This is a genomic window from Rhodohalobacter sp. 8-1, assembly GCF_038150125.1.
Classification (GTDB): domain Bacteria; phylum Bacteroidota; class Rhodothermia; order Balneolales; family Balneolaceae; genus SW132.
The window spans coordinates 57,672-115,342 of the sequence record NZ_JBBVMF010000010.1; the positions used below are offsets into that span (position 1 = coordinate 57,672).

At 45.1% G+C, this 57,671-nt stretch carries 41 protein-coding genes and 1 tRNA gene (2 of these 42 cut by a window edge); 21 read left to right on the forward strand and 21 right to left on the reverse strand.

The features are described 5' to 3' along the window. Nucleotides 1-1,087, forward strand: partial view of a hypothetical protein gene (locus tag AABW11_RS11630; protein ID WP_340105270.1) — the 3' end only. 1,163 nt of this gene lie to the left of the window's left edge; the window shows 1,087 of its 2,250 coding nt (coding positions 1,164-2,250); the start codon falls outside the window, past its left edge; it ends in the stop codon at nucleotides 1,085-1,087. A gap of 49 nt (nucleotides 1,088-1,136) precedes the next feature. Beyond that, a complete protein-coding gene (locus AABW11_RS11635; protein ID WP_340105271.1) occupies nucleotides 1,137-3,353 on the forward strand; it encodes a WD40 repeat domain-containing protein in 2,217 nt (738 codons plus the stop codon). Nucleotides 3,354-3,363: 10 nt separating this feature from the next. Here AABW11_RS11635 and meaB read toward each other — a convergent pair whose 3' ends face one another. The 4 genes from meaB to AABW11_RS11650 all read right to left on the reverse strand — a co-directional run bounded on the left by meaB (nucleotide 3,364) and on the right by AABW11_RS11650 (nucleotide 9,753). Then, complete coding sequence (gene meaB / locus AABW11_RS11640) at nucleotides 3,364-4,434, reverse strand: methylmalonyl Co-A mutase-associated GTPase MeaB (protein ID WP_340105272.1); 1,071 nt, start codon at nucleotides 4,432-4,434, stop codon at nucleotides 3,364-3,366. Nucleotides 4,435-4,707: 273 nt separating this feature from the next. Further along, nucleotides 4,708-6,858 carry a methylmalonyl-CoA mutase gene (gene scpA / locus AABW11_RS11645; RefSeq protein ID WP_340105273.1) on the reverse strand — a complete coding sequence of 717 codons (2,151 nt, stop codon included), beginning with the start codon at nucleotides 6,856-6,858 and terminating at the stop codon, nucleotides 4,708-4,710. Nucleotides 6,859-7,110: 252 nt separating this feature from the next. Next, entirely contained in the window at nucleotides 7,111-7,380 is a 270-nt protein-coding gene (locus AABW11_RS20125; protein WP_445263768.1) for an endonuclease domain-containing protein, read from the reverse strand. 402 nt (nucleotides 7,381-7,782) lie between these two features. Beyond that, on the reverse strand, nucleotides 7,783-9,753 hold the full coding sequence (locus AABW11_RS11650; RefSeq protein ID WP_340105274.1) for a methylmalonyl-CoA mutase family protein: 1,971 nt from the start codon (nucleotides 9,751-9,753) through the stop codon (nucleotides 7,783-7,785). A gap of 1,393 nt (nucleotides 9,754-11,146) precedes the next feature. Between AABW11_RS11650 and recN the strand changes: the two genes are divergently transcribed. Next, complete coding sequence (gene recN / locus AABW11_RS11655; RefSeq protein ID WP_340105275.1) at nucleotides 11,147-12,853, forward strand: DNA repair protein RecN; 1,707 nt, start codon at nucleotides 11,147-11,149, stop codon at nucleotides 12,851-12,853. A gap of 71 nt (nucleotides 12,854-12,924) precedes the next feature. Beyond that, nucleotides 12,925-13,059 (forward strand): hypothetical protein, encoded by a 135-nt coding sequence (locus AABW11_RS11660; RefSeq protein WP_340105276.1) that lies wholly within the window; start codon nucleotides 12,925-12,927, stop codon nucleotides 13,057-13,059. Nucleotides 13,060-13,305: 246 nt separating this feature from the next. Here AABW11_RS11660 and AABW11_RS11665 read toward each other — a convergent pair whose 3' ends face one another. Both AABW11_RS11665 and AABW11_RS11670 read right to left on the reverse strand, forming a co-directional pair. Beyond that, nucleotides 13,306-14,091: an Fpg/Nei family DNA glycosylase gene (locus tag AABW11_RS11665; RefSeq protein WP_340105277.1), complete on the reverse strand. Its 786-nt coding sequence runs from the start codon at nucleotides 14,089-14,091 to the stop codon at nucleotides 13,306-13,308. A 48-nt stretch (nucleotides 14,092-14,139) separates the two neighbouring features. After that, nucleotides 14,140-14,562 (reverse strand): DUF2267 domain-containing protein, encoded by a 423-nt coding sequence (locus AABW11_RS11670; RefSeq protein WP_340105278.1) that lies wholly within the window; start codon nucleotides 14,560-14,562, stop codon nucleotides 14,140-14,142. Between the two features lie 179 nt (nucleotides 14,563-14,741). Between AABW11_RS11670 and polX the strand changes: the two genes are divergently transcribed. The 3 genes from polX to AABW11_RS11685 all read left to right on the forward strand — a co-directional run bounded on the left by polX (nucleotide 14,742) and on the right by AABW11_RS11685 (nucleotide 20,051). Continuing rightward, the gene (gene polX, locus AABW11_RS11675) at nucleotides 14,742-16,463 is read left to right on the forward strand and encodes a DNA polymerase/3'-5' exonuclease PolX (protein WP_340105280.1); all 1,722 of its coding nucleotides are present in this window, start codon (nucleotides 14,742-14,744) and stop codon (nucleotides 16,461-16,463) included. 28 nt (nucleotides 16,464-16,491) lie between these two features. Then, on the forward strand, nucleotides 16,492-18,576 hold the full coding sequence (gene ligA, locus AABW11_RS11680; protein ID WP_340105281.1) for an NAD-dependent DNA ligase LigA: 2,085 nt from the start codon (nucleotides 16,492-16,494) through the stop codon (nucleotides 18,574-18,576). A gap of 1,043 nt (nucleotides 18,577-19,619) precedes the next feature. Continuing rightward, nucleotides 19,620-20,051, forward strand: coding sequence for an NIPSNAP family protein (locus AABW11_RS11685; RefSeq protein ID WP_340105282.1), 432 nt, complete (start codon nucleotides 19,620-19,622; stop codon nucleotides 20,049-20,051). A gap of 58 nt (nucleotides 20,052-20,109) precedes the next feature. Here the strand turns inward: AABW11_RS11685 and AABW11_RS11690 are convergent, their stop codons facing one another. After that, a complete protein-coding gene (locus AABW11_RS11690; RefSeq protein ID WP_340105283.1) occupies nucleotides 20,110-20,979 on the reverse strand; it encodes a nucleotide excision repair endonuclease in 870 nt (289 codons plus the stop codon). Between the two features lie 429 nt (nucleotides 20,980-21,408). Between AABW11_RS11690 and AABW11_RS11695 the strand changes: the two genes are divergently transcribed. After that, nucleotides 21,409-22,596 (forward strand): serine hydrolase domain-containing protein, encoded by a 1,188-nt coding sequence (locus AABW11_RS11695; protein WP_340105284.1) that lies wholly within the window; start codon nucleotides 21,409-21,411, stop codon nucleotides 22,594-22,596. A 331-nt stretch (nucleotides 22,597-22,927) separates the two neighbouring features. Here AABW11_RS11695 and AABW11_RS11700 read toward each other — a convergent pair whose 3' ends face one another. After that, on the reverse strand, nucleotides 22,928-23,836 hold the full coding sequence (locus AABW11_RS11700; RefSeq protein WP_340105286.1) for a hypothetical protein: 909 nt from the start codon (nucleotides 23,834-23,836) through the stop codon (nucleotides 22,928-22,930). A 285-nt stretch (nucleotides 23,837-24,121) separates the two neighbouring features. Between AABW11_RS11700 and AABW11_RS11705 the strand changes: the two genes are divergently transcribed. The 6 genes from AABW11_RS11705 to AABW11_RS11730 all read left to right on the forward strand — a co-directional run bounded on the left by AABW11_RS11705 (nucleotide 24,122) and on the right by AABW11_RS11730 (nucleotide 28,018). After that, the gene (locus tag AABW11_RS11705; protein ID WP_340105287.1) at nucleotides 24,122-24,478 is read left to right on the forward strand and encodes a hypothetical protein; all 357 of its coding nucleotides are present in this window, start codon (nucleotides 24,122-24,124) and stop codon (nucleotides 24,476-24,478) included. Between the two features lie 342 nt (nucleotides 24,479-24,820). Further along, the gene (gene legP / locus AABW11_RS11710; protein ID WP_340105288.1) at nucleotides 24,821-25,855 is read left to right on the forward strand and encodes a Dot/Icm T4SS effector Zinc-dependent metalloprotease LegP; all 1,035 of its coding nucleotides are present in this window, start codon (nucleotides 24,821-24,823) and stop codon (nucleotides 25,853-25,855) included. 37 nt (nucleotides 25,856-25,892) lie between these two features. Then, nucleotides 25,893-26,114, forward strand: a complete 222-nt coding sequence (locus AABW11_RS11715) for a hypothetical protein (RefSeq protein ID WP_340105289.1) — start codon at nucleotides 25,893-25,895, stop codon at nucleotides 26,112-26,114. Between the two features lie 49 nt (nucleotides 26,115-26,163). Continuing rightward, nucleotides 26,164-26,634, forward strand: coding sequence for a hypothetical protein (locus AABW11_RS11720; RefSeq protein WP_340105290.1), 471 nt, complete (start codon nucleotides 26,164-26,166; stop codon nucleotides 26,632-26,634). A gap of 51 nt (nucleotides 26,635-26,685) precedes the next feature. Then, entirely contained in the window at nucleotides 26,686-27,033 is a 348-nt protein-coding gene (locus AABW11_RS11725) for a hypothetical protein (protein ID WP_340105291.1), read from the forward strand. Between the two features lie 91 nt (nucleotides 27,034-27,124). Further along, nucleotides 27,125-28,018, forward strand: a complete 894-nt coding sequence (locus AABW11_RS11730) for a DMT family transporter (protein WP_340105293.1) — start codon at nucleotides 27,125-27,127, stop codon at nucleotides 28,016-28,018. 251 nt (nucleotides 28,019-28,269) lie between these two features. Here AABW11_RS11730 and AABW11_RS11735 read toward each other — a convergent pair whose 3' ends face one another. After that, nucleotides 28,270-28,887 (reverse strand): hypothetical protein, encoded by a 618-nt coding sequence (locus AABW11_RS11735; protein ID WP_340105294.1) that lies wholly within the window; start codon nucleotides 28,885-28,887, stop codon nucleotides 28,270-28,272. Further along, nucleotides 28,871-30,154: an LVIVD repeat-containing protein gene (locus tag AABW11_RS11740; protein ID WP_340105296.1), complete on the reverse strand. Its 1,284-nt coding sequence runs from the start codon at nucleotides 30,152-30,154 to the stop codon at nucleotides 28,871-28,873. Before AABW11_RS11740 ends, AABW11_RS11735 begins: the two co-directional genes overlap by 17 nt. A gap of 420 nt (nucleotides 30,155-30,574) precedes the next feature. Here AABW11_RS11740 and AABW11_RS11745 point away from each other — a divergent pair, with 420 nt between their 5' ends. Then, entirely contained in the window at nucleotides 30,575-32,197 is a 1,623-nt protein-coding gene (locus AABW11_RS11745) for a glycoside hydrolase family 32 protein (RefSeq protein ID WP_340105298.1), read from the forward strand. Between the two features lie 318 nt (nucleotides 32,198-32,515). Continuing rightward, the gene (locus AABW11_RS11750; RefSeq protein WP_340105299.1) at nucleotides 32,516-33,889 is read left to right on the forward strand and encodes a sugar porter family MFS transporter; all 1,374 of its coding nucleotides are present in this window, start codon (nucleotides 32,516-32,518) and stop codon (nucleotides 33,887-33,889) included. Between the two features lie 371 nt (nucleotides 33,890-34,260). Here the strand turns inward: AABW11_RS11750 and AABW11_RS11755 are convergent, their stop codons facing one another. Next, complete coding sequence (locus AABW11_RS11755) at nucleotides 34,261-35,433, reverse strand: acyltransferase family protein (RefSeq protein ID WP_340105300.1); 1,173 nt, start codon at nucleotides 35,431-35,433, stop codon at nucleotides 34,261-34,263. Between the two features lie 774 nt (nucleotides 35,434-36,207). Here AABW11_RS11755 and AABW11_RS11760 point away from each other — a divergent pair. Further along, on the forward strand, nucleotides 36,208-37,500 hold the full coding sequence (locus AABW11_RS11760; protein WP_340105301.1) for a Gfo/Idh/MocA family protein: 1,293 nt from the start codon (nucleotides 36,208-36,210) through the stop codon (nucleotides 37,498-37,500). A gap of 269 nt (nucleotides 37,501-37,769) precedes the next feature. Here the strand turns inward: AABW11_RS11760 and AABW11_RS11765 are convergent, their stop codons facing one another. Together AABW11_RS11765 and AABW11_RS11770 are read right to left on the reverse strand one after the other, a co-directional pair. Beyond that, entirely contained in the window at nucleotides 37,770-38,258 is a 489-nt protein-coding gene (locus AABW11_RS11765) for a VOC family protein (protein ID WP_340105302.1), read from the reverse strand. 659 nt (nucleotides 38,259-38,917) lie between these two features. Continuing rightward, on the reverse strand, nucleotides 38,918-41,788 hold the full coding sequence (locus AABW11_RS11770) for an FAD-binding and (Fe-S)-binding domain-containing protein (RefSeq protein WP_340105303.1): 2,871 nt from the start codon (nucleotides 41,786-41,788) through the stop codon (nucleotides 38,918-38,920). A 199-nt stretch (nucleotides 41,789-41,987) separates the two neighbouring features. Here AABW11_RS11770 and AABW11_RS11775 point away from each other — a divergent pair, with 199 nt between their 5' ends. Further along, nucleotides 41,988-43,757 (forward strand): sensor histidine kinase, encoded by a 1,770-nt coding sequence (locus AABW11_RS11775; RefSeq protein ID WP_340105304.1) that lies wholly within the window; start codon nucleotides 41,988-41,990, stop codon nucleotides 43,755-43,757. Between the two features lie 192 nt (nucleotides 43,758-43,949). On the opposite strand, the gene sucC is transcribed toward AABW11_RS11775, so the two are convergent. Beyond that, nucleotides 43,950-45,158 carry an ADP-forming succinate--CoA ligase subunit beta gene (gene sucC / locus AABW11_RS11780; RefSeq protein ID WP_340105305.1) on the reverse strand — a complete coding sequence of 403 codons (1,209 nt, stop codon included), beginning with the start codon at nucleotides 45,156-45,158 and terminating at the stop codon, nucleotides 43,950-43,952. A gap of 203 nt (nucleotides 45,159-45,361) precedes the next feature. On the opposite strand from sucC, the gene AABW11_RS11785 reads away from it, so the two are divergent. Beyond that, entirely contained in the window at nucleotides 45,362-45,907 is a 546-nt protein-coding gene (locus AABW11_RS11785) for a hypothetical protein (RefSeq protein WP_340105306.1), read from the forward strand. An 18-nt stretch (nucleotides 45,908-45,925) separates the two neighbouring features. Here AABW11_RS11785 and AABW11_RS11790 read toward each other — a convergent pair whose 3' ends face one another. The 7 genes from AABW11_RS11790 to AABW11_RS11820 form a co-directional block, all read right to left on the reverse strand. Next, the gene (locus AABW11_RS11790) at nucleotides 45,926-46,699 is read right to left on the reverse strand and encodes an outer membrane lipoprotein-sorting protein (protein ID WP_340105307.1); all 774 of its coding nucleotides are present in this window, start codon (nucleotides 46,697-46,699) and stop codon (nucleotides 45,926-45,928) included. Nucleotides 46,700-47,554: 855 nt separating this feature from the next. Then, nucleotides 47,555-48,412, reverse strand: coding sequence for a glycoside hydrolase family 16 protein (locus tag AABW11_RS11795; protein WP_340105309.1), 858 nt, complete (start codon nucleotides 48,410-48,412; stop codon nucleotides 47,555-47,557). A gap of 334 nt (nucleotides 48,413-48,746) precedes the next feature. Next, complete coding sequence (locus AABW11_RS11800; protein ID WP_340105310.1) at nucleotides 48,747-50,192, reverse strand: PKD domain-containing protein; 1,446 nt, start codon at nucleotides 50,190-50,192, stop codon at nucleotides 48,747-48,749. A gap of 50 nt (nucleotides 50,193-50,242) precedes the next feature. After that, the gene (locus AABW11_RS11805) at nucleotides 50,243-51,814 is read right to left on the reverse strand and encodes a RagB/SusD family nutrient uptake outer membrane protein (RefSeq protein WP_340105311.1); all 1,572 of its coding nucleotides are present in this window, start codon (nucleotides 51,812-51,814) and stop codon (nucleotides 50,243-50,245) included. A 31-nt stretch (nucleotides 51,815-51,845) separates the two neighbouring features. Then, nucleotides 51,846-55,226: a SusC/RagA family TonB-linked outer membrane protein gene (locus AABW11_RS11810; protein WP_340105312.1), complete on the reverse strand. Its 3,381-nt coding sequence runs from the start codon at nucleotides 55,224-55,226 to the stop codon at nucleotides 51,846-51,848. Between the two features lie 46 nt (nucleotides 55,227-55,272). Beyond that, nucleotides 55,273-56,328: a FecR family protein gene (locus AABW11_RS11815; protein ID WP_340105313.1), complete on the reverse strand. Its 1,056-nt coding sequence runs from the start codon at nucleotides 56,326-56,328 to the stop codon at nucleotides 55,273-55,275. Between the two features lie 156 nt (nucleotides 56,329-56,484). Next, entirely contained in the window at nucleotides 56,485-57,099 is a 615-nt protein-coding gene (locus AABW11_RS11820; RefSeq protein WP_340105314.1) for an RNA polymerase sigma factor, read from the reverse strand. A gap of 336 nt (nucleotides 57,100-57,435) precedes the next feature. Here AABW11_RS11820 and AABW11_RS11825 point away from each other — a divergent pair. Both AABW11_RS11825 and AABW11_RS20130 read left to right on the forward strand, forming a co-directional pair. Further along, nucleotides 57,436-57,509: transfer RNA gene (locus AABW11_RS11825), tRNA-Ile, on the forward strand. Between the two features lie 157 nt (nucleotides 57,510-57,666). Next, nucleotides 57,667-57,671, forward strand: partial view of a GIY-YIG nuclease family protein gene (locus AABW11_RS20130; RefSeq protein WP_445263767.1) — the 5' end (the start) only. Its footprint extends 133 nt past the window's final position; 5 of the gene's 138 nt are visible here — the first part of the coding sequence; the start codon lies at nucleotides 57,667-57,669; the stop codon falls past the right edge of the window.

Below are 57,671 nucleotides of genomic sequence, written 5' to 3' on the forward strand. Positions count from 1 at the left end.
TGATAAGAGACAGTTCACATATAGTGATCTGGATATAACAAAAAAATCTATTTTCAGAGTTAGTTCACTTACAAGCAACTATACGCTCCCAAAGACATACAAGTATTTAAATGATTACACCCGTGTTCAAACATTTGATACCAATATTACCGAGTTCTCAGCGACTCAAACGACTTCTGATAATCAATATTTCATAGGTCTATCAGCAGATGGAGATTTACTAGAGATTTGGGACCTGACTACTGGTGAGAAAGTGCATGATTTTCAGCCTGAAACGGGACTTATTGGCGATTTTAAAATCAGTCATGATAATCAGTATATCTACTATGTAATTCCCTATAAGAGATCCGTGTTCAGGGCAGACTTTCCGACTTTGATTAATCCTACAGAAGTGATTGATAATGCTGTGTACCCAGATGATGATAATAAAATGGATGGTTATCCTATACAAAAAATTGCTTTGAGCAAAGATGGAGAGTTCTTGCTAGGTGTAGGTGCTGACTATGTTAAGTACTGGTCATTGGATAACTATAAGAAAGGTTATACTGTTCGATATGTATCATCAGCGTATAACAACGGGTTTTATGTTGATATTTCAAATGACAGCAAAACATTTGTAACATCCGGGAGTGGATATTTTCGGCTCATGAACACAAGTGACGGAAGCATTATAAGTACGTACGAATCAGACTTTTATATAACTGATCTCAGGTTTAGTCCACTTAATAATTTTATATCTGTAAAAACAGGCAACGATACTTTTCTATACAGACCAGAATCAAAAAGTATGTATAAACAACTGACTGGTCCAAAATTCGTAAAATTCGATCCTAAAAACGATAATATACTACTCATAGGGGAGTTAGTTGATAATTACCGGGAGAGCTATTTCGATATCTATTTCTATGATTTAGCGACGGATGAGCGGATCGGCGTTTTGAATGACAAAGATCTGGAACGCCCCGGTTTTTATGCGAGATACATGAGCTACATAGATTCAGACCGTATAATTATTGGATTTTCAGAAGATAATACTCTCGAAATATGGGAAAAAGCTGATAGTAAACAGTGGAAAATGATTAGATGAGCCAGCCTGATTTGATTTAAAATTCAAGAAGTATAATGCATTCATTAGTATGAGACTGACGCTGCAATTTTTTGTGATATTAGTAGTCACATGGTTAACAGCCTGTGAAACCCCGTCCGATAGTTTTGAGCGGGTCAATACAAATGATCCCGCTTCTCCAAATTTTGCAGGTGGAACGGTCACCGGACTTAGTTCAGTAGCAGATAGCAGTGGCTTAATTACGCTTAAATGGCCATCGGCAGATAATTCTGTTGATAAACACATTATAGAAAAATCGCTGGGTGATTCGCTGAGCTTTTCGCCCATTGGTGAACTGGAACCGACCGAAACTGCATTTGTTGATGATTCACGTGACGTAAGACAAGATACTTATTATAAGCTCTCATCATACATGGAAGTGGATGGCATTGGTGATGTACTGTATGGCACAACAGACACTAAACTTGAATTTGGGTCGATATCGAACGAAGAGTACGAGTTTCAGGAAGACTCCAATCAGCTGAAACTGACGTGGAGCACAGATGTCCCGTTCTTTACGCATTTCATTATTTCATCAGAGAATGTGATTTCTGAGCAGCTTGAGAATACAGTAAAGATCTCCGCCAATGGTAACAGGCACACATTTCAGGATCCGCTTCCCGACATTGATTTTGAAAACAGGACATATACCATAACCGGGATCATAGAAAAAGATGGAATTGCTGAAGCAGTTGCAGAAAAAGAAATTACATTTGATGCGGTGTCATTTTTCAGGCCGCAAAATTTTCAAATCAATATTCTGAATGAGCAGGACTGGGAAATTTCATGGGAGAGCAATGCTTTTTTCGCATCGGAAGTTGTATTAGAACGACTCAACTTTTTTGGGGGTGTGGTTGTGAAATTGCCATCAGAAACCCGCAGTTATACAGATTCGAGACTTTTAGATGATTCCAGTGATACAGGCGTCAATAGAATGCGCCGGTACAGGTTAACGTTCTTAACTGACAATGGGAAAAGTGAATCTGTTGAAGTTAATGATGATATTCTCATTGACCAGCCTGTCATAGCAATATCCAATATCCCTCAGCATGATCCTAATTCTCTGATTGTTTATGGGGCTGGGTTTGGCGATGATAAACATCTGATCAAAGAATACATCATTGAAAAACCACATCCAATAAAACCCGACAAATTTATAGAAGTTGGAAGGGCTGACGGAGTAAGAAACTTTCAGTTTTTAGATACAAATGTAACCGGTTCTGAAAGTCCGGTTTACAGAGTTAGAACCCTTACATCGATACCAAGCAGGCCGGCAACATTTACGTATTCTTATGATTACAATCTGGATTATGAGTTCGATACGGATATGTATTATGTGACGTCTGTGGAAGTTAGTTCCGATAAGAAATATCTGGCAGCATCCTCTTTTCGTTCTGGTAATGGGAATTCAATAGTGATAAATGATATTGACGCCCGGACGACAATAAGTGACATTAATATTCCAGGACAACAGATTTCAGATATGAAAATCGCTCCTAATGATGAGACGATCTATTTTGCCGTGCCATCAGACAGGGCAATTTATAGCGCTGATTTTCCAAGCGGAGAAAATGTTGAGAAAGTTATTGATGATGCTGTAGTAGATAATTCGGGCATTTTCAATATTGACGTGAGTGCTGATAATTTATTCATTGTTGGTACCGGCGGGCAGGGTTTCGTCAAAAAATGGAGTTTAAATACGTTTGAACCGGAATTTATTTTTTCGGAATACAGCACACCTACATTTTATCTATATAAGAATATTGCGATTTCACCGGACGGGAATCAAATTCTTGCCAACAACGGACGACCAATTATTTTGGACGCAAATGACGGATCTTTGATCGAGACGTTGCCATGGGTGGATCAAAATGTGACAGATCATCAGTTTAGTAGTGATGGTAATTATCTGTCCTTTGTGTCTGGTTTTAGTTCACCCCACATTTTTTCTACAGAAAATATGGAGAGAATTGATTTATTTAGCAGAGGCCGGAGAGTCGACTTCCATCCTGAAAAAAATATGTTGGTAATTTCTGCCAGGCATTCAGTTTATACATTTGATATCGGGACTTCATCAATAATTGATGTAATATCCGGAGATAATGGAAGTTGGCCTTATCACCGCATAGAAAATAAAATCACCTATCTTGATGATGACAGAGTAGTAACTATTTCAGGGACAGGCAGTTTTCAGATCTGGAAAAAAAGTAGTTCTCAAAGGCGGTGGAAGAATGTAATATTTAATTGAGGTATACTTTTTAAAGCTCTTTGTATAACTCAATCAACTCCTCCGCTGCCGCAAACGAACTGATCTCCCCGGAATTTACTCTCTCCTCAATATCTGAAAGTCTTTCCTTAATAGATGGATCATTATAAAACTGATCTGTCAGTTTATCCCTGATGGTTTCATGCATCCACCAGGCAGATTGTTCTCTCCGGCGTTTCGTGAAATAGCTGTTCTCTTTGATGTGATTTATGTACCCGGTAATCTGTTCCTGCACGTCGCTAATACCATGTTCCTTTAGCGCGGAACAGGTAACCACCGGCGTTTTCCACTTCGACGGAGCCGGAGGGTACAGCGACAGAGCATTCTCGTACTCTCGTTTCGCTCGTTTTGCGGCAGCCAAATTATCTTTTTCCGCTTTGTTGATGGCAATCAGATCGGCCATCTCCATAATGCCGCGTTTGATGCCCTGCAGCTCATCACCGGCGCCTGCAAGCATCAGCAGCAGGAACATATCCACCATATTGTGAACAGTGGTTTCGGATTGTCCCACACCTACCGTTTCGATGAAAATAGTGGTAAATCCTGCTGCTTCACATAAAAGCATCGTCTCACGTGAAGTGCGTGCTACTCCCCCCAGGGTGCCTGATGTAGGAGACGGCCTGATGTAAGCGTTATCGTTTGTAGATAAAGTAGACATGCGGGTTTTGTCGCCCAGAATGCTCCCTTTTGTCCGTGTGCTTGTAGGGTCGATCGCCAGAACCGCCAGCTTTTCGCCATCGTCCAGGAGCCGGTTTCCAAGTGCCTCAATAAACGTACTTTTTCCCACACCCGGCACGCCTGTGATGCCAATTCTAAGGGAGTTGCCGGTCAGCGGCATCAGCTCTTCCAGTATCTCTTGTCCCAATGTTTGGTTTGATGGTTTCGAGCTCTCAATAAGCGTAATCGCTTTGGATAGGATTGTACGATTTCCGGCCTTGATTCCTTCGACATAATCTTTTCGCGTCAATTGGCCAGATTTCCTGATCTGAAAATTTGGGTTCACCGATTCCGCCTGGTCAGATCCTTTGTTAATTGAAAGTGATTTGTCGTTGGGTTTTGTCATGGTAAAACTACAAAGGTATCAATTGTTAAAAAAATTGCGAGGGGTTTTGTTTGAACGGTGCTGTAGTTGTGATTGAGAATTTTAAAAATCCCTGGGCCTGTCAAACACACCCCTGACTGATCTCTAAATGAGATCAGTCTGTCCCCTCTCGAGAGGGGATTCTATCGCTGGTATCAGAAAAATACATGTTAAAATCATAAGTAGTATTCCCCTCTTGAGAGGGGAAAGGTGATGCTGAGTGCGCGAAGCGCGTCGAAGCAATCGAGGGGTGTGTTACCCTTCGCGGTTCCCCTCCATCAAGATCCCAAGAATCTTCTGTGCCGCATCGGAGATTACCGTTCCCGGCCCAAAGACCGCCGCTACCCCTTTATCATAAAGAAACTGGTAATCCTGGTTGGGGATCACTCCGCCGACGATGACCATGATATCTTCACGGCCCAGTTTTTCGAGCTCATCGAGAACCTGTGGAACCAGTGATTTGTGCCCTGCGGCAAGGCTGGAGACGCCCAGGATATGAACATCGTTTTCTACTGCCTGTTTGGCCGCTTCTTCCGGCGTCTGAAACAGCGGGCCGATATCTACATCAAAACCGAGATCGGCAAAGCTGGTTGAGATTACCTTGGCGCCGCGGTCGTGGCCGTCCTGCCCCATTTTGGCCACCATAATTCGCGGCCGGCGTCCTTCCTGCTCGGCAAATTCATCCGCCATTTCCTGTGCCTTTTTGAAAGAGTCGTCATTGTCGATTTCTGATGAATACACGCCGGATATTGATTTTATAGTTGCCTGGTATCGTCCAAAGACCTCTTCCATCGCATCGGAAATTTCCCCCAGCGTGGCACGCTTTCGGGCGGCATCTACAGCTAATTCAAGCAGGTTACCTTCGCCGGATTCAGCTGCTTCAGTAATTGCCTTAAGGGACTTTTTAACTTCAGCATCGTCCCGTTCGGACTTAAGTTTTTCAAGCCGTTCGAGCTGAGACTGGCGGACTTTTTCGTTGTCAACTTCAAGTATATCGATGGGTGCTTCTTTGTCAAGCCGGTATTTGTTCACGCCAACGATCACTTCTTTCTTATTGTCGATGCGGGCCTGTTTTCTTGCTGCTGCTTCTTCTATCCGCATCTTGGGTACGCCGCTTTCTATTGCTTTTGCCATTCCGCCAAGCTCCTCAACCTCTTCAATCCGCTCCCACGCTTTTCTGGCAATCTGGTCAGTAAGATATTCCACATAATATGAACCGGCCCAGGGATCGACCGCTTTCGTGATGCCCGTTTCTTCCTGCAGGTAAATTTGAGTATTTCGGGCGATACGGGCAGAAAAGTCCGTCGGCAGGGCGATGGCTTCATCAAGCGCGTTCGTGTGTAACGACTGCGTGTGCCCGAGCGTGGCTGCAAGCGCCTCGATCGTGGTCCGCGCTACATTGTTAAAGGGATCCTGCTCGGTAAGGCTGTAGCCGGATGTCTGGCTGTGGGTTCTGAGTGATAATGATTTCGGATTCTTCGGGTTGAACTGTTTCATCAGCTTGGCCCAGAGCATTCGCCCGGCACGCATCTTGGCAATTTCCATGAAATGGTTCATCCCGATACCCCAGAAGAAAGAAATTCGCGGGGCAAAAGCATCCACATCCAGCCCTTTTTTGATGCCGGTTCGCACGTATTCTACGGCATCGGCCAGGGTGTAGGCCAATTCGATATCGGCCGTTGCGCCCGCTTCATGCATGTGGTAACCGCTCACGCTGATGGAGTTGAATTTCGGCATCTTTTCAGATGTGTATTCAAAAATATCTCCGATAATCCGCATCGAAGGCTTCGGTGGATAGATGTACGTATTTCGCACCATGAACTCTTTAAGGATATCATTTTGAATGGTGCCGGTCAGCTTCTCCGGCGGAACACCCTGCTCCTCGGCTGCAACGATGTAGAATGCCATCACCGGAATGACTGCCCCGTTCATGGTCATGGAGACGGACATTTCCTCGAGCGGGATCTGGTCGAACAGCACCTTCATATCAAGAATGGAATCGATCGCCACACCGGCTTTTCCCACCTCCCCGGTCACGCGCGGGTGATCGGAATCATACCCACGATGGGTGGCGAGATCGAATGCAACGGAAAGTCCTTTTTGCCCGGCCGCCAGGTTCCGCCGGTAAAACGCGTTTGACTCTTCCGCTGTTGAAAATCCGGCATACTGACGAATGGTCCACGGCCGCACCGCATACATCGATGCATATGGCCCGCGGAGATAGGGCGGGATGCCGGCAGCAAAATCGAGGTGGTGCAGGTCTTCAACATCTTCTTTATTAAAATGCGGTTTTACCGGAATCTTTTCCGGTGTTTGCCAATTTTGATCACCATTAGAATGCGAGGGTTGCTCCACTGGTGACATTTTTGATGCATAATCTATTTTCGAGAAATCGGGTCGATTCATGGTGCAGTATGTTTGATCAGTAATCATAAGAAGCGCTACTAAGTTTAAAATTAACGAAAAAATGCCTCATCTATGAGCGTAAATAATTCATCTCCCCTGGAGGGGAGTGCCGTCGCCAGACGGGAGGGGTGTTCGGTAGCCTTGCGATGATAATGAATTGCGTAAACGGTACGGGGCGTTGCTTTTGGGCACCCCTCAGATGTTTCACTGCGCTTCGCTTCGTGTGGAAAAGATGAGCGCTGGCCGCTCACATCATCGATTTAAGTCGATCCAGTTTTCTATGGCCTCAACCACTCCATCAAGACTTTTCCTGACTTCTTTTTCTTCAAATCGCAGAAATCGTATACCAAGAGCTTCTAATTCATTTTGACGTTTCAGGTCACTGACAGCGATCTCAGGATGATCGTGAGACCCTCCGTCAATTTTTATAGCCAGAAATAATTCATGGCAGTAGAAGTCAACGATATATTCATTGATGGGAATCTGTCGGTGAGGCTGATACCCCAGCTGGCGACCTCTTATTTTTTACCACAAGAGCACTTCTCCAAACGTCATATTTTTGCGAAGCTCTCTTGCCAACTTCTTAAGTCTCGGATTATAAGGATAGAATGTATTCATTGTTCTCTCTGAATGGTGACTTTACAGAATAATCGTAAACGAAGATTTCATTGTCAACCAATGAGAGACAGGCGAAAGCATTGGAAATTGGATAGGGCAGTGGAGAAATTCATTTATTGAGACTAGACTATCAGACACCCCTCACGTGTGTCGCTTGATGCTGTTCGTACAGAACAGGATGCAAGGGGTGTTGGGGAGCTATGCTTTGGTCAGGGAGTGTGTTACAGAACAGTAGGCGTTGTTCGGACACCCCTCAGAGTAAGTCGCGACCGAGCGGCTCTTACTCATCTACCCTCAATGGGAGACTTACACCACCTTCTCCTGAATCTCTCCCAAGGTATCGAGCATATTACTTCCCGAATAGATAAAGAAATCAATACCGGCCTTTTTAAACTCATCGATGTTGTCCTTCGGATATCCGGCAAGGACGAGAATTGAATCATCCCCAAATTCAGAGCAGAATTCAGGTATCAGATCGGGATATTCATCATCGGAACCGCACAGCACATAGATGTCTGCGTTGTCAAATCCTGTTTCATTGACGGCGTCTTTTATGGAATCAAACCCGGGATGAGAGTCCACGTAGAATCCGGCACATTCGAGGTAGTTTTGTGAAAAGGTGGCGCGGGCTTTTCGCATTTTTTTGTTGCCGACAGGAATAAGCTGAGCTTTAATTTTTTGCCCTCTCGATTCTGCAATCTGCTGAGTACGGAGGCGCATTTCTTCAAACGGCTTGGCGGCGCGATAGGTTTTCAGGGCAGGATAGAGCTGCTTCTGAGGTGTCAGGAATGAATTTACAACATCACCAATGGTTGCCTGTTCTGAAAATGCGTTGCTCAGCGACTCAATTATTTGATCTGAATCAATTTCCGGCTCTGCATCTGACTGATGAAGGGAGTCAACCGGCGTGCTTTGATAGAGATCAAGCGGAAGGTCCTGCCCGGCATCGGGATAATGATTAACGCCGGTCATCACAAGCTCGCGGGTAGCCAGTGCCTGTTCTTTCATTTTTCTTGACCGGCCAACCTCGCCCTGGATAATTTTTCCTTCCAGCGCTTTTTGGAACCCGCCCTGCTTTTCAATAAGCTTGAAAACCTCCCACGCTTTTTTTGCAATCTCATCAGTTAGCACTTCAACATAGTACGAACCGTCGCCCGGATTTTCTACCGCCGATACATGTGCTTCTTCATTCAGAATATGGCTGACATTACGGGCTATCCGGCGTGAAAATTCATCGGTTTCTTCAAAGTGAACATTATATGGATGAACCGTGATCCGATTTGCTCCGCCAACAGCCGCCGATGTTGCTTCTGTTGTTGCCCGCAGCATATTATTGTGCGGATCTGCAATCGCTTTATTCCATGTTGATGTAGATGCATGAATGGTTAGCGGAATATTGGAATCGATATCGTAAGCATCGAGAACACGCATCCACAGCAGACGAGCCGCACGGAATTTTGCGATTTCAGGAAAATAAAGTGATCCTGCCGAGAGGTGCATCCAAAACTGTTTTGCAGCCTGCTCTCTTTTATTGTCAGGAACTCTTGCAAGAAATTCGCTGCCAATGGAAAGTGCAATGCCCAGCTCCTGGATAATTGTAGCCCCGCAATTGTGATAAAACGCACCATCAGCTGCAAGAGTCCGAAACCCTGATTCATCGACCATCTGACCGATAATTGAATTCATCTTATCTTCAGGAAGCGGAAGCCGCCCATGTCCTGCCATATAAGTAAACGGATCAAAGAGGAAGGATGGGGGTATCGCATCTGAGTCCTGCAAAAAAGCCTTTAATAATCCAATCAATCCAACCGATCCTGCGCCGGAATTAAAAACGACGCCTGTTTTTTCAAGGTCTATTCCGTCTAAAAGTGTCTTCAGATCATCCAGGTTCTGAACGTGTGTACCGGAGATATCACCTCCAAGTATGCCTTCATCCGGATCAATTTGAATGGTGAGCCAGAGTGAATCTGCCCCGCTTTCGACCGCTCGTTTTGCCTCTTTATTGGCCTCTGAAGGAGCAGCACGGTCAATGACCTCACAAAACTCCCACTCGGCCGGCGTCTCAATTTCTACACCGTCAGCGAGGTGCGGCAGATTTTCAAGATCTTCCTTGCGATAAAAAGGCAGAACCTCGATGCCTTCAATTGAATCCCATTTTAATTTTTTCTTGTAATCAGCCCCCTTCAAATCACGGGTAAGGACGTTTTCCCAATCTTCAGTTGAGGTAGGTTCAAATTCGCTAAAAAGGTCGGACGTGCTTGTTTCGGGATCTGACATCGATATTCGGCATTTTGTTATGAGCTCCAATGAGATAAACGGACACAGAATAATTGTATCTACCTGATAAAATACAAATAATCGGTTCAGAGTTCGCTTTGAGATTTATCAGAATCGCTATTTGCATCTATAGCGGTATGGGTCAGTATTTTTGAGAAAGACTAACGATAACTTCCGCAACTGTATATTGTCTCAGTAAATGAAAAATATCGGAATCAGAATTTTTTTGAAGTTTTCTCAGCTGGCTTGAAAACCCGGCAATAGTTATACCGGTCTTATGTCTGCATTCATTGTTGATCTATAGAAAAAGCCTCAGTAGCTCATTTCCGAAACCAAATAGGTGACTTCTATCCATTAAAATATTTTGAGGTAACGATTTTAAACCGGAAGAGCCGGATAAAGTCAAAAAATTAGAATCCGGATATTAAATGTAACAGGCGGCGGGAAAATATCTCTTGTAAGTAAGAAACAGCAGGTGTTCCATAAACTCAAGGCAGAAAAAGGGTAAGACAAGTTTCGTGCTATGTTCAAGGACTGATTCAGTCACTGAGACATATCGCGAATTTCAAGGATTATTCCCAAATACAGCACCAACGATTCACTCTATTTCAACAGCTATGCGTAGTGATATCCAGGAACAAATTTTGTACTTCAGACACCTGTTCGAGCTCATAACGATGAGCCGTGAATGGGATGATCCATATCGGATCCCGATCACATTATTTATAACGGGTAAAACATCAAAAGTACGTGTGAGGGATCGTTTGTTTCGGTTTTGATCATGTGACAGGGTTCAGGGTTCAAGGCGCATGGTAGAGAAGGCAGGGAAGTGAACAAGACCTGCCAGAGCGCGAACGCAGAGAGCTCCTGGCAGAGTCTTGTGTTGATTTGTGAGATTGGAGTGACGGGGAGAGGGAGAGATCGAGTGAAAGAGTGATGGAGAGAAGGGGAGAGATTTTCTTTTGATTGTCGGGAGTTTTGGTGAGGTGTTGTTCAGGATGGATCTAAGTACGAGGAGATGTTTCGACTACGGTTTGAAAACCACAAACCTTCGCTACCAGTGACAGATTTTAAAACCTCGACTAACTCACTGGACACCCCTCCCTCCGCCAGCTGGCGGACTGCTCCCCTCTTGGGAGAATTAATCCTGTCACTTTTCAAATGGTGTTGCCCGTCTTTTGGGCAAGATTAGTTGCTCAACATGACAGGGTGTTTTTGATTGGGGAGGGCGGCGTTTCAGTATCCTAAATGTGACTACTACAGTCTCACGCCGCTGTAAGATTAAGTTGCATGCAGAGCGATAAATCCCAGTCAATTTTATTTTCTTTTCTGATGTGATCGCGAGAACCGTTATTTTTGGGTGATTTGCTTTTTGAACAAAATCGTAGCCACCATGATTAAATCTCTCTATATCAAAGATTTTGCGCTCATTGATGAACTTGACGTTCAGTTCGAAGACGGCCTGAATATTCTGACAGGTCAGACCGGCGCGGGTAAATCGATTATTATTGGTGCACTAAATATGATCCTGGGTGAACGCGCCGATACGGATGTGATCCGGCAGGGTGCGGACAAAGCCATTTCCGAGGCGACGATAGAGATCGGACAGGATTCTTTCCTGGCTGACCTGCTCGAAGAGAACGCCGTGGAGTACAGCGAGGAGCTGATTTTACGCCGCGAAATCCGTCAAAAAGGAAGCAGGGCATTTATCAACGATACACCGGTGAATATTGCGGTTTTGAAGAAAGTGGGCGATCAGCTTGTTGACCTTCACGGACAGCACGATCACCAGATGTTGCTGAAAGATGAACATCATATGGATGTGATCGATCGGTTCGAGTCGGTTCAGCCTGCCTTGAAAGCATATCGAAGTGAGTACGGCAAAATGAAGACACTTCAAAAAGAACTGCGTGATCTGAAGCGCCGTGAACGGGAGCTTAAAGAGAAAACGGAGCTTTACCAGTTCCAGGTTCAGGAGCTGGAATCTGCGGAGCTTGATGCTTATGAAGAGGAGGAGCTGGAATCGGAAATGAACCTGCTGGATAACGCAGAAGATCTCGATCAAAAAGCAGCAGCCATTTCAGAGATTGGCAACGGTGATGACGTGAGTCTGATGGAGATGCTGAATACCATCAAACTGCACCTGGAGGATATGGCCCGTATCGAGCCTGAGTTCGAAACGTACCTGCAGGAGGTAAATACAGCCCGCATCAGTATACAGGAAGCAATAAACTTTGCAGAAAGATATCGCAACGGAATTGAATTCAATCCAAAGCGGCTGGAAACGCTCCGCCAGCGGCAGTCGGAACTGAACCGGCTTCAAAAGAAATACATGCGATCGATTCCGGAGCTGATTAGCTATTACAACGAGATTAAACGTGAGCTGAACGTTGCAGAAAATTTTGATCTGGAAATTGAAAAAATAGAGAAACGGATACGTGAACAGGCCAGCAATCTGAAAGAGAAAGCGGTAGCACTTCATAAAAAGCGAGTTAAAACGGGAGAGAATCTCTCGTCTGATATAGTAAATGCACTGAAAAATCTGGGTATTGAAAACGGGCAGTTTAAAGTAGATGTTCAGTGGCTGGATTCCGAAAATGGCTGGATAGAAGTAGACGGCCGGTTAGTAGAATGCACGGAGCAGGGCTGTGACGATGTGAAATTTTATATCTCAACGAACAAAGGTGAGGAACCCAAACCACTGGCTAAGATTGCATCCGGTGGTGAAATTAGCCGGGTGATGCTCTCGCTGAAATCGATCCTGGCAAAAGAGCATCATCTGCCGGTGATGATATTTGATGAAATTGATACCGGAATCAGCGGCAATATTTCTGAAAAAGTTGGCCGCGAAATGCGAAAGCTGTCAGAGCACTGCCAGATTGTGGCGATTACCCATCAGCCTCAAATTGCCAGTCAGGCGCACAAGCACTACCGTGTACAGAAAATAGAGGAAGGCGAGCGGACGATCACGAAAATAATCCCGCTGTCTGATGAGGAGCATATCCATGAAGTGGCCAGCCTGATGAGCGGCGAGGAAATCACCGACTCAGCCCTGACCAGCGCCAAAGAGCTGATTGAACGCGGCGGGATGAGGAATTGAATTCAACCTGACAGCACCTACCGGATCTGTCAGCGTTGAACGATGAACCGCAAAAGAAAAGAAGCGAAGCCTTGCCCGGACGCTTACAGAACACGCAAAAAGCGCGTGATGCTGTCAGGTCTGAATCAGCGTTGAACGATGAACCACAAAAAGAAAAGAAGCGAAGCCTTGCCCCGACGCTTACAGAACACGCAAAAAGCGCGTGATGCTGTCAGGTCTGAATCATCAACCTGAGCACCTACCGGGTCTGTCAGTGTTGAGAAGGTAGCCTTGCATGAATTCGATTATCGAAAACAAGCAACGTTTACCTACTTTCGGGAATTTTTCTTGCAGCAGCATAGGTATAGATTTGGGTTTTTTAAAATTTCAAGCCTTCATGGGGCGGCGGTGACCACGAGCTAAGTTGCGACGCTGACAGAAGTCCGCAAAAGCGCGGAAATGCTGTCAGGTCTTCACTGTGACTGATGCTGCGGACAGTAATAACACGTGCGGCTATTGATTTTCATCGTATCGATAGTACCCCCGCAGATCGGACAATTGGCACCTTTTTCACGATGGCGGACGAGGTAGCTATCCGGAAATTTGTCCCACTCAATTCGATTCTCAATTGCGGTAGTGCATACATCGTGCGTCTGATCAAATAAATCATCAAGCTGATCACTATTCAGATCAGTGGCCTGTTTTCGGGGATGAATGCCCGCCTGGAATAAGATTTCATCAGAATATTCATTGCCTATTCCAGCCAGTTTGCTTTGGTCCATAAACGTAGGTTTAATCATTGCACGGCTAGTGCCGAGAATATTCCTGAACTCATCTCTGTTTAAACGCAGTGCATCTGGTCCGATATCGTGATCACTTAAAAATTGCTTAATATCCTCAACCAGCTGTACTTGTCCAAGCATTCGCTTGCAGACATATGCTAAATGGTATCCATTATCAAAATCAAAGCGGACTTGCGTGTATTCCGGCTCATCACTGTCTTCTTTGTAATACTTTAGGCTGCCGGTCATGCCGAAATGCATCATTAGCAATTGTTTGGAGCCTGTATGAATAAACAGGTATTTGCCATGTCGGTGAGTCTCATCCAACGGCTGACCGGAGAGCGTTTGTATAAGTTGGTCCTTCGACACATTTCTCAAGATCCGAGCATCCATAACATCAATGCTTTCGATTGATTGATGTAAACTTGTTGCATCGATATACTCTTTATAAACCTGTACATCCGGTAGTTCGGGCATGATTTACAATTTAAGGTGATGGTTCTGCTGAGACTTAGAGACTATGTTTCAAGGCCAAAGCTCCAGTAGATCATCCGGCATATTAGATTTAATCTTATTCATTTGGCCGTCGGAAATTCGTTTACTCAGAACGCTTAACACGGCGGGAACACATTCATTGGCATCCAGTGAATGGGAAAGATTTTGGATATTCAGTTGAACGGCGTCCAGAAAATCTTTTTTGTTTCGGTGAGCCACCGGCACTTCAGCTGGGTTCCATCCCTCGTAGTAATAACCAGCAAGCAACACCGGGAGTTGGGAACCCAAGTTGGTTGCGTCATTTACTTTTACGCGATCCCGAAGTACATGTATTGTTGCTCGAAATCCCTGGAGTGCTTTTGAATAGTCGTCCGTTCCCAACTCCTCTGAAACTTCTATTATCCATTTTTCTGACGTGTTGACTGTTCGGTCAAATTCTTTTAGTGCTCCCATATTAATTCTCCTCGCTTAATTTTCTATTCCAGGTTCGAAACTTATCTCTTGATTTACAAAACAGCCTGAAAATACGAATCATTCAAAATCATCATGTCGCGGTTCAGGCCACCCAAATCAAACGATATAGCACCTTACTTTTGTTACTTATATATAATATAAATCAAGCCAGAGATAATATGCCAATTCATAATAGCGATGTGTCTGAAATACTCAGGGAGGTTGCGGATCTGCTTGAAATAGAAGGTCGCAATGAATTCCGGGTAAGAGCCTACCGTAATGCTGCACAAAGTGTTGAGAATCTGTCCAAAGATATCACCGAGCTTGTCAATGAAGGTGAAGACCTGACGGAAATGTCGGATATTGGTGAAAGTATTGCTGAGAAAATAGAAGAAATCGTCAAAACTGGCTCTCTTGAGCAGTTACAGGAAATAAGAGACAGAACCCCTGAAGATCTGGCTGAATTGCTGAATATCGAAGGGTTAGGCCCTGAAAAAGTAAGTGATCTTCATGAAGAGCTGGGAATCGACTCTACAGAAGATCTAAAAGAAGCACTTGATAATGATGAGGTCAGGGAACTTGAAGGCTTTGGTAAGAAAACTGAAGAAAAGATTGAGAAGAATATAGAACACGAATTGAATGAAGCACGTACCAGGCTTGACAGGGCGGAAGAGTATGCCGAACCATTAGTAGAATATTTAGGAGAGCTGGATGCCATCGACGATATAACAGTTGCAGGAAGCTATAGAAGGAAAAAAGAGACGGTGGGCGATCTTGATATCTTGGTAACCTGCTCCGACTCCGAGGCCGTTATGGATCATTTCACAAAATTTGAAGACGTTGCTGATGTAATCGCAAAAGGAGATACTAAGTCGTCTGTTCGCCTGAAAAATGATCTTCAGGTTGACCTGAGGGTACTGGAAAAAGAAAGTTATGGATCTGCGCTCGTTTACTTTACAGGGTCTAAATCTCACAATATCGAATTGCGTGAACGCGCTTTGGATTATGACCTGAAAATTAATGAGTACGGTGTGTTTCCCGAAGGTGAAGATGAGTCCGTTGCAGGAGCTGCCGAAGAAGAAGTGTATAAAGCTGTAGACCTCCCATTTATTCCGCCTGAAATTCGTGAAAATCGGGGAGAAATTGATGCGGCCCGAAATGATGAACTCCCAAACCTTATTGAGATCGAAGATATTCGCGGCGATATTCATACACATACTAATGCCACTGACGGAAGCAACAGTATTGAAGAGATGGCCCGGTCTGCTGTAAAACTTGGCTACGAATACATCGCCATTACAGATCACTCCCAAAGAGTTACTGTTGCTAACGGGCTAAATGAAGATGAGCTTCGGGAGCATATGGAGGAGATTGAAGCCGTCAATGACAAGTTCGACAATATTGAGATACTCAAAGGCATAGAGGTTGATATTTTAGAAGACGGAACGTTGGATCTGTCAGATGATGTGCTGTCAGAACTCGACATCGTCATCGGATCTGTGCATTATAAGTTTGATCTGTCGCGCGATAAACAAACGGACCGGTATTTAAAAGCACTTGACAACCCAAACATTCATATCGTGGGGCACCCGACCGTTCGGGAGATAAACAGCCGGGATCCGATGGATGTGGATCTGGATGCTGTTTTTAGCAAAGCCCTGGAAAACGGGGTACACATGGAATTAAATGCATCTCCGCGGCGGCTAGACCTGAATGACAAACATTGCAAAACAGCCAAAGAGATGGGTTTAAAAATCGTCATCAACACAGATGCGCATAGTACGGGGGAGCTGCACAAAATAAAATACGGGATTTACCAAGCCCGCCGTGCCTGGCTGGAAAAAGATGATGTGATAAACACGCGATCACTGGACGAATTGAGAGAAATTTTAAAGCGATAAATGAATCTAACCTTAAACCCGAAGAATCATGCCGGACAAAGATGAAAAAGAGTTTCAGCCTGAGGTCAACCCGAACGAAATAGAGAGTAAGTCAGACGCCCGGGATGCAGCCGAAAAACTTCGCGATGCCATTCGGTATCATAACTACCGGTATTATGTTGAAGACGATCCGGTCATTTCTGATGCCGAGTATGATGATCTATTTGATAATCTAAAAAAACTCGAAGAAGAGTATCCGGACATTGTTACGGAAGATTCGCCCACCCAAAAAGTAGGCGGAGAGCCGAAGGATGAGCTCGGCCTCGTGGATCACCCCACCCCCATGTTAAGCCTTAAATCTGTTCGTGAAGATGACGAGGTGGCCAATTTTGTGGATAACTGCAAAGAGGAAGTTTCAGGCGATATAACTTTTGTCTGCGAACCAAAATATGACGGATTGGCTGTAGAGCTTATTTATGAAGAGGGTACATTCGTACAGGGAATGACGCGCGGTGACGGTCGCACCGGTGAAAACATTACGTCAAACCTTAAAACATTAGGTGAAGTGCCACTGAAACTGGTGTCATCCGATTCGACCGATATACCTGAAAGACTAGTGGTTCGCGGTGAGGTATTTATGCTAAAAGAAGAGTTTGAAGAGCTGAATAACCGCCGCGAAAAAGAGGGCGAGAAAACGTTTGCTAATCCCCGGAATGCTGCGGCGGGCTCATTGCGCCAGCTTGATCCAAATATAACAGCCGAACGGCCTCTTCATATTTTTTTCTATCAAATCGCCGAAGCAGACGGTCTTGAATTCGATACCCATTTAGAAGCCCTGAAAATGTTACCTAAACTGGGACTGCGAGCCAATTTAGACTACGAGTTTGAGTGCAGCACAGCTGAAGAGATTCTTGATCGGTTTGAAGAGTTCGAAGAACAACGCGAAGAGATGCCGTATGAATTTGATGGAATGGTGGTAAAGGTGAACCGGATTGATCAGCAGGACGATCTTGGAACCCGGACCCGTAATCCCCGCTGGGCGATAGCTTGTAAATTTCCGCCGCGACGGTCAACTACAGAGATCAAAGAGATTACTGTTCAGGTGGGCCGGACAGGAAAATTAACGCCTATCGCAATTCTGGAGCCGGTTCATATCGGCGGGGTTGAAATCCGCCGGGCATCGCTTCACAATCAAAGCGAAATAGAACAGAAGGATATCAGAAGTGGTGATACAGTTCTGGTTGAACGTGCAGGCGATGTCATTCCGTACGTTGTAAAACCGATAACAGACAAGCGCGACGGTTCCGAAAAGAAGCATCACATGCCGGAGCAATGCCCGGTCTGCGGGGCAGATGTAGTTCTAAGTGAGGATAAAAAACAGGCTCACTGTCCCAATCCTCAATGCGAGGCCCAAGCCAAAGAACGGCTGCAATATTTTGTAGGAACCGATGCCATGGATGTTGAAGGGCTGGGAGAACGCCGTATTGAACAGCTCTATAATAAAGGCCTGATTGAAAAGCTGAGCGACATTTTTAATCTCACTGAAGAAGATCTCAGGCAGCTGGATGATGTTGCCGAGAAAGCAGCTCAAAACATTTTATCAGAAATAGATGAAAGTAAAAAAGCCGACCTCCATCAGTTTCTTTATGCACTGGGCATTCCGCATATTGGCCAGCATATGGCAAGGGTGTTGGCTAAAAAATTTAAGTCTGTTGATGACCTGAGAGAAATTTCTGCGGAGGATCTTCGTGAGATTGAAGAGATAGGGCCCGAGGTGGCGCAAGCGGTCGAATCTTTTTTCTCTAATGAGGATGCATTCAAGGATATTGACCTAATGTTTGATGCGGGGCTTACACTCGATAATCCACTGTTTCAGCAAAAAGAACAGCCGTTGGATGGCCTTACGTTTGTATTCACGGGTAACCTGGATAGCTGGCCCCGGGATGAGGTTAAGGAACTTGTCGAGCGCTATGGTGCCCGTGCAGCGTCCAGTGTCAGCGGCAATACCGATTATGTGGTTGCGGGTCCCGGCGCAGGATCTAAACTGGATGATGCACGTGACGAAGGGGTGGATATTTTAGACGAAGAGGAATTTAAGGAGCTTCTTGAAGAGAAAGTTGGCAGCCTGAAGTAGGATCATCAACCTGACCACGTTGATGGTCGAGGGTAATTGTCGTGCAGGGAGAGACATTGCATGTCTGTTCTACTCCAATCAGGGTTCTGAGTCGGAACCTGCAAAAAATTAGTTCTGTGTGCTGAGGTTGAAGAGACATGCCATGTCTTTTGTTAAGCCATCCGAGACTCTGGCAGGAACCTCCTTGCCAGTCGGCACTCTGCCAGGTCTGGATTACTCAACCTGACCACGTTGATGGTCCAGGGTAATTGTCGTGCAGGGAGAGACATTGCATGTCTCATGTACTCCAATTAGGGTTCTGAGTCGGAACATGCAAAAAAGGTTCTACCGGAAAGTTTGCAGGTATATAAAAATATCCGATGTACGGCTTCTCATACAGTCTCCTCAAGTCAGTTGGATCAATAAGTACGCAACACCAATCATTTGTGTTATTCTATAGGGCAACATGTATTGCTTTTACAGATTCTTTATAAACCGGAAAATCACCGGTTTATTCAGAATGACCATAATTCGGCAAGGACGGAGGGCGGCGTGAGAAAATATCGAGTTAAAAGCTACGACTGAACCCACGCCGCCCGCTTTTTATACCATGAACGTGTCATCCTGAGCAGGCCATTGTAGTTGATGGCGCAGAGAAGGATCTGCAAAAGCAATGGCTTACTATTTGAATTATTATTTAATCATGTACAGAGCGCATGTTCACAAATTTTGCTTTCAAACCACAAACTTTCCAGTAGAACATGCAAAAAATTAGTACTGTGTGACGAAGTTGAAGAGACATGCTATGTCTTTTGGAAATGTTGTAGTTCCAGTTCCACCTCGACGCTGACAGAAGTCCGCAAAAGGCGCGGAAATGCTGTCAGGTCTAAATTCCTCAACCTGTCAGCATCTAATAGATCTGACAGCGTTGGGAAGGTAGCCTTGCATAAATTTGACTTTCGAAAAAAGAAAATCCTATTAAAATCATTGAAAATAGTAGGTGATTCTGTAAATAGATCTTCTATTTTAAGTGGTAATGTCAATCACCAACAAAAGGTAATTCAATGAAAATTAAGCTTACCCTATTTCTTTTTGCAATCACACTCTCATGTCTGTTAACAGGATGCTCCGGTGCTGACGGGGCAGAGTCCCAGGCTTCCGAAACTGAAACCGTTATTTACGAGTTGCGCACATATACAACCCACGAGGGTAAACTCAGTGATCTCCATAACCGCTTTGAAAAACACACGATGGATCTATTTGAAAAGCACGGTATGACTAATGTCATGTATTGGTCACCTGAAACACCGGATTTAAAGGATAACACCCTTATTTATCTTTTGTCTCACGAAAGCCGTGAAGCCGCGGAGCAAAGCTGGGAGGGTTTTTTGTCCGATCCGGAGTGGCAGAACGTGTATGAAACATCACGTGAAGACGGGCCGATTGTGCAACGTGTGGAATCTATTTTCATGAATAAAACGCCTTATTCACCCTGATGTAGCTGATCAGAAATTTCAAAAATGAGTTCATTGATAAATATTATCAATTGAACTATTATTTAAAGCCAGCTTTTACCACCAGGTCGTCAAGTTCATCCTGCGCGATAATCCGGCGGTCTCCCCGAAGATGACGGTATCGCTGAAGCGTTCTGTCGTAAAATGACTTCAGGTGATGGAGCCGGTCTTCAAGAAAGCGGGTTTGGAACGGCGTGAGCTTGTTCCGGCCGTTTTCTATCCGGACGGATACATAGTCAAGGATGTCACATGAGTCGCCAAGAAACCACTTACAAACAGCGTCATCAATATTGTATTTAAGTGCTGCTGAGTTGGGTTTTAACAATAGTTGGTATCGCATTGGCGTAAGACGACGCGTAAGCTGAACGGGCAAGTGATGAGGCGACTGGATACCGTACTCTGCCATCCACATGAGCTGAAGCAAGCAGCCCAGCGATCGGCGAACAGGAGCATGCCCTTTAAATGATCCATACCAGTCATTAGCATCTGTCTCATCGTGTATCCGCATTGACAGCCGAAACTCCAAAAATTCTTTCCCCGGCTTAAAATAGATAAAATAGTAGGCTTCGGTTTGTTTGTTGGCGTGATTGAATGGTGGGCGTTCTTTGCGTATCCATCGGTTTTCGAGCAGCAGGGCGTTTTGTTCAGAGTCAGTTTCCTCGATTTCAAGTCGCGCAATACGGCCAATGAGGCGTGACACTTTCCGTGATACCTGTCCCGGTTTGGCGCGTTTGTAGCTGAACAGGCGGGTTCTCAAATTCTTTGCTTTGCCTACGTAAAGCAAGTTATCACTGTCATCGTAAAACCTGTAGATGCCTGGCCTTGTCGTAAGTGTTGAAAATTGATCAGTGCCGAGACGCTCTTCAAGCAGTGGTTTGGCTGTGATGAGAGTAAGTGTTTCGTTTCGCATAACTATCTTTTTTGAGGGGAAGATTAACCAACAGGTGCGACAACATTATGTCATGCAAAGAACTGAGAGTTATTGATAGGAATGAGCTGATTGGGGGGCTTTGGGATCGGTGAGATATACTGCTTTTACTTAATGTCATTCGTAACATACGGAGATTGACCTATTCAGAACAAATCAAAATTATGATGTATAAGTAATGATAGTCTTTATGCATGATTTGCTATTCTTATAGATTTCCAAAATATATTAATGTATAAATGATTGAGGAGCGAAATCACATCATTTTCAAGTCGGATAATGAACATGAAGGTTTTGATGAGATTCTTATATTAATGGGAGTCACGTATCATATACATTTTTCCTCTCTGATATATGTTAATCTATTATTCAAACGATTGTAGGAGATTTTTAACCTAATTACAGAAACAGATGAGACAACTTCTTAGATACCCCATCCGAACTGCGATTTTTCTGCTGGTATTCATTTTTATAGGAACAGGCGGTTTTGCCCCCGCTAAAGCCAAGCAGATATATTATCCGCCACAGGGAGAAGCGTGGGAGGAGCGTTCCGCTGAAGAGCTCGGTTTAAATTCCGAAGCGATGAATGAGGCCGTTCAGTTTGCGCTGAATAACGAAAACAGCGTGGAACGTGATCTGCGAATTGCGATCCTGAAAGCATTCAGCCGCGAGCCGTATCACGAGATTAGCGGCCCTGTAAAAGAGCGGGGCGGACCGGCTGGAGTCATACTGAAAGATGGATATATCGCTGCAAGCTGGGGTGATCTCGAGCGTGTGGACATGACGTTCAGCGTTACGAAAAGTTACCTTTCAACCGTGGCGGGGCTGGCATTTGATCGTAACCTAATCCGGTATGTAACCGACAGGGTAAATCAGTATGTCTGGGATCGTACATTCGACGGTGAACATAATTCAAAGATTACATGGGAGCATCTTCTAAATCAGACATCCGACTGGTACGGCACACTTTTTGGAATTGAGGACTGGGGCGATCGTCCCCCGCTCGGGCTTGATATTGATGACATGCGCGGCCGGGAGCTTCATGAGCCGGGCACCCACTTTAAGTATAACGATGTAAGAGTAAATGTGCTGGCTTACTCACTGCTGCATGTGTGGCGTGAACCGCTGCCGGTCGTACTTCGAAATGAGATTATGGATCCAATTGGTGCTTCGAGAACATGGCGATGGTACGGGTATGATCAATCCTGGACGGAAATCGATGGCATGAAAGTTCAGAGCGTGAGTGGCGGAGGGCATAACGGGGGCGGTATGTTTATCAACACGCTCGATCAGGCACGGTTTGGGCTTTTGTTTGCACGAAACGGGGCGTGGAATGGTGATCAAATCATATCAGAGGAATGGATCGGAATGGCGCGGGCGCCGTCTGAGCCCAATCCTGATTATGGATATATGTGGTGGACGCTGCAAGGTGACACCGACTGGGGCGATGTTCCCGTGCATTTGTACTATGCCGCGGGATTTGGCGGCAATTATATTGTGGTTGACGATGAAAATGATCTGGTTATTGTCACCCGCTGGCTCGACAGTTCGAAACTTGGGAATTTTGTGGAAATGGTTTACGATGCGATGGAGGAGTGAGATTGGCTCAACGTAGAGCGGGTCGCCGACCCGCTTCCTTTGAATTCTGAAAGAACTATGATTTTTAGAATTGGCCTGATATGAGTTTTTTCTTTGGGCTTCGAAATCCATATTCGGACTCACCCCTTGTTACCATCTCTACGAAAGCAGAGTGGAAAGACTCGTTGATGAGGCTCATAGATCAGTAAGACAGTCGCAGTTCTTTGAAATCAGCAGCGATTTTATGTTGGTTATGTGAAGGGCGTAATAGTCTTTAGTGGTTTGCGGACATTTGGAGGCTTTATATCTTACGTATCTGCTGACGCTCTTCTTCTGAATCATACAAAAATCTTTATTCCGACTGCTCCTCAATCTCTTTGAACTCTTCTTCAAGCCTTATAAAGTAGACGTAAATTAGCTGTGATAGAATTCCTGTTACGGCAGCTATGGCCGCAATCCAGCCGCTGAGTTCGGATTCTACCGAAAGAGAAATCCTGAGGATAACGGTTGAGCAAACAAATCCTGCATTTCGGAGCAGCCGTGAATACGTTTGGCTGAACATAAACGATGCAATGAAAATGAATACATCAGAGAAAATCATGATGGTATAAAACTCCACAAAAAAGATGACGCCGAGATCGATACTAAATGTCTCTTCAAAAGCGATCAGCCTGTATGTTTCGTTTATAAAGTCGTATATCGAAAAGAGGGTTAGTCCGAAAAAGATAAAGAGAAGCAGTAAAGCCACGCGCTCTTTCAGGTATACGAACCGGCGAATTTGCTCATCAGTCAAGAATGAAAATTTCTTTCGTTTCAGGCTAACCTGATGGAAAACTCCAACCAAAAAGAAAAGTAAAAGCCCGCTGCCAAGATCCGATGCGAGCCTGATAATGACCTCCTGCTGCTCTGCGAGCTGGGCAAAATCGTCAAACATAGAGATGTCTTTGAATACGTTTCGGATGATGATCAAAGAAATGATTTCATATTGCTTTCGAACTGAGTTGGTAAATGAAAGCGGAAGGGCAAGAATCAGGAGATAAACCTCATATACCAGAATAATACTAAATGGAGTGTATAACGCCGACAGGTAATTTGCGCTGAGCGGCTGGAGGTAGGTGAGTTCCGGGAATACATTTCTAAGCGCGATCAGAGCAAGATGGGTGAGAAAGAAAACGAAGGAAAGGTAGACGGTCCAGATTTCTACCTGTTCTTTGACCGCCTCGCGACTCAGATATTGATATAGTTTTGTGTGATTTGCCACGTTCTAAAAACTCACGACGGGCTGTATTCATTCCACTGACGTAATCCTATAGGTAGTGGTTGATTAAAAAATAGAAAAAGATTATAACATAAATGTGATTAAAAATATCATGGTGTGTGGTTTGGATATACGTGAATTCCCCGGAGCAAAGCAATCTATATGTAGAATCAGATTGCCTTAGTTTCTCTGGATATGTTACACTTTGGTTACAGAATATGTGAATGCTCAGTAAGATATGGCCGTTTTTAAAGTGAAATAAACAATAAAATAAAATAGAATCGGATTATGAATAAAGTAGCCATAGTTGTTTTTGCTGAAAAAGGATCACATGAAGGGCTTGGAAGAGTAGTTAATGCTATGGAGTTTGCAAAAGAACTTCACGAAGAAAATGACGAAGTGAAACTTATCTTTGATGGTGCTGGTGTAACTTTCATACCGGAGCTTGAGAAAGACGATCACGATGCACATCCACTGTATGAAGCCGTTAAGCCGGTCATTGAAGGAGCCTGTAAGTTCTGCTCAAAAGCATTTGGCGTGATCAATGAGGTGCAAAAGACGGATGTGAAACTCCTCGCAGACTATGATGACCATCCCAGTTTGCGGACATATGTAGCAGATGGTTACCAGGTTGTGACGTTTTAAACAGCTAAATGACAAAAAAGTAAGTTTTTGATTCAGGCGCCCCGGTTTTGCTGGTGGCACCTGGTCAGGCTTACACATTCTGATTCAGCAGTTTTCTCCCCTGACATTAATATTAAATTTCTGCCCGGCATCTCCAGCGCAAGGCAAAAGTAGGTACTATTTTTCGGTAGTAAAGTTGGTGAGTGCATCATTAATAGTGATTCCTTATTTATATCTCAAGAGATAACATCTCCACTTGAACTCCGGATGCAGAAGGATTCAGTAGTTAAAATAAATTATCCGGTAAGATCTGAGAGTTCGGATATGAGTACACATCAATATTAATACAGGGAGGTAGATGAGATGGCCGGTGAAATACAGAACAAGGATGATTATTTATTTGGTATGTTAGATAGTGATGATGTTCGAACAGGCCTTATTACAGGCAATACGTTTAGAAATAAACCAGTTCAGTATGCAGTAGTTGATGGGCTGGCCGTGTTTGAAGGGTGTATTGTTTTAGGTGAAGCAGAAAATATCGAAAAGCATACCGAAGAGGCGCAACAAGTAAGTGTTGAAGATGCAGGTGGTGTGATAGCTCACGGTGTAGGAATCACAGGCGATCAATATCGCTGGCCCAATGGGCTTGTTCCGTACATGATCGATTCAGGTCTTCCAAATAAAAGTAGGGTAACAAACGCAATTGCACATTGGGAACAGCATACGAATATCCGTTTTGTTGAGCGAACCTCTTCAAATCAATCGCAATATAACGACTACGTCTATTTTAAGCCGGCATCAGGTTGCTGGTCATACGTAGGGCGGCAGGGTGGCAGACAGGATGTAGGACTAGCATCGGGGTGCAGTACCGGCAACACTATTCATGAAATTGGCCACGCTATAGGGCTTTGGCACGAACAAAGCAGGGAGGATCGGGATCTGCATATCAAAGTGCATTGGAATAATATCCAAACCGGAAAAGAGCATAATTTCGACCAGCATATAACCGATGGCGATGACTATGGCCCGTATGATTACAACTCGATTATGCACTATCACGCGACAGCATTTTCAAAAAATGGTCAGCCTACTATAACGACAATTCCTGCAGGTAAATCGATTGGTCAGCGCAGCAATTTAAGCAATGGCGACATCTCCGCTGTACACGCCATGTATATAACCTGGCACAGAAACATGACTGTTGCTTTAACCTATGCAAGTTACCATTCCCGGAATGCCTGGGTTTACATCAGCTCGATGGGGTGGAGAAAAATAGAGGGCGGGTCCGAGAACGGAACCACCAATATGTTCGCCGCCTTTTGCGAAGCTAAGGCAAACAGCAGAAAGGTAAACGTGTACGCAGATGGAAACACCGTTTACCGAATGGAACTCCTATAAACAGATACATTCAACAAAATAATTAGAGGTGAAAATTATGTGGCACAATAACTTATCAGTAGCGCGTGTGTATACATCGCATCATTCCCAAAATTGCTATGCCATCGTTAGCGGAGTCAGCGGATGGAAAAAAGTTAAAACAGGAGCAGCAGACGGCGTTACAAACGTGCATATTGCATTATCTGCGGCTCAGGCAAACGGACGGAAAGTGGACGTATATATCGTATCTAACCAAATAGAACGCGTTACGCTCCGGTAAAAATAAAACATCAGGATCTAACAGGAATTCTGTAACTAAGGTGACAAACATGAGCTCAAAGATTGTAATAAATATAATAACGAATACCGATGATGACGCCGTTGTGAGTGAACAACTTGGAGTAGCTGATTCTGTTCCCGCTCCACCTCTCTCCGATGATTTTAGCATATCGGGTAAATCGGGGGCGGGCAAACATGCAGTAATGCAGGCAGATGCCCCCGTCCCACCGGCGGATACTGGCCAAGCCGGTGAAATGTCAGCAGGTGAACCTGCAGCCGGCCCGCCGGAATTTGCAGATGAAATGACAAAATCATCTGCAGCATTTGCAGACAGGGTATCGGGCGGGGAACCGGCTCCTCCGAGCGACCATCCCGATGTTGCCGGTGATGTAACAGGTTTTGGGGCAATGGGTAGTTCGGGGACACCAGGGCCTCCTGAAGCTGAACCTGAGGATGAAGAGGGAGAAGAATCGGGAGAAAGCAAAGGAAAAAAAGGATCTGGCGGAAAGAAAAAGAAGTAATATCTTTCTGATTACAACTACTTTCAACCTGCCATAAAAACGGATCAACTAATGACAATTCATGGGGTATTGGTGATCGATAAGAGCATCCCGACATTTTCTGATACCACGGCAACTATTACGCTTGAAGATGTTGGACGCATTGATGCAGGCGCTGATGTTATACATAGAGAAATATTGCATAATATATCTCATACTGATGGTGAAAAGACCGAGGTTGAATTTAAATTTGATTGCAAGGCGTCAGACGATTCACATCCAAAGTATAATCTGAGAGCCCATGTTGATGTGACCGGCAGCGGTGATGTGGAGGTGGGGGACCTCGTTACTCAGCAAAGCTACCCTGTGCACCCGGAGGCCTCCCGAAAGCATGAGCTAAGAGTTAAGAACGTTTCATGAAATGTGCATGACAGCAATCCATGCAACCCATTAGTTTCTCTTCCATTCTGCAGGTGAACTGCATATATTTGCGGCTCATCAAAACATCTGCATGAAATCTACGCTAAAAGCGCGACTCCCTTTTACTGATGTTACACTGTTTACAGTTGCGATCATCTGGGCATTGAATTTTTCTGTTGTAAAAGCAAGCCTTTCCGAAGTTGATATCTACAGCTTCAATTCGGTTCGGTTCATTCTGGCAGCCGGGTTGATATGGTCCATCATCTTATGGAAAGACAAAAAGGTTTACATTCCACGCTCCGACTGGCTGCCATTGTTAGGAGTAGGCCTGATTGGAAATGTGCTTTATCAGTGGCTTTTCATAGTGGGGATTGATCTCACCCTATCTGCAAACGCGGCCGTGATGCTGGGCACAATCCCGATTTGGATCGCCATTTTTTCTCACCTGTTTACCGATGAAAAAATGACCAGCCTCAAGGCGATCGGTGTTGTTCTGGCTTTTGCCGGTGTTGCTTTTATTGTGAGCGGAGGTGCAAATCCTTTGAGCCTGGCGTCAGCCACATTTAGGGGCGACCTTATCATCGTTTGTGCGGCCATAACATGGGCAGTATTTACTATTCTGTCCAAAGGGTTTTTGAGACGCTATAGCGCCCTGCACTTTTCAGGAATAATGACGTCGATCGGAGCGGTGTTACTAACAGGAATGTCATTCCTTTCTGCCGAAACCACTCAATGGGAGCTTGTTTCAGCGGGGGCATGGGGCGGGATGATCTATAGCGGTGCGCTTTCCATCGGCCTGGCCTATCTCATCTGGAACAATGGAATCGTAAGCGTGGGCCCCGTAAAAACATCCGTATATCAAAATCTTGTTCCGGTACTCGGCCTGCTGTTTGGAATTGTTCTTCTGAATGAATCACTAAGCACTCTGCAGTATATCGGCGCGGCAATTGTTGTTACAGGTATTGTAATGACGCGGCGCGGGTGATTGGTTATTTGTTAATTTATGGATGGGTTTATTGGGAAATAGGAATTATACCTCCCCTAAAAGAGGGGACAGACAACAAAGCGTTCAGCGGCGTTGTCAGGGGTGGGTCGGGTTATTTGCTCGCGATATCTTTGATGCCTTAAATTTGGAACACCCACCGTCTTACTCCGCTTGCGCTGCGCAATCCACCTTCCTCAAAGAAGGAATGTAAAGACTCCACAAGTCAGCTTTTGCCACCTATGATCTAATATTCACGGCGTAATTTTAAAACCGGCGCCAATTGACAATCGCCTGAAGGACAGGTCGTTTGTTACAATCCGGTTTCCCCAACTCTCAAATTCGTAGGATGAATTGTCTATGCTGTAGCCGGCATTCAGATAAAGGTCAAACTGACCGGAGAGCGGAAATTCAAGTCCTATTCCCGGATGAAGCAACAACCCGCCCTTGTGATCGTCCAACAGGAATGACTCATCGTTTTTAACACTGAAATTATATCCGGCGCGGACAAACAAAAACGGAGAAATTCCGTCTTCTTTGAACCGATAGTTGAAATCAAAGAAAAACGGAATCAGAGACAGCGGATCATCATAGGGGGTGAACCCGAGTCCAACTCCTACCGAAGTATTCGGGGTGAACCGGTAGCCGTTCACAAAGAAGATGCGTGCCGTAGTAACAGAACCCGACCCGGTCGAGGTCAGTATATCCGTACCGGATTGTAAAAAATATCCGGTTTTGCCCTGTGCCGGCTGCGCAGCCGATGCCTGGCCAAATATTTGTACGGCGTTGCTCAATGGCAGCATCAGAAAGAAAGCGACTGCAACGACACCGGACAGGTTCAAATTTATCTTAGAATCAGAGTAACTCATCATCGTCGCCAAAAACAGGAATGGTACTTAGCTTCTTCAGATCGTTGATATCGCTGTAGTCGTATTGGATAATTCCTTCATCGCCGGTCACCATCAGTACATCGTTGAACGGGATAACATCGTAACTTTTGATATCCTCAATATGCCGCAGCAATTTGATATCAAGCGGGTTGGATGCGTCCATGATTTTTAGCCCAAACTCACCTTCACTCACAAACAGGTTGCCGCCGTCGATGCCGAGGCCGTGTGGATTCTTCATCTCGTATGAATTCACCATATAGGGGTTTGTAAGTTCGGATACATTCACAACTTCGAGTCGGTTCACAGCTTGCGGACATTGTTCACTTTGGCGCAGGGTCACGAATGCATAATCCCCTTCCACCACGACAGGATCGCAGGCTGTAGCATGCCAATATGTGGACAACTGCTGTGGATTTGCAGGATTTTCGAGATGGTAAATATACATCGCACGTTCCGAGCCAATAAACAGGTTGTCGTTGTAAGGGAAAATCGTTTCAATAGCCCATCCCACACTCGACTGGCTCACCTGGTCTGTATTGTTCGTTTCGATGGTAAACGTGATCAAATCGGTATGATCAACAGCGTAGAGATAATTGCCGTTGATGGCAAACCGGGCAAGTGAGCCGCCAACGCCTCCGCCACCGGATTCAGATGAGGCACCACCTGAAAAGGAATCAAACGTTGTGCCTATCGATCTGCCCCACTGGGGATGAGACTCACAGTTCCCTTCACAAATTTCTTCACGTTTAACCTCTTTCCAGTCCACCACAAGTCCCTGAGACGGATCTACCTGCTGCGAAGTAAATCCAGGGGCAATATTTGCTGCCGTATTGAACACATCTTCAATTCGTTCAATAAGTTCGGGATTCTGCAGATCGCTGATATCAAAAACCAGCAGGTCTTTATGAGAATCGGCATAGAGCAGATCCTCTTTAACGGCGAGATCTTTGCTGGCAGGAATCGTGATGAATCCAATATTAACGGGGTTTGAGGGATCACGATTATCAATAATGTGAATGCCCTCGTTACGCTCGTTTACATACAGGAATCCTTCGTAAAAATAGATCTTTCCGGGCACCTCAAGATCTTTGGGCGGTACCACGGATACGGAATTCATAAAATCAGCTTCACTCATATAGACCGGTTCATATTCGGTCCAGGTGACTGTCTGCACCCGCTGATCGTTACAGGATGTTAGAAACAGAGGGACTAAAAGAAGCATCATCATGCCAAAAAAAAGGGAAGGCATTGTGATCATGCTTTTTCGGAAAATCGGGTTGGATAACATATCTGGGAAGTTCGTTGATGGTAAAGGTTACGTGTTGAAGAATGCGTTCTGTTTGATATACACATGCTTTTAGCTGAGTACCTATAGAAAATCAGGATGAGTTTAAATATTGCTATGATGACTTGTTCTGAAGCTATTCGTTGCTGAACATCGCTCTCAAAGTTATGATTTGATGCCGGCTGAAAATAGGAGCTGGCTAGTCAATCAAACCACCAACATCAAAAAAATGATAAAACAGACGTTTGGAGACATATTAACTTATAGCGCATAATTATTTACTTTTTTGCGACTGATGATCTACATTCATGGAAGCGTTTTTAAATTAATTTTTAAGTTTGACGCTGCAGGAAATGTTGAATCAAAATTGAGAAAAATTATCCTATGAACAGATCGGTCATCCCATATCAAAAACACGCGGCTGTTTTACTATTCTGCCTGTCACTAATTATGGCATGCGGTCCCTCGGATATGGAGGAGGAAGAAGCGTTTGATGCATCACGTATCAATCAACACATGGATGAAGAAGTGTCGTTTGACGAGAGATATCGTCCTCAGTTTCACTACACGCCAAAAATCAACTGGATGAACGATCCGAATGGCCTTGTGTATCATGACGGCACATTTCATCTGTTTCATCAGTATAATCCATTTGGCAAACAGTGGGGGTATATGAGCTGGAACCATGCTACGAGCCCTGATTTGGTACACTGGCAGCATCAGCCTGTTGCTATCCCATATGGAGAAGAAGAGGAAGAGGCTATTTATTCGGGCAGTGCGGTGGTCGATCATAACAATACATCAGGATTTGGCGATTGGACCACAGCGCCAATCGTGGCAATCTATTCAAGTGCATATGGCGGAGAAAGACCACATCAGTCGCAATCGCTGGCGTACAGCACTGATGGCGGCGAGACGTTTCAGAAATATGAGGGGAACCCGGTCCTGGAGTTTGAGGATCCGGATTTTCGCGATCCCAATGTGAAGTGGCACGACGATATTCAGAAATGGATTATGGTTGTGGCTCTTCCGCTTCAATATAAAGTGCAGTTTTATTCGTCAGACAATCTGATTGACTGGGAGTACCTGAGTGATTTCGGTCCGGCCGGGGCCGTGAGCGGAATCTGGGAATGCCCCGACCTGTTTCCACTGGCCGTTAACGGGGATCCGGATAACATGAAGTGGGTGCTGCACGTGGATATGAATCCCGGCGCGATTGCCGGCGGATCGGGCTCACAATTTTTTGTGGGCGATTGGGATGGCCAAACGTTTACAGCTGATGACTCCATTTCTGAAGGTGAGATTTTGTGGGCTGATTACGGCACGGACTTTTATGCGGCCATCTCCTGGAATAACGTACCTGAAGAAGATGGCCGTCGTTTGTGGCTCGGGTGGATGAATAATTGGGAATATGCGAACGAGATTCCCACAGATCCCTGGAGAAGCGCCATGTCGATTCCACGGTCGGTGCAGCTTGAAACGATTGAAGATAATATTGCAGTAATCCAGCGGCCCGTTGAGGAGCTTCAGCAGCTGAGGGGTGAGGCCGTTCAGCTTAATGGCCGGAATCTAACAGAAGGAAATCATCTTCTTACTGATGATGGGATTTCCGGAAAAGCCTATGAGGTGATTGTGGAGTTGGAGCCCGTTGTTTCTGAATCGGTGGGACTGAATGTTCGTGAATCGGAAAACCAGGAAACGGTGATCGGCTATGATGCCGTGACAGGAACCGTGTTCGTAGACCGGACGCAATCGGGCGAAGATAGTTTTGGCGAAGATTTTGCGCGACGAATGGATGCCCCGGCAAGGCTAATCGATGGTAAAATTAAGCTTCACATATTCGTAGACTGGTCGTCTGTTGAGGTGTTTATCAATGGCGGAGAGCAGGTCATTACCAGCCGGATTTTTCCCGACCCCGGAAGTACAGGTGTCTCCCTTTTTGCTGATGGAGGAGATGCCTCACTTGCGGGTCTGACCTTTTGGCCGCTAGAGTCTATTTGGGATTAATTCGGAGTCGTTATTCTCCCCTAATCCCAAAGGGATCCCGATGGGGTAAGGGGAGACACAGAGGGGTGTGAACCGCGAGTCATCGGATAAGTCATTCATGAATAATATATTGACCCCAGTCGATCCGATTTTCCGCAAAACTCATCCGATGACTGTTGACAAGGATTTCTTGCTGATGTATTTGATCATCAGTTTTCTCTCATTCTTTAATAGTGAGAGATACATACATACATTAATTTTTTTAGAAATCTAACTCCGATCCTTAAACACAGCTATCTAACCGAACTCACATAAATCTTCACGAGTAACCCATTTTAAATGTTTAAAACCAAGTCGATTTTACTTTCAAGTATCGTTGCTGCCGTAGCCGGTTTTCTCTTCGGCTTTGATACCATCGTTATCTCCGGGGCTGATCAACCGATCCAGAAGCTCTGGCAGATGTCGGATCTGTTTCACGGGACATTTATTATGTCGATGGCGCTGTGGGGCACGGTCATCGGGGCGCTGTTTGGCGGAATACCGAGCGATAAATTTGGCCGCAAGAAAGTGCTGGTTTGGATTGGTGTCCTTTACCTGCTATCTGCGCTGGGTTCTGCCTTTGCTACCAGCCCTTACCTGTTTTCAATTGCGCGTTTTATTGGCGGGCTGGGCGTTGGGGCTTCTTCAGTAGCGGTACCTGTTTACATTTCTGAAATTACGCCGGCCCACAACCGCGGGAAGCTTGTGGCACTCTACCAGTTTAATATTGTATTTGGAATTTTGATCGCCTATCTCTCAAACTACTGGATCGGGCAGGCTTTCGAAGTAGATGCCTGGCGATGGATGCTCGGGGTAGAGGCTGTTCCGGCCGGTATTTACTTGTTGCTGGTTACCGGTGTACCGGAAAGTCCCCGATGGCTGCTGCTCAAAGAGAACCAAGTCGAAAAAGCTCGGGCACTGCTTTCTCAGCTCAACCCGAAGGAGAACATCGAAAAAATGATTACCGAGATTAAGAACTCAGTGTCTAAAGATGCCGGTGCCGACACGTTCTTCTCCAAGCGATTCCGGTTTCCCATTATGCTGGCCTTTCTCCTGGCGTTTTTTAACCAATGGTCGGGGATCAATTTTGTACTCTATTATGCCCCGCGAATATTTTCACAGGCAGGGATTGCTGCAGGTGATGTGCTTGGCGCCTCTATATCACTGGGTGTGGTGAACCTTCTTTTTACACTGTTGGGGATGTACCTGATTGACAGAGCCGGCCGAAAATCCCTGATGTACATCGGGTCATTTGGATATATCGCATCTCTTTCCGGCGTTGCCTGGGCATTTTACTCTGGGGCAGAGGGAGTGTTTGTTGTGATTTTTGTCTGTGCGTTCATAGCGTCTCACGCCATCGGGCAGGGAGCGGTGATCTGGGTATTTATTTCTGAGATCTTTCCCAATGCGATTCGCGATTACGGGATGTCGCTGGGATCCGGAACCCACTGGGTGTTTGCAGCTATCATTACGCTCATTACGCCCACCGTACTCAGCGCATTTACGGGTGCACAAATATTCTCCTTCTTTGCGTTTATGATGGTACTACAGCTGCTTTTCGTATGGAAAGTGATGCCCGAAACGAAGAACATCACCCTGGAAGAGATGGAGGTGAAGCTCGGCATCAGCCGTGAAGCGCTTGAGGAACTTGTGGATGAGGAGAGACTTGAGTGATTAGGGGATAAGTATCGAATTACTAATATTGAACGCCGAATGTCGAACGATTGTCAGATGAATATCGAATAACGAATATTCGTATCGATTAAATCATCTTTATCGATTTAAAAACAGTGACCTAAAAGCATCAGGGGCGCGATCCATTTATAGAACCGGGAGCCACCCCGGGGATCAAGAGTTCATTAAAAAAACTCAGAGGCGATGAATAGAATCAACGGATTGATTTTCACCGAAAGGGCGAGGGTAAAATTTTTCGTTGTGTGAATCGCAATGCATCGTGGTGGGCCTGTTGAAGTGAACCGAAGTCTTAAATGAATGGGTTATACCACGCCACGGTAGGGGTTGGCGTGTAGGACGCTATAAACAGTTTACACCTTTATAAAAATCTTCCGCTTATACATATAGCTTAAAACGACATACCATAATACGATCCAGGTAATGGCGTAGAGCAATGATGCGTTGACTTCCGAAGCCAGCGGCATAAACACATTATTGAAAATCAGACGCTGCAGAGATATCGAACCTTCGTCAGTAGGTATCTGAATCATCACCAGCGTACGGGCGAGCAGCCCGCTTACAAAGAATACGATCAGCGCGTTCACGCCGTAGACCACAAATGGCCGGGTAAATCGTTTGTAACCCTTAACGTCAATAAGCCAGTAGCAGGCTCCAAAACACTGCATAGCAAGGCCGGCTGTGAAAATAGCGTAGGAACTGGTCCAGATCGATTTGTTGATGGGAAACCACCAGTTCCAAATATACCCGATAACCGCAAGAAAGAATCCCCAGAGCATCAGCCTGGCAGCTTTTTCAATTATGGTACGATCCGTCATCAGGATCATTCCGGCAAATAGTCCCAACAGCGTCGTTGCAATTGCCGGGATCGTGCTCAAAATTCCTTCAGGATCATAGGGGCCTTCCCGGTAAATATGAGGTTCCGGAATCAGAAGCTGATCAACCCAGGCAGATAAATTTGTATGAGGCTGATCGATCATCCCGGCGCCATATCCCGGAACGGGTATAAGCATCATGACCGCCCAATAGACAAGCAACAAGCCCGCTGTGATAAACGCCATTGTTTTTGGCTTTACGTAGAGAAATAACAGGGAGGCGATCAGGTAGCAAATGGCAATTCGCTGGAGCACGCCCATAAGCCTGATGCCTGATAGATTCGAGTGAATATCGAATGAAGGATCGAAGGTGAAGTAAGGAAACCCCATCATCAGGAGTCCTAATCCAAAAATAATGGCTGAGCGTTTAACTGTTTTCCGGAGCAGGTCACCTCTGCCGGCCCCTTTTTCAAGAGATTTTGTAAAAGCCAGCACTACCGATACTCCCACGATAAACAAGAAAAACGGAAAGATAAGGTCCGTAATTGTCCAGCCGTGCCATTGCGCGTGGCGAAGTGGCGGATACATGGCAGCCCAGGTACCCGGATTGTTTACCAGAATCATAGCCGCGATTGTGGCACCCCGAAACACATCAAGCGAGACCAGGCGTTTACCTCTGGTTATATTCCGAAGAGATTCATTGAATGGCATAAGTCAGGTTGTTGATGATCAAAAGAATCGGAGTATGATGTTTTTAAACAGTATTGGCATATATCTTAATCAGAACATAGTGATTTGGAGCAATGACCACTATTAAAACATAACTGGAAGCGGTCTCTATTATAAGTGTAGTCATCCGATGAATTCCCGTCATTGGACGAGTTTTTGGGCCAATAGTTTGAGATCTGTCATGTCTATCAGAAATCAAAAACCGATCAGGATCAAAATAGACCGGGAGAAAGAACCGTTTTCATGAGTAGAATTGCCATGCCATGTTTTTTGAAACTCGGCCCTGACGCTGACAGAAATCCGGAAAAGCACCGGAAATGCTCAGGTCTGAATTATCAATCTGAAAGCGATAGTCTACTGCTATTCGGGGGTTAAATGTTAGTCAGGGAGATTATGGATTCGGTTTTTTAAAGACTTATAATCCTTCTCGGGTCGGCGACCCGAGCTACATGGCGACGCTGACAGAGGTCTACAAAAAGCACCGGAAATGCTGTCAGGTCACGCAAAAAGACCTGTAAGACATCCGCTTTCTAAATATCGAATAATGAATGATGAACGCTGAATGCTGAACGTGTATCCCCTTCGATATTCAACATTTAATATTCGGTGTTCGATATTCTGTTTGGGTTGAATAGATATGCCATGTCTTTTGGGCCCTCTACTATCCTCTTCCGCCGATTCTAATTCTTATTTGACTTTAAAAACAATTTCTATTAATTGAATGTAAACCTTTCAATAATTTAGAACTTAAACAACATGAGTGATCATATTTCAAGAAAACGTTTCATAAGCTCATCTCTAATGACCGCTGCAGGAATTAGCATGATTCCCGGTCATGTTTTTGGAAGAGCAGCAAACAGTACGTCAGCCAATGACAAACTGTCTATTGGGTTTATTGGAACGGGTCGGATAAGCTACGGCCTGTCCAATAATTTTTTAAATCTGGATGACGCCGATGTGGTAGCCGGTTGCGACGTGTATGAATCCAAAAGGGAACGCTTTGCCGCTCATGTTGAAGATACCTACGAACAAATACACGGCCGAAGAAAAAGTGGATTTCAGATTTATCACGATTATCGGGAATTATTGGAAAGGGATGATATTGACGCTGTAGTGGTTGCAACTCCTGATCACTGGCATGCAAAAGCAACGATTGATGCTGCCAATGCCGGAAAGCATGTGTATTGCGAAAAGCCGCTGACTCATACGGTGTACGAGGGCCGAAAGGTGGTGGAAGCTGTGGATGATAACGGAATCGTGCTTCAAACAGGTACGATGCAGAGATCCTGGGATCACTTCCGGCATGCCTGTGAATTGATTAGAAACGGGTATCTGGGGGAGATTCAAAAAGTAATCGTAAGTGTAGGTGATCCGGCCGTGCCGTGTGACCTTGCAGGGGAACCCATTCCTGAAGATTTAGACTGGGATCGATGGTTGGGAGGAGCAAAGGTGCGGCCTTTTAACGAAATTCTGGCTCCACCGGCTGATGATTCCAGCTGGCCAATGTGGCGGCGATATTCCGAGTTCGGAGGTGGAATTTTGAGTGACTGGGGAGCTCATATGTTTGATATTGTACAGTGGGCATTGGGAATGGACAATACAGGGCCTGTTGAGCTTGTACCCCCCAAAACACCGGTTTCGAAACGTGGGTTAATGATGCGCTATGCCAATGGTATTGAGGTTTACCATTACGAGTTTGGGAGAGGCCACGGCATTGAATTCTACGGTACGGAAGGGACCATGCAGCTTGCAAGAGGATTTATGGAAACAAATCCTGAATCTATTGCATCAGAAGAGATTCCGTCATCCGGCCAAAAACTCTATCACAGCGAAAACCACTACAAGAACTGGGTTGATTCAATAAAGAACGGGACATCTCCTATTTGTGACGCCAGAACCGGACACCGCTCTGCCTCGGTTTGTAATATTGCAAATATTGCTTATTGGGTTGGCAAAGATCTCAAGTGGGATCCTGATAACGAACGGTTTGATGATAACGAAGCCAATGGATATCTCACAAAAGAATACCGGGAGGGATACGAGGTTTAAGGTGTCGGGTAAAACGCAGACCACAAAAAGATTTCGCAGCGTTGGATAGAGTGTTTTATTGATTAAGGCTAAAATGAAGGTTAATTCGTTATTAAACAATCAGATAGGTTCATTCATATTTTTTTGTGTGAGAAATGCAGGTTAAGGCTTTAAATACGTATTCATGTTAGACAGCAGATTGATCAGATGCAGCCTATTTTTCCTTTTCCAGGTAAACAATATTCCGAACATGATATGTGATCAACTTAATACGTCGTTGAATATAACCACTAAAGATCTTCAGCTCGACTATTAACTTCGATAGAATATCCATCTGGATCCATAATATAGACTTGCTTAATTCCATCGCTGCGTGTAGTAACCTTACCCTCTTCGCCCGGCCAATCTGTAAAAGTAATATTGCGTCTTCGAAGATTATCTACAAAATTATCAAAGTTTAAAACTGTAATGGCCAAATGAATGGATTTATTGACTTTAACTCCTTCCATTTCATCAGCCAGCAGGTGAAGCTCATGACTCCCGCCTAATGAAAACCAGCGACGAGTAGGTTTGCCAGTTTGATTTTCAATTTCTTTCAATCCCACTACTTCTTTATAAAAAGTTGCAGATGAATCCAGGTCACTTACCACAATAGCCTGATGATCAAAGACTGGATTGAAGTCCTGGGCCTTACTTTCTGATACTGATAAGCTAAATATGATGAAAAAGGTTAAAAGAAGTGAGTAAAAGGGAATTCGATTGAATGAATATATTTTCATTTGATTTAGTTATTTGAATATTAAGCAAAACTATATGACCATTATCCGCTTTGAATCCATAGAAAAATGTTTTGTATGCATTATTTATGGTAGTGAAATACTTAAAGAAGAAATATTTTAGTAGAGCAAATTTGCATTATAATTCCTTAAAATGCCAAATTTTGATACATTTCATTTACATTTCTCTTTCCAATATCCATTTTTGGCCCATTGTTACCATTGTGTTTATAGTTGGTCAACAGAGTCAGGATATTATTCGGAAATATTTGTCTTGCACCCTGCACCCTAGATCAACCAGGAACCTGTCCCGAAGGTATTCAGACCGGAAAAATCTCGAGTGCCGGGACCAGAAAAACACTGGCAGCGGCCCCGCGGGAAATCTGGCAAGTCTTAAACATCATGCGCTTTGCACCATGCGCCTTGCCTTTCGCTCCAGACTCTGGCAGGATCCCACGAACTGCATGTGGGGACTCTACCAGGTCTTTGAACCTGCGCCTTGCACTCTTAGCGCCCTGCACCATGAATCGGACGCTTCAAGGAGCTCTCTCCGTTCGCACGCTTGGAGGTCCTGGTTTGAACCATGCATCTACACCCTGCGCCCTGAACCCTGAACCCTGAACCCAGACGCTGTCAGGAATCCACGCGAGCAGCTCGCGTGGCTACGCTGACAGGTCTTCAGTCAGTCCCTCTGCCATTATTACGGCGGGATGCTGGGCCGTGCGCTGAACCCCGTCGGCAATCTGGTGGCGGCAGGAAAATCCGGGGGCGCAAATGGTTGTGTTTTCATCAAACGCTCGAACTTTGGGAAACAAGGTTTGCTCGCCTACCTGCATTGATACATCATATTTATCGTTTTGATAGCCGAAACTTCCGGCCATCCCGCAGCACCCGGTTTGCATCTCTTCCGGCGCAAATCCAAGGACCCTGAATGCCTGCATCAGCGGATCATTTCCCACAAGGGCTTTCGTGTGGCAGTGCCCGTGCAGCTGAACTTTTTTGCCTTTACCTAAATCAACCGGTTCGGATGCCGCCAGTTCAAATACCAGGAATTCCTCCCAGAGAAAACTATTCTCTGCAATCTTTTCAGCCTTTTTCAGGCTTTCGTCGCTGCATAAGTCTGTGTATTCATCACGGAGTGTGAGAATTTCACTTGGTTCGAGCCCCACAATGGGGATCCCCAGATCTGCGAAGGGGTAGAAACGGCGGATATTCTCTTCACAAATGTCGGAGGCCTCATCAAGCAATCCTTTAGAAATTTGCGGACGGCCTGTAGGCCAAATTCCAGGAACTATCACGCTGAAACCCAATGCCCGCAAAACGTTACAGGCGGCAATTGCAATGTGCGGATCGTGGTAATTTGTGAATAGGTCTACCATTAGCACAACCTGCCTGGTGCCCTTGATGTTAAACTCAGTCTCATGTTTTTTAAACCACGATTTGAACGTCTGTGAAGCGAACTCAGGCAGGTCACGGCGCGAATCGATTCCAAAAACTTTCTCAAGAATGGCTTTTGTCGGGGGCTGTTTGTTGATGAAATTCGTAACGGGAGCAAAGAGTGATGCCAGGGGATAAAGCTTTTCAGGCTGCCCGAAGAACCGTTCACCGGCAGTTGTCCCGTTCTCTTTATGATAGCCGTTCATAAACTCCGCTTTCATTTTGGCCATATCCACGTTAGCCGGACACTCACTTTTACACGCTTTGCAGCTCAGGCAAAGATCGAGAGCTTCCTTCAGCTCTTCAGAACGAAATGCTTCCTTTTGTTTCCCGGAAAAAAGCTGGCGAAACAGGTTTGCGCGTCCTCGTGTGTTATCTTTTTCCTCCCGTGTGGCGTGGTAGGAGGGGCACATGGTTCCGCCGCTTTCGGCAAGCTTACGGCAGACGCCAGCGCCGTTACACTGCTCAATAGCACTGTCGAAACCGTCGGCTTTTCGCCATTTAAACATGGTTGGAACATCAGGCCGCTTGTAATCCGGACTGAAGCGTAAATCACTGTCAATAGGTTCAGGGTCGAGGATTTTTCCGGGATTGAAGCGGTACTCCGGATCCCAAATCTCTTTCGTTTTTCGCAGAAGAGGCATCATTTCGCTGCCAAGAACCGTTTCGATGTAAGGCGCCCGTGCCCGGCCATCACCATGCTCGCCGGAAAGAGATCCGCGATATTTTTTAACCAGCGTGGCCACCTCTTCGGCAATCTCTTTCATTGTTTGAATGCCTTCCGGCTTCATTGTGTCTACCACTGGTCGCAGGTGAAGTTCACCCACCGAAGCGTGAGCGTAAAACACACACGTTGTGTCGTGATTGTCAAGAATCTGCTGAAACTCTGATATGTAATCCGGAAGGTCTTCTACGCGTACGGCCGTATCCTCCACAAACGTGGGTGACGGACTCTTTCGGCCCAAACCCATCAGCAGTCCAAGACCGGCTTTGCGAAGATTCCATACGCGCGTCATTTTATCGGGCTCAGACAGAAACGGATGTGCATAACCCAGACCAATATCTTTAAGCTTTGCAGCAAGTCCGGCGGAGTGCTTTTCAAGGTCATCCAGATCATTACCTTCAAATTGTACAATCAATATACATTTAGGCTCACCATCAAGGAAAAACCGGTTTTTACTCTGTTCGATGTTGCCTTTTGTGGCGTTCAGGATAATGTCATCCACCAGCTCCACAGCGGCCGGATTCCATTTCACAATCTCAACCGTGGCCCGCATCGCCTCCTGAATTGATTTAAATTGCGGAATGACCAGGGTTTTGGCTTTGGGTAACGGCACCAGGTTTACTTTAGCTGACGCTGTCATGGCCAGGGTACCTTCACTCCCGCACAGCAGCTCGGCCAGGTTAAATGGTCGTCCACCGGGTGTAATGGGATCCATCTCGCAGAGGCGGTCCAGCGCGTAGCCGGTATTTCTGCGAATAATGTCGGGATGTGGATAGTGGTCAAATATATCATCCCTGTGCTTTTTTAGCAGATCAATCATACCGCGATAAATAGATCCTTCAAGTGTATCAAGCTTTAATTTTTCCTGAAGCTCAGCATTACTCACTGGGTTGAACACAACTGATGATCCGTCACTTAAAATCGCATCAACCTCAAGTATGTGCTCCCGCGTTGTCTTATGCTTGATGGAGAACGAACCGCAAGAGTTGTTGCCTATCATTCCGCCAAGCATGCTTCGGTTTGTTGTTGCCGTATCAGGACCGAACTGCAATCCATATTTGGCCGCTTCGCGATTCAACGTATCACGTATTACGCCGGGCCGAACCTGTGCGTAGTGCCCAGGCTTATTTATTTCAATGATATCTGTCATGTGGCGCGACACGTCCATGATCACTCCTTCCCCTGTCGTCTGACCAGCAAGACTTGTTCCTGCACTTCGAGCCGTGATTGAGAAATTCTGGGCAGCTGACTGATTGACGAGCATACGTATGTCATCTGCTGTTTTGGGAAACGCTACGCCTGATGGTAATTCTTCATAGAGTGATGCATCGGTTGCATAGAGCCGGCGGGTAAGCGAGTCAGTTTTTATCATGAAATGAAGGTAATAAAATTAGAATAGGCACTGATGATCAAACAGAAAAATAACAATGAATGATCATAAAACTTACAATTAATTGAATTTATCCGATAAAGAGAGCGGTACCATAACATAAAATTCAGTATTTACGGTATATACGTTTAAAAGCCTGCAAAACAAACACTATGTGATTCCTGAAAATGACGAGTTTAGAATGAGAAAGAAAGAGAACAGCAGAGCAAAACTTTATCGGGTTGTGGCCATCTTTATTCTGCTTGGGCTCTCTTTAAGCGTCGTATCCTATTTTGGAAACAAAGTACAGTCGGGTAGCCGCTCATATATCAGTGGTGAATCAGAGTGGTCAAAAGCCCAGAAAGAGGTGACTATCACCCTGCTTCAGTATGTTAGAACGGAAGATCAGCTTTTTTACAACAAATACCTGCAGTCGCTGAAAGTTATTGAAGGCGATCGCATTGGCAGGGAACAGCTGAGGTTAGAAAATGTAGATTATACCCGGGTTAGAGAGGGGTTTCTTCAGGGAAATAACCATGCCGAAGATGTAGATGTAATGATCTGGCTGTTCAGGAATTTTAGCGATTTTGAACAGATTCAAAATGCACTTACAATCTGGGAAACTGCTGATAAAATGGTTGGGGAATCAACACTGCTTGCTGAGGAAATCCACCGTCGTGTGCTTTACGGTAACCTGGATGAAGCCGCAAAAGAAGAGTATGCAACCAAAATCCTTGCTTATAACGATCGGCTGACGGTAACAGGCCAAAATTTTTCTGATGCGATGAGTTCTGCCGCCAGAAGGTTTGGGGGATATATTTTTTGGCTGAATGTTTTTTTATCCACCACATTTATCATCTTTGCGGCGTACTACTCTATTTCATATATGCGGCACCTGAGGGGGTCAAATGCAAAACTTGCGAGGTCGGAGCATAAATTTCGCAATGTATTGGATCACTCGCGAGACGTGATATACCAAATTAGTATCGGATCGGAGCAGTACGATTATATGAGTAGTTCTGTAAAGGATATGCTCGGACTTGATGCTGAAGAAGTGATGAAAGGCGGCCCCGAAATGATATTACAGCGCGTGCACCCCGATGATCTCGGCCGGATGAAAAAGCGCCAGGAGCAGAACCGGTCGGAGAATGTTGAAGAGACCATTATACAGGACAGCGAGTTCAGGGTGAGACGTGCTGATGGCACCTACACATGGGTGAACAACAAACGAGCCGTTGTTCATGATGAAGACGGCAACCCGGTAGCCATCGTTGGAAATGTACGTGATATTTCAGTGCACAAGCACCAGGTAGAAAAACTGGATCAATCGCTAAACGAGAAGCAGACACTGCTTGCGGAAATACATCACCGCGTAAAGAATAATCTCGCCATTGTTTCCAGCCTTATAGAATTACAAAAAGATGAAGTGGATCCGGAGCTGAAGCCCGCATTCAGGAACGTACAGTCTCGTATAAAATCAATTGCGCTCATTCACGAAAAGCTCTATGAAAATACCATATTCTCCGAAGTGGAGCTGGCAGATTATCTTCGTGAACTGTCTGAGATGATTTCGCACACTTATCATTCAAAAGATAACCGGGTGTCCATAAAATTGAACCTGGATGATGTGAAAGTAGATATGACCTCTGCCGTTCCGGTTGGACTGATCTGCAATGAGCTGATCAATAATTGTTTTAAACACGCATTTAATGAGTGTGGTGAGGGAATCGTGGCAATTTCGCTTAAAGATTTGGATGGTTACGTGGAGGTGACAGTTACGGATAACGGCGATGGGCTTCCGGATGATTTCAGCCTGGATAGCATGCAAAGTCTCGGCGTTACGCTGCTTACCGTTCTCACCAAGCAGATCGGCGGCGAACTGAGGAGCGTCTCAGATGGCGGGTCTCAATTTGTGCTCACGTTTCCGGTTCAAACTGAAGAAAATAAGAAAGCGGAACGAAAAGCTGTTTAATATCCAGTTTTCAGTTCCGCTTAAATTTTGAGAAAAAGTCTTCCGCCAGGCGGAGAGATACAGAGGGGTGTTCAACGGGCCTTATCAGAATATGATGAACATTCCCCTTTTTTCGTCGCGGGCATCCCTTCTGGAAAGGGGGACCTCCTCAAATATGATTTATCAATTGAAGTTTGCTTATTCTCAATTCAATCAAGCCGCAAGCACTTTCGAAACAGCCTCGGCAGCTTCTTTAAGCAGAACTGCAGAAATTACGTTCAGGTCGCTGTTGTCGATGATCTCTTTCGCTTCTACTGCATTAGTGCCCTGGAGACGAACAATAATCGGTACATTCTCAACCTTCTTTGCAATCTCGGGATCTTTGATCGCTTCAATCACGCCGTTGGCAACGCGGTCGCACCGAACGATACCGCCAAATATGTTGATCAGGATGGCCTCCACATTTTTATCTTCCAGGATTATTCGAAAACCGTTTTTCACGGTATCCACATTGGCACCACCGCCCACGTCGAGGAAGTTGGCCGGTTCACCGCCGGAAAGTTTAATAATGTCCATTGTTGCCATAGCAAGTCCGGCCCCATTTACCATACAGCCCACATTGCCGTCGAGCTTGATGTAGTTCAGGCCATATTTTGAGGCCTCGAGTTCAATAGGGTTTTCCTCGGATTCATCACGCAGTTCAGCATACTCCTTTTGACGATACATGGCGTTGTCGTCAAAGGTGAATTTAGCATCGAGTGCCATCACATCGCCGCCGGGGGTTTTTACCAGCGGGTTGATCTCAACGAGATTGGCATCGGTTTCTTCGTAGCACTTGTAGAGTGCCATAATAAATTTCACTGCTTTTTTAAATGCATCGCCTTCAAGGCCGAGCGCAAAAGCCAGACGGCGAGCCTGGTTGGGCTGGAGATCCATGCCGGGTTCTACCCATTCCTTGATAATTTTTTCGGGTGTTTCTTCGGCTACCTGCTCAATTTCCACCCCACCTTCCGTAGATACCATGATTACGTTCTTGCTTTTGCCACGATCAAGCAGGATACCCAGGTAATACTCTTCTTCAATATCCACACCATCAGTCACATAAATGGTGTTCACTTTCTGGCCTTTATCACCTGTTTGAATGGTGACCAGCGTATCGCCAAGAAGATCTTCGGCTGCCTGCTTTACTTCATCAATCGTTTTGCAGAGAATAACACCTTTAGCGTTACTCTCTTTCGTTCGTCCTTTTCCGCGGCCGCCGGCGTGAATCATCGCTTTTACAACAAACAAGGATGATCCCTTTTCCTTCATCTCTTTTGCTGCCTTCACAGCATCATCAACACTATCTGCGGCAACGCCATCGGGTACGGCAACGCCATACTCTTTTAAAATCTCTTTGGCCTGATACTCATGAATTTTCATAAACAATCACGTTTTTCATCAAAAATTACGGTTTAACAATTTCGGTCTAATAATACCCAAACTGGCAGGTAAAAAAAAGTTGAGTTCTTATGCCGGGGCAAAGGGTGTAATAACGCTTAGAATTAATATACACACAGACTTCCATCAGAAAAAAGTGTAAGGGAAATGCCCAATGAAGATCATACGATTAAAAAGAGATTATTATGGCACGACGATATCGAAAAGAAAAGGAGCTGAGTTACATTTCACTGCAAATCGTGGCGGGAGTTCCTCTGTTTACGGATCGGCGAATGTTGGTAAAGATAAGCAACGGACTTAAATGGTGCTGCGACCGCAGAGGCCTGCGCATATATGAGTATGTAATTTTACCAGATAGAATTCTGCTGATGGGCAATACTGCCTGGGGAACATTTGATGATATAATCGAGGGCTTTCGGGTCTTTAGTTCGAAAGCAATTATGCTCGTTCTCCGGGAAGGCCTGGCCGGACTTCAGGGATCGTGGATGATTCCGGTGCTTAACAAATATGGAAAATCTGACGGGCCAAATGGGCTAATAATCTGGGAGGAAGGCCTCAATAAACGGGTACTGTATCAATCACAGGAAATAGATGCGACCGCCCTTGCCATACGCCGTGCACCGGTGACGCGCGGTATCGTTGCAAAAGAAGAAGAGTATGTGCACTGCAGCGCAAACCCAAAGAATCCATTGGAAGGGTGGCAGGTGGCGGTTACAGACAGAGGCATTTGATCAGGATATTCTGTAAAATCAAATGCCACGCCTGAGTCCACGTTCCGAGAACCGCCAGTCCGGGATAGATACATTAATTTCCCGGTCGCTCCAGGTAATTTGGGTGTTTCGGTCGTCCCTCAGGTCATACATTGTCATTTTTGAAGGAGACCAAAGGCTGTCGCTGACTTGTTCAAAACTTTCTGCTTCCAGCCGTTTAATCATCTCATCACTGCTGTTAAAGTAATGGATTTCGTTTAGCGTAAATCTCTCGCGATCGATAAAGAATTCAACATAATCATATTGATCAGACTCTGGTTTATTTGCCCGAACCCTGTACACTGAGTCCTGCTCCTCGAGCCAGACAAACTCATAATCCTCGGACTGCTGATCGCCTAAATCTTCGTAAGTAAAATCACTTCCCATAAAGCGGTCGCCCCGTTCTCCGGACGTTATAGTCTGAACACGCCCAACAGAGGGCAGGTAAAGTTTCTGGGAGCTGTCGCCATTTTCCCGTATAGTCAGAAAAGCCGTGCCGCTTACGTTTCCGGGTTCTGTAAATACAATCAGACTGCTTGAATTGTCGCCTTCTGTGTAGCTCCACATTTTCATCGTGCGATTTCGCGTGCGTCCGCGAGAGTCAGTAATGGTCATTTCCATCACGGCTGTTTCTGTGGAAATAGAGTTTTGCCGTTCCTCCACCTGCTCAAAGATTTTGCGTGCCTCATCTTCGTCAGTTATCCGATCCTGAGCCAAAGCCGGAAATGTAGCGAATAGCAATAGCAGAGCAATGAGGAAAGATCTGAGATTCAAAATAGAGTGCGTTTTTTAAAAATGACTACCGTTGAAAACAACGGCGATTTTTCGGTGTTCGTTCAGACAAACGAGAAAGGAGAGGGGGGACAAATAAAAATTGCCACGCCCGTTAAGGCGTGGCAAATGTCAGGATCACTGAATTAAGTTACATGAACTCAATCAGAATCCTTAACCCCACTCAAATATAACACAATTTTAGTATTGAATAAAGTTAATTATTGCTTAACATTTCCTCTGTTTGTGACGTTAAACCATTGCATATCATATAAATAGAGATCTGTGTCATTTATCGTTTGAGGCTATGCTGCCCACTAAGAATATGGCACACCGCATGGGTAGAGTTTACATACATAATTCGTATATGTATTTAACGAGAGTCTCCGATTGTTCTGGATTCAGTATTTTAATCTCAAGTGGTTTAATTCCTGCACCTTTGGGTAGGAAAAGATAAAAGTCCCCCTTTGAAGGGGGAAGCGAACGGAGTGAGCTGGGGGATGACTTCTGAGTTTAGAGAAGTCCTGAACTTGATTCAGAAACTTAACTGATCATCCCCCATTGCCCCCTTCGAAGGGGGACACTCCAGAATAAACTCATTATTGGACCTAAAGTTATAGGTTCTAAGTTGATACCTCGTGGGCTCTGCCCCGAGGTAGTTTATTCTCAAGTGGTTTAATTCCTGCACCTTTGGGTAGGAAAAGATAAAAGCCACACTTTCCCTAATTTGGGGATTCCCCTTCGGAACAATATCCCAAATAGCAAGGGCAGGCAGCCGACAGAGGGGTGTTTTAAAGCTCTATTTGATTAAAAGAATAAGCGAGACAGGCAATCTGTGCCAAATGAATAAGCCTTCGTTTAGTTTTTATATACCCGAACATAATCTACTTCCATGCGAACCTGTTCGAGGGTTGGATCGATACCATTTTTCATTCCCCCTGTTTCATATTGCGGATCACTTCCCCAGTTTCCGCCCATCGCAATATTCATGATGAGGAAGAAGTCGTTATGAAAAGGCCAGTTATCAGAAGTTTTGTCTGACGGACTGTAGGTGTAGAAGCTTTCGCCATCAACTTTAAAGATGATGCTTTCCGGCGTCCATACTGCTTCGTAGATATGAAACTCATCGTGAAAATCAGGAATCTCTATCTGGCCTTTATTTTGTGTATTGCCGTAACTTGATGGCGTATGCAGTGCACTGTGAACTACGCCCGGATCTTTTCCTACATGCTCCATAATGTCTATTTCACCTGAGGCGGGCCAGCCAATATCTGTATAGTTTGAGCCCAGCATCCAGATGGCCGGCCATGTACCTGATCCCTGCGGAAGCTTTGCACGTACCTTAATAGTAGCGTATTGGAAAGATTGAAGGCCTTCGCTCTTTATTCTTGCTGATGTCCACTGACCGCTTTCTTTAATTGCATCGATCACGAGAAACCCATTCTCAATCCGCACATTTTTTTCTTCATCGGTGTAATATTGCACCTCGTTATTTCCCCAGCCACCACTTCCATGCCCGATATCGTATGTCCAGTTGCTGTTATTGGGTGAGCCCGGAGTATTAAACTCATCAGACCAGATAAGGTCGCCCGGCTCGAGTGTATCATTTGGATCTGTTTCGTTGTAATCGAAGCTGCTAGCCGGGTTATCTGATGCGCAATATGAGAGGCTTAAAATCAGTATCAGGACCAAAATCACTTTTGAAAACTTTTGCATTGGAGTCGGGGCTATTACTTGATGTCATTAAACGTTTATGTAAATGAGATAAAAAAGGAGAGGAATGTCATTTCCTCCCCAATAGAACTGTATTAATTATTGTCAGTTCGATATAAGAGTTTGTAAAGAGTGTCCCCCTTTGAAGGGGGCAATGGGGGATGAAAAGTCGTTAGCTCAAAGTTTCATCATAAATATTAGAGTCAAATCTTAGCTCAAAGAGTCATCCCCCTCGTCCGCCAGCCGGCGGACTCTTCCCCCTTCCCACGAAGTGATCCCTACGGGAGAAGGGGGACTTTTTAGACTCATTTACTTATCTCGAACTCACGTTAATCATTTATTCAACCAGCTGGAAGTCATCGATAAAGAATATACCGGGATTACCGTGAGCTTCACCACCAATCTGAATGATGATACGATCAAAATCCTGGCGATCGCTGAAGCCGCTGAAATCAAACTCGAGTTCCACCCAGGTATTTGTTTCTAATGACTGGATAATTTCCGCCTGAGTTTGCCATGAGTTATCACCCATGCCGGTTTTATCGTGTAGTTTAACAGCAACCTGCTGTTTAAGGATACCATCAGACCATGCTTCTTTTTCAACAGCAACTGTTTCGTAATCATTATATGAAGGTAAGTATGCCTTTAAACGAATGGTGCTTCGCTGATTCAGATCAATTTCAAATCCGGGATCAATATAGAGGTTATCATAAAAATGAGCCCCGCCTGATCCTTTTTCATACTTAGCCACTTTGGCTGACGTATTTATTCCCCTGGGAAGAGGATTATCATAATTGGGATTGAAATCAGCGATTTGATCCGTTACCCAGTCTATATTACCCTCGTCGTCAAAATTATCAAACAATTCTTCAGAGGTATAGGGCAGTGGTTCCGGCTCTTCAACAGGATGTTCGTAACCTTTAGGAATAAGTGTATGATACCACGCTAATCCATTCGGATCTTCAAATCTGAGAGCTAAACGGTTTTCAGATATTTCCTGAATCTCATATCTGCGCGTTCCGGCAAAGAAACCAATAAAGGCAGGATCAGAAACTGTAAGGAACATTGTTCCATCCTCCTGTTTAGTGAAATTAAAATTGAGATCGTCCGGCGCACTCCAGGGTGCCATCAGGTCTCCACCCGGTGCTTCCATTGTTCCTTCAATCTCATCTCCATAAGCTCCATTCAGGAATACATAACCGTTGGTTGTCATGTCAAACTCCAGGCCCCGGAGAGTAAATGTGTACTCGTCGGTGTATAATCCTGTACCCGGTTTAGCCATTGGAGCTGCTTCCCACCACTCAGGCCAGTTACCTTCGACAGGCCCAACTCCCATGTGTCCGGCTTGAGTACTGTCAACGACCCACGTTTTTCCATCCACATTATCGAGCCCCCCGGTCAGTAGATTTAGATCGGGGTCATCAAGCATCCATATTTTTGTCTCTTCGATTGTAATAACTTTCGAATTAACTGCCTGGCCGGATTTGGTGAAGATTGTGAGCTGAACGGTATAATCACCTTCCAGCGGGTATTGACTCGTAACAACATCACCCTCAGCGGTAGACCCGTTACCAAAGTCCCAGATAGCCTTGAAGCTTTCTGATGTGTTCGCAAACTCGATAACATTGGGGTTATCAGCATTGGGCGTCATCTCGAATGTGACGTTGTCGGATTGCGGCGGAGCATCCATATCGGGGGCAGTGGGCACTTGAGGCTCACAGGCTCCCAATCCAATGATCAGCAGAATCGGGAGTATCCAACGGATTTTATTTGATGTTTTCATAATATATGTCCTTTCAGTTTGAAATTTTTGTATTAAAAAGGATTCGCCTCTTAGTACTCTGGGTTCTGTTGAAGCTGACCGTTTGAAATATCGATCTCACTTTGTGGAATAGGGAAAAGTCCCTGTTTTCCTGGTTTGTAGGAGATTTCAAAATCAGGAGTATCACCTTGATAACCTTCTCTTATTTCTCCGGGTGTTGAAATGTGCTGCTCTGCTTCGCTCTGTCCATATCGCTGGAGATCCCAGTAGCGGTGACCTTCAAGTGCGAGTTCAATTCTGCGCTCATTTCTGATATTTTCGAGTGTTGCAGCAACTTCGGCCATACCGGCGCGGCTTCTTACGCGGTCCAGATATGCTTTTGACTGGGCAGGATTACTGTCTAAATGAAGCTCAGCACCCATCAGCAATACATCTGAAAATCGTATAACCCTGTAGTTGTTGCCCCAGTTTAATTCAAGCTGACCATCAGAGGGAGCATACGATTTATGAGTCGTGTATTTCTTGGTGAACTTTCCGGTGTGTTGAAATCCAATCGTTAAACCTTCATTAAACTCACTTTCAAAAAGCACGGTGGCCTCAAGACGGGGATCGGCTGGTTCAAAGGCATCCACGAGATTCTGCGTTACAGGGGAGAAGCTCCATCCGCGAAGGTAATCTTCATCTCCGGGCTGCTCTACACGCGGACCCTGCATCTGTGGTGCCATATTACCTTCACCACCTTGAATAAATCCCCAATCCCACCAGGGTCTTGAATCGGAATAAGGAATTTCAAATACAGACTCTTCGCTAAACTCAAAGTCAGGTTTAAAGTTATTGGCGTAGTCATCAAGCAGTGTGTGCCCGCTCTGATTGATAACGTCATCAATCATTTGGGTTGCCATCGGCCGGTCAAAAACAATGTTGCCTGCCGGCAGGTCTTCACCGTAAACGCCTGAATAATAGAGGTAAACTCTGCCCATGAGCGAGCGTGCAGCCCAGGTTGAAACCCGGCCAAGCTGATCATTGGCAATGCTCTCAGGCAGATTCGGAATTGCGTCCATTAAATCCCTTGCAATCTGAGAATACACATCTGCAGGATCTGCTTGCGGCTGATTATACTCATCAGGATTATCAAGCGGAGTGGTAATCAGAGGTACATTTTCGAAAAATCGAACGAGGTCAAAGTAGTAGTACGCCCTCAGAAATTTTGCTTCTGCCATCGTACGGCTCTTGAACTCTTCATCAACATCAAGCCCTTCAACTTCCTTCAGGAACTTGTTGGCTCTGTAGATACCTGTATAGTATTTTTGCCAAAGTCCGTGCACCTCACCGTTTGTGGTGCGGATGTTGTGTTTATCCACTTCAATAATATTTGGCGCATCGTTTCGGCTCGCTCCGCCTGCATACGCATCATCTGAGGCAATGTCACTCAACATTTCCGGTACGTGAAATCCCACAACGGTATTCCACTGGAGAACGTCATAAATAGCAACAAGTGCTTCCTGAGCGTCTTGCTCGGTTTGATAGAAGTTAGACTCAACCCGCTGATCCAGCGGTTCTACGTTTAGAAAATCATCACAACTGCTTATGAAGCCTGCGATCGCAAGAATCGAAAAGGCTAATAATATTTTTAAGTATTTCATGATCTGAAGTTTTTAGGTATTTGAAATTCTGTTAGAAAGTAAATGAGACACCAATTCTGTAGCTGCGTGCCTGCGGATATACCCCGCGGTCTACACCTACACTAAATGGTGATGCTGACCCTATCTCCGGATCAAATCCGCTGTATCCTGTAAAGGTGAAGAGGTTGTCTGCAGAGAGGTAAATCCTTGCCTGTCTCATGCTTACTTTCTCTAAAATGTTGAAAGGCAGATTGTAGCCCAACTGAACATTTTTTACTCGCAGATAAGAGCCGTCTTCTACATAAAGGTCTGAGATCTTAGACCAGTTTCCGTTGCTGTCATTCCATGTGAATCGAGGCAGGTCATTGGATGTGCCCGGCCCGGTCCAACGCTCAAGGTACGATACCGGCATGTTTGTGCTGGACAGATCATGGCGCCTTGTTGCATTGAAAATTTCATTTCCCAGCGTGCCCTGCATGAATACAGACATATCGAACTGCTTATAGTTGGCTCCAAAGTTCATTCCAAATGTTACATCAGGTGTTGGATTACCGATCATTGTGCGGTCAGCATCGTCAATACGGCCGTTTCCATCAAGATCTTTGAAACGAACGTCACCAGGTGCTGCCTGTGGCTGAAGCAGATCTCCATCGCTATTGGCATAGGCATTCACGTCATCCTGTGTCTGGAAGATCCCGTCGGTTTCGTATCCCCAGAAGTAGCCAATCGGGAATCCCTCTTCTGCACGTGTTACAATACCATAAGTGGCAAAGCCTGTTCCTACAATTACACCTTCTGCATTACCGATGTGCGTGACTTCATTTTTGTTCACTGCAAAATTCAGCCCAACATTGTAGCTGAAGTCATTCGTATAGTTTCGGTAATCGACGCTGAATTCGAACCCTTCATTGCTAACGCTGCCGCCATTAATGATTGGGGCGTTGTTGCCAACGTGTCCCGGAATAGGTGCTCTAACCAGCAGCCCTTCCGTATCTTTTTGATAGTAATCTGTTTTAATAATCAGCTTATCCTGCCATAGCCCCAAATCAAGTCCGAAGTTCAGCTGCTCGGATGTTTCCCATTTTAGATTTGGGTTTGGTACGCTTGAGGGAATAGAGCCAGTCGTGAAACGTTCGTTTCCACCAAAGGTATAGCCAAATCCTGTTGCTATTGTTGAGGTGTAAGCGAAGTTTCCGATGTTTTGATTACCGTTCTGTCCCCAGGATGCACGAAGCTTCAGGAGGTTGATGTTGTCGTAGTCATCCATGAAAGATTCATTGCTCAAAATCCATCCCAAAGAAACAGATGGGAATACAGCATAACGGTTGTTGGCTCCAAACTTGGATGAACCATCAACGCGCAAAACACTGTCGAGCAGATATTTTTCATTATAGCTGTAGCTGACGCGGCCAAAGTATGAGAGAAGGGTCTCATTATAGGCACCCCCGGCGGTTTGCATCGACTCTTCGTCAGAAGCCACGTTAATCCATGCGTTGGCAGGATTCGTCATCAGCAGGTTTGATTTTGATCCGAAGAGATCTTCAAACTGAACTTTCTGAGCAGAAATACCGCCTAAAAGTGAAACGTCATGACTTCTGAAATTCTCCTGGTATGAGATTGTATTCTCAAGGTTCCAGGTGTACCACCGGTTCTCTGATTTACTTACCAGAGACTGGCTGTTGTTCTGTGAGGAGTTCAGGTAAAAAGTTGGGACGAAATTGTCGTTTTGAACGAATGCAGCATCAAGTCCAAAGCTACCTCTGAGAACCAGGTTCGGCATAAGATCCAGTTCAGCATAAAGGTTGTTAACCAATTTGTCGACCTGCGTTTCACCGTGTGTTACCTCCAAACGGGCGACCGGGTTTACAATCTCCTGGGTAACATAATTGGAGATACCAAAGTACTGCCCGTCATTTTGTACGGCACTGCTTGGATAACTCACCAAATCATCCGCATCTGTCTCAAAGACAGGAGTGAGGGGATCCATATTTAAAGCATTACTGAGCGGAGATCCCCATTCGCTGTTGCTGAGTACGGCGTTCCTGTTTATTCTGGTGAAGTTAAAGCTGTTTCCAAATCGAAACACGTCACTCACTTTACTGTCGAGTTTTAAGTTAAACGTATTTCGGCCGAATTGTGATTTGTCGCCGCCAACAATTCCTTCCTGTGAGAAGATCGTAAAGCCTGTCAGATATTGAGTTCTGTCATTCCCGCCGGAAATCGTGAATTGATGATTTGTCATAGGAGCATTCTCGTTGAATACTGCGTCTTGCCAGTCGGTTCCACCCGTAACGTCCGGTGACGCTGGGAATGGCATCGTCAGGCCGGCAGATGCAGCACCTTCGTTCATCATCATCATATACTGGCGTGCATCAAGCACGTTTATTTTTTTCCATGGGTTTTGAATCCCCGCGTAACCATCATATGAAACACTGGTCACGTTCGGGAGGCCTGATTTTGTTGTGATCAGAACAACACCATTTGCCGCTCTTGCGCCATAAATAGCAGCTGAAGACGCATCTTTCAGAACCTCGATCGACTCGATTGAGCCGGGGTTCAGATAATCAATACCACCAACGGGCATTCCGTCAACTACATAAAGCGGATCTGCACTACCTGTGGTACCCGCACCCCGGATTCGTATGATAGGAGCTTCACCGGGTTGTCCTGATTGATTAGCAACGAACACACCGGCCGTACGCCCCTGAAGAGATTGTTCAACCCGCAAAACGGGTGTTTCTCCAATCGTTTTGGAGCTGATGGATGATACTGAGCCGGTTATTTCACTCCTTTTCTTCGTTCCGTAGCCCACAACCACAATCTCATCGCCGGATTCCAGCACGTTTGGAACCAGAGCTACATTAATTTCGCTTTGGCCATCAACGGGAACTTCCCGGGTCTGGTATCCGATATATGAAAAGCGAAGCGTATCGCCGGGCTGGATCCCTGTCACTGCATAACGCCCTTCAATATCTGTGGAGGCCCCTCGGTTAGGGCGGCCTTTTATGAGAATATTTACGCCGGGTAATGTTTGATTTGTTGACCGGTCAACCACGACGCCTGTTACGGAGTCGGCAACGGCCACCGGCTTTGGAATTTCCATTTCGGAAATAACAAAGGTCCGGTTCTCGATATATTTGAATGCTAAGTTGTGTGGCTTTAGCACTCCTCCAATGATATCCCTAAGAAGGCCATCCTGTATTTCCGCAGGCCCCTGCTTTCCTTTTACCAGGTTGGTTTCGTATAAAAAGATAATATCATAGTTACTTTCAATTTTGTTCAGAGTCTCTTCCAGGCTCACCGTTTGTTTCCGTTCCTGGGTCAGCTCAGAGTCTGTTCCTGAAACGTAAAGTTTTGCTTGGTTAGCCTCTACAGGGTGAATGCCCAATAGAAGAGAAAGAAAAACTAACAAGGATAATATTTTAGTTTTCATATCACGTGTGTTTTAGGTCATTATTAATCGATCAGTTTACACTGAATCAGTTCTTTTCTTTGATGTAGACTGTTTGTTGCTGCTGTTCAATATGCAGGTCTGCCATTTCCGAAAGGCCTTTTAGTAAAAAGCTCAGAGAGGAGTGGTTAAATCTGCCTGTAAGCTTTTTATCTAAGAGAGCCTCGTTTTCTATCTTAACTTCAATGTTGTAGGTAAATTCAATCCGATTAATGACATCAGAAAATGGCGTATTATCAAATACCAAGCTATTGCTGGTCCATGACGTATACACATCCGTATTTACCTGTTCAACCTGAATCCCTTCAAAATTTTGTGAGAATAGCGCTTTTTCACCGGGTGACATATTGTACTCAAGCTCAATTTTATTATCCTCTCCCCGAACGTTAATTCGTACGCTCCCTTCAGCCAAAACCACCTGACTCTGATTGTTTGTGGTGTTTACTGAAAATTTTGTACCAAGCACTGATACAGTTCCATTAGGCGTATGAACAATAAATGTTCGAGCTTCAGACTCTGCTTTTCGCGCAATATCAAATAATGCTTCGCCCTCAAGCCATACATTCGTGGTGTCGGCTCCGGCTATTTTTTGAGGGAGCTTTATTTCTGAATTTGCATTTAAAACAATCATTGATCCGCCAGAATATTGAATGGAGGTTTTTTGGCCTGAATCCGTTTTCATGACCCGGTAGTCCACAGTGGCTATCCGGATTTGCTCTGCCTTCTCATAAAGCAGAAAAGAGTTTCCGGCTATAAAACCGAATATGAGAAGTACACTTGCAGCTACACCCATCATTGCCCATACCAATTTTCTGGAGTTTTTCCGGGGGTGTCCGAGAGGTTCTGAATGAACGGCGGGTTGAATCCGCCTCTTCAGACGTTTAAATTCTATTTCTGCGTTTGGTTTAGGTAAGGTGTAGACGCCTTTGTCTAAGAGCTTGCGGCCTTTCTCCACCAGCTCTGCATGCTGATCGCTCTGTTGCATCCAGTCAATCCAGCGGGCCTCCTCTTCTTTGGAAGAGTTTCCGTTCAGGAAGCGGACAAAAGAATCATTTAATAGTAGTTCAGAGAGAGGTCTTGCCATGATGATTTAGTAAGAAGATTAACCCCGATATCTACTTATGAAGAGAAGAGCTAAATCTTTATTTACTGAATTTTTTTAAAGTTTTTTTAAGCTCTGAACGAAAAAGATTTAACAGGTTATTAATATTGAAATTAGGGAGGAAGTGGGGCAGGGGTGCTAACTGTTCAGAAATTTGCGCAGGTTATTTATCGCACTGAAGACTAAATTGTAGACACTCTGTGTGCGCATTTTCATAACTTTGCCAAGTTCTTTGGTAGAAAGGCCTTCGAAATATTTTAAATAAATAGCTTCTTGCTGACGGGGAGTGAGATTCTCAATTGCTCTCTTTAATTCTTTGCTATCTTTCTCTTCAAGCTTCAGGATTTCATCCCAGCTATTATAATTAATGAGGGCGTCGAACTCCTCGATACGGTATTTATTGAACAGTTCATTTCTGCGCTTTGACGCTTTTTTCTTATTAAACAGTTCATGGCGAAGGGAGGAGAAAAGGTAGGCGCGAATCGAATTGGGGCAGCTAAGGTTCTCGCGATATTTCCATAGCTGAAAAAAAACCTCTTGTATGGCATCCCGGACGTCATCAGAATGCGGAATAATGCGGTATCCATAACTGTAGAGTGAATCAAATGTAACCCCGAAAAGTCTGCCAAGCGACTCCTCATCGCTTTCACGGACTTTCTTCCATATTATCTCCAAATCCACTTCAGGAGACGGTCTATGCTTTGTCTCCGAAGAGGGTAGATGGGTGTGGCTTTTAAAATTCGATTCTCTCATCTGATTAAAGTTCTGTTGTGATACCAAACAATAAAGGCATAAAGTATCTTGATAATAAGTGTAAGCATCTTTTATGAAAACTGTGGGAAGCGGTCTGACATTGCCTTTGGAATTATTTCAGAGACATACGTGATTCTCTTCGTAAATGAATTGTATCTGTTGCAGAAAGCCCGTAGTTTTAAAGCTGTTTAGAAACAGGTTTAAACAATCCAGGGCCCGTAGCTCAGTTGGTCAGAGCAGTCGGGTCATGATGGGTTGGTCGTCACGCTTAAAGCGTGACCGGGCCGATGAGATCTGGAAAAGATATTGAAACCGATTTAAGAAATTTATTGAAAAGGGCCCGTAGCTCAGTTGGTCAGAGCAGTCGACTCATAATCGATTGGTCGCAGGTTCAAGTCCTGCCGGGCCCACATATTTTTCTCACCTCTATAATTTGTTTAATAGGCGCAGCGTCAACCCAGGCGTTGATCTTGCGGAGGCATGCTCCGCGGTTCAATCCTGCCGGGCCCACTTCTTCGCCGAGGCTTCAGAGTGCGCGCACTACATTAGAAATCAAGAGATAGAAAAATGTA

What these genes read in the sequence shown, in the direction of transcription:
- AABW11_RS11665 (WP_340105277.1), bottom strand. Translation starts at nt 14,091, where the DNA reads ATGCCCGAACTACCGGATGTACAGGTTTATAAAGAGTATATCGATGCA.
- scpA (WP_340105273.1), bottom strand. Translation starts at nt 6,858, where the DNA reads ATGAATCGACCCGATTTCTCGAAAATAGATTATGCATCAAAAATGTCA.
- AABW11_RS11810 (WP_340105312.1), bottom strand. Translation starts at nt 55,226, where the DNA reads ATGAAAACTAAAATATTATCCTTGTTAGTTTTTCTTTCTCTTCTATTG.
- AABW11_RS11705 (WP_340105287.1), top strand. Translation starts at nt 24,122, where the DNA reads ATGAATAAAGTAGCCATAGTTGTTTTTGCTGAAAAAGGATCACATGAA.
- AABW11_RS11765 (WP_340105302.1), bottom strand. Translation starts at nt 38,258, where the DNA reads ATGAAAATATATTCATTCAATCGAATTCCCTTTTACTCACTTCTTTTA.
- AABW11_RS11815 (WP_340105313.1), bottom strand. Translation starts at nt 56,328, where the DNA reads ATGGCAAGACCTCTCTCTGAACTACTATTAAATGATTCTTTTGTCCGC.
- AABW11_RS11750 (WP_340105299.1), top strand. Translation starts at nt 32,516, where the DNA reads ATGTTTAAAACCAAGTCGATTTTACTTTCAAGTATCGTTGCTGCCGTA.
- AABW11_RS11795 (WP_340105309.1), bottom strand. Translation starts at nt 48,412, where the DNA reads ATGCAAAAGTTTTCAAAAGTGATTTTGGTCCTGATACTGATTTTAAGC.
- AABW11_RS11695 (WP_340105284.1), top strand. Translation starts at nt 21,409, where the DNA reads ATGAGACAACTTCTTAGATACCCCATCCGAACTGCGATTTTTCTGCTG.
- legP (WP_340105288.1), top strand. Translation starts at nt 24,821, where the DNA reads ATGGCCGGTGAAATACAGAACAAGGATGATTATTTATTTGGTATGTTA.
- AABW11_RS11715 (WP_340105289.1), top strand. Translation starts at nt 25,893, where the DNA reads ATGTGGCACAATAACTTATCAGTAGCGCGTGTGTATACATCGCATCAT.
- AABW11_RS11725 (WP_340105291.1), top strand. Translation starts at nt 26,686, where the DNA reads ATGACAATTCATGGGGTATTGGTGATCGATAAGAGCATCCCGACATTT.
- AABW11_RS11755 (WP_340105300.1), bottom strand. Translation starts at nt 35,433, where the DNA reads ATGCCATTCAATGAATCTCTTCGGAATATAACCAGAGGTAAACGCCTG.
- AABW11_RS11635 (WP_340105271.1), top strand. Translation starts at nt 1,137, where the DNA reads ATGAGACTGACGCTGCAATTTTTTGTGATATTAGTAGTCACATGGTTA.
- meaB (WP_340105272.1), bottom strand. Translation starts at nt 4,434, where the DNA reads ATGACAAAACCCAACGACAAATCACTTTCAATTAACAAAGGATCTGAC.
- recN (WP_340105275.1), top strand. Translation starts at nt 11,147, where the DNA reads ATGATTAAATCTCTCTATATCAAAGATTTTGCGCTCATTGATGAACTT.
- sucC (WP_340105305.1), bottom strand. Translation starts at nt 45,158, where the DNA reads ATGAAAATTCATGAGTATCAGGCCAAAGAGATTTTAAAAGAGTATGGC.
- AABW11_RS11650 (WP_340105274.1), bottom strand. Translation starts at nt 9,753, where the DNA reads ATGTCAGATCCCGAAACAAGCACGTCCGACCTTTTTAGCGAATTTGAA.
- AABW11_RS11690 (WP_340105283.1), bottom strand. Translation starts at nt 20,979, where the DNA reads ATGCGAAACGAAACACTTACTCTCATCACAGCCAAACCACTGCTTGAA.
- AABW11_RS11740 (WP_340105296.1), bottom strand. Translation starts at nt 30,154, where the DNA reads ATGCCTTCCCTTTTTTTTGGCATGATGATGCTTCTTTTAGTCCCTCTG.
- AABW11_RS11800 (WP_340105310.1), bottom strand. Translation starts at nt 50,192, where the DNA reads ATGAAAACATCAAATAAAATCCGTTGGATACTCCCGATTCTGCTGATC.
- AABW11_RS11820 (WP_340105314.1), bottom strand. Translation starts at nt 57,099, where the DNA reads ATGAGAGAATCGAATTTTAAAAGCCACACCCATCTACCCTCTTCGGAG.
- polX (WP_340105280.1), top strand. Translation starts at nt 14,742, where the DNA reads ATGCCAATTCATAATAGCGATGTGTCTGAAATACTCAGGGAGGTTGCG.
- ligA (WP_340105281.1), top strand. Translation starts at nt 16,492, where the DNA reads ATGCCGGACAAAGATGAAAAAGAGTTTCAGCCTGAGGTCAACCCGAAC.
- AABW11_RS11775 (WP_340105304.1), top strand. Translation starts at nt 41,988, where the DNA reads ATGAGAAAGAAAGAGAACAGCAGAGCAAAACTTTATCGGGTTGTGGCC.
- AABW11_RS11745 (WP_340105298.1), top strand. Translation starts at nt 30,575, where the DNA reads ATGAACAGATCGGTCATCCCATATCAAAAACACGCGGCTGTTTTACTA.
- AABW11_RS11670 (WP_340105278.1), bottom strand. Translation starts at nt 14,562, where the DNA reads ATGGGAGCACTAAAAGAATTTGACCGAACAGTCAACACGTCAGAAAAA.
- AABW11_RS11720 (WP_340105290.1), top strand. Translation starts at nt 26,164, where the DNA reads ATGAGCTCAAAGATTGTAATAAATATAATAACGAATACCGATGATGAC.
- AABW11_RS11685 (WP_340105282.1), top strand. Translation starts at nt 19,620, where the DNA reads ATGAAAATTAAGCTTACCCTATTTCTTTTTGCAATCACACTCTCATGT.
- AABW11_RS11735 (WP_340105294.1), bottom strand. Translation starts at nt 28,887, where the DNA reads ATGATGAGTTACTCTGATTCTAAGATAAATTTGAACCTGTCCGGTGTC.
- AABW11_RS11805 (WP_340105311.1), bottom strand. Translation starts at nt 51,814, where the DNA reads ATGAAATACTTAAAAATATTATTAGCCTTTTCGATTCTTGCGATCGCA.
- AABW11_RS11770 (WP_340105303.1), bottom strand. Translation starts at nt 41,788, where the DNA reads ATGATAAAAACTGACTCGCTTACCCGCCGGCTCTATGCAACCGATGCA.
- AABW11_RS11730 (WP_340105293.1), top strand. Translation starts at nt 27,125, where the DNA reads ATGAAATCTACGCTAAAAGCGCGACTCCCTTTTACTGATGTTACACTG.
- AABW11_RS11760 (WP_340105301.1), top strand. Translation starts at nt 36,208, where the DNA reads ATGAGTGATCATATTTCAAGAAAACGTTTCATAAGCTCATCTCTAATG.
- AABW11_RS11785 (WP_340105306.1), top strand. Translation starts at nt 45,362, where the DNA reads ATGGCACGACGATATCGAAAAGAAAAGGAGCTGAGTTACATTTCACTG.